The organism is Mycobacterium sp. 134 (genome assembly GCF_048282715.1).
Classification (GTDB): Bacteria; Actinomycetota; Actinomycetes; order Mycobacteriales; family Mycobacteriaceae; genus Mycobacterium; species Mycobacterium septicum.
In genome coordinates this window covers 1,922,749-1,979,336 of the sequence record NZ_JBLVUN010000008.1, presented here as the reverse complement: position 1 = coordinate 1,979,336, position 56,588 = coordinate 1,922,749, and the positions used below count along the sequence as shown (strand labels likewise).

55 protein-coding genes and 2 pseudogenes (2 of these 57 only partly in view) are annotated in these 56,588 nt (G+C 66.7%); 17 read left to right on the top strand and 40 right to left on the bottom strand.

Annotation, left to right across the window (positions count from 1 at the left end):
* Positions 1–571, bottom strand: the 5' portion of a protein-coding gene (locus ACNQVK_RS14325; protein WP_418030031.1) for an adenylate/guanylate cyclase domain-containing protein. Its footprint begins 911 nt before the window's first position; only the first 571 of its 1,482 coding nucleotides appear in the window; the start codon lies at positions 569–571; the stop codon falls past the left edge of the window.
* Positions 572–587: 16 nt separating this feature from the next.
* Positions 588–1,370 (bottom strand): enoyl-CoA hydratase, encoded by a 783-nt coding sequence (locus ACNQVK_RS14320; RefSeq protein WP_418034161.1) that lies wholly within the window; start codon positions 1,368–1,370, stop codon positions 588–590.
* 208 nt (positions 1,371–1,578) lie between these two features.
* Between ACNQVK_RS14320 and ACNQVK_RS14315 the strand changes: the two genes are divergently transcribed.
* The 3 genes from ACNQVK_RS14315 (at position 1,579) to ACNQVK_RS14305 (ending at position 4,391) form a co-directional block, all read left to right on the top strand.
* Positions 1,579–2,298: a TetR/AcrR family transcriptional regulator gene (locus ACNQVK_RS14315; protein WP_084622191.1), complete on the top strand. Its 720-nt coding sequence runs from the start codon at positions 1,579–1,581 to the stop codon at positions 2,296–2,298.
* A gap of 49 nt (positions 2,299–2,347) precedes the next feature.
* Positions 2,348–3,394, top strand: a complete 1,047-nt coding sequence (locus ACNQVK_RS14310) for a dihydrodipicolinate reductase (RefSeq protein ID WP_418030030.1) — start codon at positions 2,348–2,350, stop codon at positions 3,392–3,394.
* 151 nt (positions 3,395–3,545) lie between these two features.
* The gene (locus ACNQVK_RS14305; RefSeq protein WP_418030029.1) at positions 3,546–4,391 is read left to right on the top strand and encodes a mycofactocin-coupled SDR family oxidoreductase; all 846 of its coding nucleotides are present in this window, start codon (positions 3,546–3,548) and stop codon (positions 4,389–4,391) included.
* A gap of 10 nt (positions 4,392–4,401) precedes the next feature.
* Here ACNQVK_RS14305 and ACNQVK_RS14300 read toward each other — a convergent pair whose 3' ends face one another.
* On the bottom strand, positions 4,402–5,208 hold the full coding sequence (locus ACNQVK_RS14300) for an SDR family NAD(P)-dependent oxidoreductase (RefSeq protein ID WP_418030028.1): 807 nt from the start codon (positions 5,206–5,208) through the stop codon (positions 4,402–4,404).
* A 174-nt stretch (positions 5,209–5,382) separates the two neighbouring features.
* Here ACNQVK_RS14300 and ACNQVK_RS14295 point away from each other — a divergent pair, with 174 nt between their 5' ends.
* Entirely contained in the window at positions 5,383–6,525 is a 1,143-nt protein-coding gene (locus tag ACNQVK_RS14295) for a hypothetical protein (RefSeq protein ID WP_418030027.1), read from the top strand.
* A 19-nt stretch (positions 6,526–6,544) separates the two neighbouring features.
* On the opposite strand, the gene ACNQVK_RS14290 is transcribed toward ACNQVK_RS14295, so the two are convergent.
* The 18 genes from ACNQVK_RS14290 to ACNQVK_RS14205 form a co-directional block, all read right to left on the bottom strand.
* Positions 6,545–8,962, bottom strand: a complete 2,418-nt coding sequence (locus tag ACNQVK_RS14290) for a CaiB/BaiF CoA transferase family protein (protein ID WP_418030026.1) — start codon at positions 8,960–8,962, stop codon at positions 6,545–6,547.
* Positions 8,963–8,966: 4 nt separating this feature from the next.
* Positions 8,967–9,926 (bottom strand): enoyl-CoA hydratase/isomerase family protein, encoded by a 960-nt coding sequence (locus ACNQVK_RS14285; protein ID WP_418030025.1) that lies wholly within the window; start codon positions 9,924–9,926, stop codon positions 8,967–8,969.
* Positions 9,919–11,052: a M24 family metallopeptidase gene (locus ACNQVK_RS14280; RefSeq protein ID WP_418030024.1), complete on the bottom strand. Its 1,134-nt coding sequence runs from the start codon at positions 11,050–11,052 to the stop codon at positions 9,919–9,921. Before ACNQVK_RS14280 ends, ACNQVK_RS14285 begins: the two co-directional genes overlap by 8 nt.
* Positions 11,042–12,310, bottom strand: a complete 1,269-nt coding sequence (locus ACNQVK_RS14275; RefSeq protein WP_418030023.1) for a M24 family metallopeptidase — start codon at positions 12,308–12,310, stop codon at positions 11,042–11,044. The genes ACNQVK_RS14280 and ACNQVK_RS14275 overlap by 11 nt, the downstream gene beginning before the upstream one ends.
* A complete protein-coding gene (locus tag ACNQVK_RS14270; RefSeq protein WP_418030022.1) occupies positions 12,307–13,506 on the bottom strand; it encodes an amidohydrolase family protein in 1,200 nt (399 codons plus the stop codon). Before ACNQVK_RS14270 ends, ACNQVK_RS14275 begins: the two co-directional genes overlap by 4 nt.
* A 51-nt stretch (positions 13,507–13,557) precedes the next feature.
* On the bottom strand, positions 13,558–14,775 hold the full coding sequence (locus ACNQVK_RS14265; RefSeq protein WP_044522243.1) for a cytochrome P450: 1,218 nt from the start codon (positions 14,773–14,775) through the stop codon (positions 13,558–13,560).
* A 21-nt stretch (positions 14,776–14,796) separates the two neighbouring features.
* Complete coding sequence (locus ACNQVK_RS14260) at positions 14,797–14,991, bottom strand: ferredoxin (RefSeq protein WP_044522241.1); 195 nt, start codon at positions 14,989–14,991, stop codon at positions 14,797–14,799.
* On the bottom strand, positions 14,988–15,653 hold the full coding sequence (locus tag ACNQVK_RS14255) for a TetR family transcriptional regulator (protein ID WP_418030021.1): 666 nt from the start codon (positions 15,651–15,653) through the stop codon (positions 14,988–14,990). The genes ACNQVK_RS14260 and ACNQVK_RS14255 overlap by 4 nt, the downstream gene beginning before the upstream one ends.
* Positions 15,654–15,807: 154 nt before the next feature.
* Positions 15,808–16,623, bottom strand: a complete 816-nt coding sequence (locus tag ACNQVK_RS14250) for an SDR family NAD(P)-dependent oxidoreductase (RefSeq protein WP_418030020.1) — start codon at positions 16,621–16,623, stop codon at positions 15,808–15,810.
* Positions 16,620–17,456, bottom strand: coding sequence for an alpha/beta fold hydrolase (locus tag ACNQVK_RS14245; RefSeq protein WP_418030019.1), 837 nt, complete (start codon positions 17,454–17,456; stop codon positions 16,620–16,622). Before ACNQVK_RS14245 ends, ACNQVK_RS14250 begins: the two co-directional genes overlap by 4 nt.
* Entirely contained in the window at positions 17,453–18,034 is a 582-nt protein-coding gene (locus ACNQVK_RS14240) for an NADPH-dependent FMN reductase (RefSeq protein WP_418030018.1), read from the bottom strand. Before ACNQVK_RS14240 ends, ACNQVK_RS14245 begins: the two co-directional genes overlap by 4 nt.
* A gap of 6 nt (positions 18,035–18,040) precedes the next feature.
* Entirely contained in the window at positions 18,041–19,027 is a 987-nt protein-coding gene (locus ACNQVK_RS14235) for a cyclase family protein (protein ID WP_409551600.1), read from the bottom strand.
* 14 nt (positions 19,028–19,041) lie between these two features.
* Positions 19,042–19,899, bottom strand: coding sequence for a coniferyl-alcohol dehydrogenase (locus ACNQVK_RS14230; RefSeq protein ID WP_418030017.1), 858 nt, complete (start codon positions 19,897–19,899; stop codon positions 19,042–19,044).
* Positions 19,900–19,901: 2 nt separating this feature from the next.
* A complete protein-coding gene (locus ACNQVK_RS14225) occupies positions 19,902–21,209 on the bottom strand; it encodes an LLM class flavin-dependent oxidoreductase (protein ID WP_418030016.1) in 1,308 nt (435 codons plus the stop codon).
* Positions 21,206–23,020, bottom strand: a complete 1,815-nt coding sequence (locus tag ACNQVK_RS14220; protein WP_418030015.1) for an FAD-binding protein — start codon at positions 23,018–23,020, stop codon at positions 21,206–21,208. The genes ACNQVK_RS14225 and ACNQVK_RS14220 overlap by 4 nt, the downstream gene beginning before the upstream one ends.
* Complete coding sequence (locus tag ACNQVK_RS14215; protein ID WP_418030014.1) at positions 23,017–23,940, bottom strand: 3-carboxyethylcatechol 2,3-dioxygenase; 924 nt, start codon at positions 23,938–23,940, stop codon at positions 23,017–23,019. The genes ACNQVK_RS14220 and ACNQVK_RS14215 overlap by 4 nt, the downstream gene beginning before the upstream one ends.
* On the bottom strand, positions 23,897–25,579 hold the full coding sequence (locus ACNQVK_RS14210) for a bifunctional 3-(3-hydroxy-phenyl)propionate/3-hydroxycinnamic acid hydroxylase (RefSeq protein WP_418030013.1): 1,683 nt from the start codon (positions 25,577–25,579) through the stop codon (positions 23,897–23,899). The genes ACNQVK_RS14215 and ACNQVK_RS14210 overlap by 44 nt, the downstream gene beginning before the upstream one ends.
* Positions 25,576–26,487: an alpha/beta fold hydrolase gene (locus ACNQVK_RS14205; protein ID WP_418030012.1), complete on the bottom strand. Its 912-nt coding sequence runs from the start codon at positions 26,485–26,487 to the stop codon at positions 25,576–25,578. Before ACNQVK_RS14205 ends, ACNQVK_RS14210 begins: the two co-directional genes overlap by 4 nt.
* A gap of 130 nt (positions 26,488–26,617) precedes the next feature.
* Between ACNQVK_RS14205 and ACNQVK_RS14200 the strand changes: the two are divergent.
* The 3 genes and pseudogenes from ACNQVK_RS14200 to ACNQVK_RS14190 all read left to right on the top strand — a co-directional run bounded on the left by ACNQVK_RS14200 (position 26,618) and on the right by ACNQVK_RS14190 (position 29,545).
* Positions 26,618–27,342: pseudogene (locus tag ACNQVK_RS14200) on the top strand (IclR family transcriptional regulator).
* A 14-nt stretch (positions 27,343–27,356) separates the two neighbouring features.
* Positions 27,357–28,970: an FAD-dependent oxidoreductase gene (locus ACNQVK_RS14195; RefSeq protein ID WP_418030011.1), complete on the top strand. Its 1,614-nt coding sequence runs from the start codon at positions 27,357–27,359 to the stop codon at positions 28,968–28,970.
* A 17-nt stretch (positions 28,971–28,987) separates the two neighbouring features.
* Positions 28,988–29,545, top strand: coding sequence for a TetR/AcrR family transcriptional regulator (locus ACNQVK_RS14190; protein WP_418030010.1), 558 nt, complete (start codon positions 28,988–28,990; stop codon positions 29,543–29,545).
* Here ACNQVK_RS14190 and meaB read toward each other — a convergent pair.
* Positions 29,534–30,412: a methylmalonyl Co-A mutase-associated GTPase MeaB gene (gene meaB, locus ACNQVK_RS14185; protein ID WP_418030009.1), complete on the bottom strand. Its 879-nt coding sequence runs from the start codon at positions 30,410–30,412 to the stop codon at positions 29,534–29,536. The two genes, ACNQVK_RS14190 and meaB, sit on opposite strands and share 12 nt — an antisense overlap.
* Positions 30,413–30,423: 11 nt before the next feature.
* Positions 30,424–31,584, bottom strand: coding sequence for a thiolase family protein (locus ACNQVK_RS14180; RefSeq protein ID WP_418030008.1), 1,161 nt, complete (start codon positions 31,582–31,584; stop codon positions 30,424–30,426).
* A 79-nt stretch (positions 31,585–31,663) separates the two neighbouring features.
* On the opposite strand from ACNQVK_RS14180, the gene ACNQVK_RS14175 reads away from it, so the two are divergent.
* Positions 31,664–32,428, top strand: coding sequence for an SDR family NAD(P)-dependent oxidoreductase (locus tag ACNQVK_RS14175; RefSeq protein ID WP_276128646.1), 765 nt, complete (start codon positions 31,664–31,666; stop codon positions 32,426–32,428).
* A gap of 12 nt (positions 32,429–32,440) precedes the next feature.
* Entirely contained in the window at positions 32,441–33,181 is a 741-nt protein-coding gene (locus tag ACNQVK_RS14170) for an SDR family NAD(P)-dependent oxidoreductase (RefSeq protein ID WP_418030007.1), read from the top strand.
* Between the two features lie 101 nt (positions 33,182–33,282).
* Here the strand turns inward: ACNQVK_RS14170 and ACNQVK_RS14165 are convergent, their stop codons facing one another.
* The 4 genes from ACNQVK_RS14165 to ACNQVK_RS14150 are packed head-to-tail and all read right to left on the bottom strand — an operon-like array spanning position 33,283 to position 37,305.
* Positions 33,283–34,047, bottom strand: a complete 765-nt coding sequence (locus ACNQVK_RS14165) for an enoyl-CoA hydratase/isomerase family protein (RefSeq protein WP_211155285.1) — start codon at positions 34,045–34,047, stop codon at positions 33,283–33,285.
* A 4-nt stretch (positions 34,048–34,051) separates the two neighbouring features.
* Entirely contained in the window at positions 34,052–35,140 is a 1,089-nt protein-coding gene (locus ACNQVK_RS14160) for an acyl-CoA dehydrogenase family protein (protein WP_418030006.1), read from the bottom strand.
* The gene (locus tag ACNQVK_RS14155) at positions 35,127–35,957 is read right to left on the bottom strand and encodes an acyl-CoA dehydrogenase family protein (protein ID WP_409551614.1); all 831 of its coding nucleotides are present in this window, start codon (positions 35,955–35,957) and stop codon (positions 35,127–35,129) included. The genes ACNQVK_RS14160 and ACNQVK_RS14155 overlap by 14 nt, the downstream gene beginning before the upstream one ends.
* On the bottom strand, positions 35,935–37,305 hold the full coding sequence (locus ACNQVK_RS14150; protein ID WP_418030005.1) for a class I adenylate-forming enzyme family protein: 1,371 nt from the start codon (positions 37,303–37,305) through the stop codon (positions 35,935–35,937). Before ACNQVK_RS14150 ends, ACNQVK_RS14155 begins: the two co-directional genes overlap by 23 nt.
* A gap of 116 nt (positions 37,306–37,421) precedes the next feature.
* Here ACNQVK_RS14150 and ACNQVK_RS14145 point away from each other — a divergent pair, with 116 nt between their 5' ends.
* Positions 37,422–37,733, top strand: coding sequence for a 2Fe-2S iron-sulfur cluster-binding protein (locus tag ACNQVK_RS14145; protein WP_409551616.1), 312 nt, complete (start codon positions 37,422–37,424; stop codon positions 37,731–37,733).
* Here the strand turns inward: ACNQVK_RS14145 and ACNQVK_RS14140 are convergent.
* The 4 genes from ACNQVK_RS14140 to ACNQVK_RS14125 are packed head-to-tail and all read right to left on the bottom strand — an operon-like array spanning position 37,718 to position 41,787.
* The gene (locus ACNQVK_RS14140; RefSeq protein WP_418030004.1) at positions 37,718–38,803 is read right to left on the bottom strand and encodes a CaiB/BaiF CoA transferase family protein; all 1,086 of its coding nucleotides are present in this window, start codon (positions 38,801–38,803) and stop codon (positions 37,718–37,720) included. The genes ACNQVK_RS14145 and ACNQVK_RS14140 overlap by 16 nt on opposite strands.
* 28 nt (positions 38,804–38,831) lie before the next feature.
* Positions 38,832–39,788 (bottom strand): LLM class F420-dependent oxidoreductase, encoded by a 957-nt coding sequence (locus ACNQVK_RS14135; RefSeq protein ID WP_064938273.1) that lies wholly within the window; start codon positions 39,786–39,788, stop codon positions 38,832–38,834.
* Positions 39,785–40,186, bottom strand: a complete 402-nt coding sequence (locus ACNQVK_RS14130) for a cobalamin B12-binding domain-containing protein (protein ID WP_044522188.1) — start codon at positions 40,184–40,186, stop codon at positions 39,785–39,787. The genes ACNQVK_RS14135 and ACNQVK_RS14130 overlap by 4 nt, the downstream gene beginning before the upstream one ends.
* Positions 40,186–41,787 carry a methylmalonyl-CoA mutase family protein gene (locus ACNQVK_RS14125; protein ID WP_124712483.1) on the bottom strand — a complete coding sequence of 534 codons (1,602 nt, stop codon included), beginning with the start codon at positions 41,785–41,787 and terminating at the stop codon, positions 40,186–40,188. The genes ACNQVK_RS14130 and ACNQVK_RS14125 overlap by 1 nt, the downstream gene beginning before the upstream one ends.
* 267 nt (positions 41,788–42,054) lie before the next feature.
* Between ACNQVK_RS14125 and ACNQVK_RS14120 the strand changes: the two genes are divergently transcribed.
* The 3 genes from ACNQVK_RS14120 to ACNQVK_RS14110 are packed head-to-tail and all read left to right on the top strand — an operon-like array spanning position 42,055 to position 44,701.
* On the top strand, positions 42,055–42,903 hold the full coding sequence (locus ACNQVK_RS14120; RefSeq protein WP_418030003.1) for an SDR family oxidoreductase: 849 nt from the start codon (positions 42,055–42,057) through the stop codon (positions 42,901–42,903).
* Positions 42,900–44,402 (top strand): class I adenylate-forming enzyme family protein, encoded by a 1,503-nt coding sequence (locus tag ACNQVK_RS14115; protein WP_418030002.1) that lies wholly within the window; start codon positions 42,900–42,902, stop codon positions 44,400–44,402. The genes ACNQVK_RS14120 and ACNQVK_RS14115 overlap by 4 nt, the downstream gene beginning before the upstream one ends.
* Positions 44,399–44,701, top strand: a complete 303-nt coding sequence (locus ACNQVK_RS14110) for a hypothetical protein (protein ID WP_418030001.1) — start codon at positions 44,399–44,401, stop codon at positions 44,699–44,701. Before ACNQVK_RS14115 ends, ACNQVK_RS14110 begins: the two co-directional genes overlap by 4 nt.
* Positions 44,702–44,714: 13 nt before the next feature.
* Here ACNQVK_RS14110 and ACNQVK_RS14105 read toward each other — a convergent pair whose 3' ends face one another.
* Complete coding sequence (locus ACNQVK_RS14105) at positions 44,715–45,350, bottom strand: TetR/AcrR family transcriptional regulator (protein ID WP_418030000.1); 636 nt, start codon at positions 45,348–45,350, stop codon at positions 44,715–44,717.
* An 88-nt stretch (positions 45,351–45,438) separates the two neighbouring features.
* On the opposite strand from ACNQVK_RS14105, the gene ACNQVK_RS14100 reads away from it, so the two are divergent.
* Positions 45,439–45,873 carry a nitroreductase family deazaflavin-dependent oxidoreductase gene (locus tag ACNQVK_RS14100; RefSeq protein WP_418029999.1) on the top strand — a complete coding sequence of 145 codons (435 nt, stop codon included), beginning with the start codon at positions 45,439–45,441 and terminating at the stop codon, positions 45,871–45,873.
* A 7-nt stretch (positions 45,874–45,880) separates the two neighbouring features.
* Here the strand turns inward: ACNQVK_RS14100 and ACNQVK_RS14095 are convergent, their stop codons facing one another.
* The 8 genes from ACNQVK_RS14095 to ACNQVK_RS14060 form a co-directional block, all read right to left on the bottom strand.
* On the bottom strand, positions 45,881–46,618 hold the full coding sequence (locus ACNQVK_RS14095; RefSeq protein ID WP_418029998.1) for an SDR family NAD(P)-dependent oxidoreductase: 738 nt from the start codon (positions 46,616–46,618) through the stop codon (positions 45,881–45,883).
* A gap of 70 nt (positions 46,619–46,688) precedes the next feature.
* Positions 46,689–47,768: a phosphotransferase gene (locus tag ACNQVK_RS14090; RefSeq protein WP_418034160.1), complete on the bottom strand. Its 1,080-nt coding sequence runs from the start codon at positions 47,766–47,768 to the stop codon at positions 46,689–46,691.
* A gap of 61 nt (positions 47,769–47,829) precedes the next feature.
* Entirely contained in the window at positions 47,830–49,032 is a 1,203-nt protein-coding gene (locus ACNQVK_RS14085; protein WP_418029997.1) for a cytochrome P450, read from the bottom strand.
* Positions 49,033–49,146: 114 nt separating this feature from the next.
* Positions 49,147–50,133: a LacI family DNA-binding transcriptional regulator gene (locus ACNQVK_RS14080; protein WP_418029996.1), complete on the bottom strand. Its 987-nt coding sequence runs from the start codon at positions 50,131–50,133 to the stop codon at positions 49,147–49,149.
* Complete coding sequence (locus ACNQVK_RS14075; protein WP_418029995.1) at positions 50,130–51,428, bottom strand: MFS transporter; 1,299 nt, start codon at positions 51,426–51,428, stop codon at positions 50,130–50,132. The genes ACNQVK_RS14080 and ACNQVK_RS14075 overlap by 4 nt, the downstream gene beginning before the upstream one ends.
* Before the next feature lie 121 nt (positions 51,429–51,549).
* Positions 51,550–52,083: an alkyl hydroperoxide reductase AhpD gene (gene ahpD / locus ACNQVK_RS14070; protein WP_044522169.1), complete on the bottom strand. Its 534-nt coding sequence runs from the start codon at positions 52,081–52,083 to the stop codon at positions 51,550–51,552.
* Between the two features lie 2 nt (positions 52,084–52,085).
* On the bottom strand, positions 52,086–52,673 hold the full coding sequence (locus tag ACNQVK_RS14065) for a peroxiredoxin (RefSeq protein WP_418029994.1): 588 nt from the start codon (positions 52,671–52,673) through the stop codon (positions 52,086–52,088).
* Positions 52,674–52,793: 120 nt separating this feature from the next.
* Positions 52,794–53,468 carry a nucleoside/nucleotide kinase family protein gene (locus tag ACNQVK_RS14060; RefSeq protein ID WP_418029993.1) on the bottom strand — a complete coding sequence of 225 codons (675 nt, stop codon included), beginning with the start codon at positions 53,466–53,468 and terminating at the stop codon, positions 52,794–52,796.
* An 88-nt stretch (positions 53,469–53,556) separates the two neighbouring features.
* On the opposite strand from ACNQVK_RS14060, the pseudogene ACNQVK_RS14055 reads away from it, so the two are divergent.
* The 3 genes and pseudogenes from ACNQVK_RS14055 to ACNQVK_RS14045 all read left to right on the top strand — a co-directional run.
* Positions 53,557–54,991, top strand: a pseudogene (locus ACNQVK_RS14055) (peptidase).
* A 148-nt stretch (positions 54,992–55,139) separates the two neighbouring features.
* Entirely contained in the window at positions 55,140–55,562 is a 423-nt protein-coding gene (locus tag ACNQVK_RS14050; protein WP_418029992.1) for a DUF4333 domain-containing protein, read from the top strand.
* A gap of 92 nt (positions 55,563–55,654) precedes the next feature.
* Positions 55,655–56,588, top strand: the 5' portion of a protein-coding gene (locus ACNQVK_RS14045; protein ID WP_418029991.1) for a fatty acyl-AMP ligase. 899 nt of this gene lie beyond the right edge of the window; 934 of the gene's 1,833 nt are visible here — the first part of the coding sequence; the start codon lies at positions 55,655–55,657; its stop codon lies beyond the right edge, outside the window.

Sequence of the window (56,588 nt, the reverse complement as noted above, 5' to 3'; positions counted from 1 at the left end):
CCAATATGGGCAGCCCGCTGAACAGCGTCCAGATGGTGATCAGGCGAGCCAGCACGCCCGGCATCCGGACCATCGTGGCCGAAGACGCGGTCAACGACGCCGCCACGATCGGCCGCAACATCCGTTGCGTCACCAGAAATCCCATACAGGCGGCCGCTATGCCACCGAAGAGGATCGCACCCCCCATCACATAGGCGACACCTCCCCCGGCATCGAGGTTGACGAGGGTGTACACCACGGCGCTCACCGCCCACGTGGTGAACTGGATGATGGTCTGGCGCGGCGCGATACGCATGGCGGCGCGCTGCTGTTGCGCCGTCGGATTCTCGCCCGCGGCATACCATTTGAAGGTCGGATGGACGTTGACCCAGCCGACGATGGTGTCGACGATCGCCGCCGCGACCATGAGAGCGATCAGCGCGACCAGGTTCGCCTGGGTCATCAGCTGGCGCGCATCACCGACGGTGTTGCGGCTCAGCGCGAGCACCACGAGCGTCACCGCCGCCGCGGCGGTGGTCTGCGCATAGATCTGCCTGGCCGCGTAGCTCACGCTGAGCCGGATCGCCCCCATCTTCAGAGGCCCGGGCCTACTTGATGTTCTGCTTCATTCCGTCGATATCCATCAGCACCGGCCATCCGCTGACGCTAAGCGCATTGCCGTGCCCGGTCTGGTGAATATCGAACACCGATTGGATCGCGGCGTAGAAGCCCTGTACGTCGAGGGTCTGATTGACCGCGCGCTTGGCCTGACGGAGCGCGAACGCCGGCATCTGCGCGATCTGCGCGGCCAGCTCAGCAGTCTGGGCGTCGAGTTCATCACGCGGCACCACCCGGTTGACCATGCCGGTGCGTTCGGCCTCCTCGGCGGTCAATGCCCGACCGGTGAACAGGATCTCCTTGGCCTTGCGGGCACCGAGCTCCCAGGTGTGGCCGTGGTATTCGACGCCGCCGATGCCCATCAGGGCCACCGGATCGGAGAACAGCGCGTCGTCCGCGGCCAGGATCAGGTCGCACGGCCAGCAGAGCAGAAGGCCACCCGAGATGCAGCGTCCCTGTACCGCCGCGATCGACGGCTTGGGCACATTCCGCCACCGCAGTGTGCACTCCAGATAGCGCCGCGACTCGTGCTCGATGAGGAATTCCAGCGTGATCTTGTCGGGCACCGGCCCACCGCCGCGCAGGTCATGTCCCGCGGAGAAGTGTTTGCCGTTGGCCCGCAGCACGATCACCTTCACATCGCGGTCGTCGGCGGCCCTGGTCCACGCGGCGTCGAGCTCATCGAGCAGCTCCGGGTTCTGCGCATTGGCCGCTTCGGGCCGGTTGAGCGTGATCGTGGCGATCGAATCGGCAACGTCGTAGTCGATGTACACGTATTTCCTTCTGTTCACAGCTGCCACACGACAGCCGCCTCCGCGACCGCGGCAGCCACCCCGCAAACAGCACCCCGGGCGGCGCCAGATTTGATGTGAAACCCTTCTTCTCAAAGGACTTCTATAATTCCCTTCATGAGAATACTATTCTCACAGTACGAAAGTTACAATCTCCGACACGTTGGCCGCGAGGGGGTCTGGCACCACAATGGCAAGGCGTTCTCCGGTACAGTCAGTTCATGTTCTCCCCACTCGACAAGCGTCGGAGCCGCCAGTGACTACCGCTGGCGAAGAACCCGCGTGGAAGCAACGAGCTGTCGAGCGGTCGATCAAAACCGCAAAGTTGCGCGCCGCCCAGCGCGTGCAACGCTTCCTGGACGCGGCCCAGGCGATCATCATCGAAAAGGGCAGCACCGACTTCACCGTGCAAGAGGTCGTCGACCGCTCCCGCCAGTCACTGCGGAGCTTCTACCTGCAGTTCGACGGTAAGCACGAGCTCCTGCTCGCGCTGTTCGAGGACGCATTGAGCCGCTCGGCCGACCAGATCCGGGCCGCCACCTCGACCCAGGGCGAGCCGATCGAGCGGCTCAAGGTCGCCATCCAGCTGCTTTTCGAGTCGTCTCGGCCCGATCCGGCCGCCAAGCGTCCGCTGTTCACCGACTTCGCGCCGCGTTTGCTGGTGTCGCACCCGTCGGAGGTCAAGGTCGCCCACGCACCGCTGCTGGCCCTGCTCACCGAGCTCATGGAGGAGGCCTCGGAGGCCGGCCAGCTGCGCACGGGGATCAACCCGCGACGGATGGCCGCGATGACCATGCAGACGGTGATGTTCGTCGCACAATCCAGCGGCGGCACCGATGAGGCGTCGATCCACCCGATCACCGCCGACGAGGTCTGGGACTTCGTCGCCAACGGATTCGCCGCCAGCTAGCTGAGAATTTCGTTCTCCTAGAGACAGAATTCTCCTTACACTCAAGCGTGTGCCCGATCTCCGGACTCACCGCCTTCGCGTCGCGCAATGGGCGACCGGCACCATCGGAACCCACGCGCTGCGCTCGATCATCGAGCACCCACACCTGGAGCTGAGCGGTGTTCACGTCTTCGGCGCCGGCAAGGTCGGCACCGACGCGGGCGACCTGTGCGGCCTGGCCCCCACCGGCATCACCGCCACCGACCGTATCGAGGCCATCCTCGCCGCCGCGCCCGACTGTGTGCTCTACATGCCCGCGGCCCCGGACATCGAGCAGTTGTGCCGTCTGCTGGGCGCGGGGATCAACGTGGTCAGCACGTGCGGCCAGTTCCACCACCCGACTTCGATCGAGCCCGAACTGCGCGCAGTTGTCAGCGATGCCTGTGCGCACGGCAACGCGACGCTCTATGCCACCGGGAGCAGCCCCGGATTCATCACCGAGGCGATACCGCTGGCATTGACCTCGGTGCTGCGCCGGCTCGACTTGCTGGCCATCGACGAGTACGCCGATCTGTCTCAACGCAATTCGCCAGAGCTGTTGTTCGACGTCATGGGTTTCGGCGGACCCTCCGGCCCGTTCGACGAGCGTCGCGCCGCCCACCTGCAGGCGAGTTTCGGCCCCTCACTGCGCCTGGTGGCCGACGCGATCGGGCTGCCGCTGGACTCGGTACACACCGAGGGCCAGTGGGCCCTCGCAGCTCACGACACCGCAATCCGGGCCGGGCAGCTACGTGCCGGATCAGTGGCAGCGCAGCGCATCATCGTGTCGGGCATGCGCGCGGGGCGCCGGCTGCTGAGATTTCAGGCGACCTGGTACTGCTGCACAGAGCTCACCGAGGATTGGGACCTGCGCCCCACCGGATGGCACCTCACCGTGGACGGCGATGCACCCCTGGACATCGACGTGCGGATGCCGATTCCGCTCGATCGGATGGCTGCGGTGTCCCCCGGCTATACCGCGAACCGCGCGGTCAACGCGGTGCCCTTCGTCTGCGCCGCCGCGCCGGGGATCCGCTCGACTCTGGACCTGCCGCAGATCGTCGCCGAAATGGGCTAGCGAGAATTTGATTCTTCTAAGCAGAGAGTACAAATTGCCCTAAACGTATCTGTCATTGACACGGCAGGCGGCCCGGTGACAGAGTTGCTGAGCAGGTGCACAGAACTTCACCGAGCATGTGACAGACACGAAAACAGAACTGGGGTAATCAATGACTGGACGGGTGGAAGGCAAGGTCGCGTTCGTCACCGGCGCGGCCCGCGGCCAGGGGCGTAGCCACGCGGTACGGCTGGCGCAAGAGGGCGCCGACATCATCGCGATCGACATCTGTGGTCCGATCCGGCCCGGCGTGGAGACCGCCATCCCGGCCTCCACCTCCGATGACCTGGCCGAGACCGCCAACCTCATCAAGGGACTCAACCGTCGCGTCGTCACCGCGGAGGTCGACGTGCGCGACGCCGGCGCCATCAAGTCAGCCGTCGACAGCGGCGTCGAGCAGCTGGGTCGCCTCGACATCATCGTGGCCAACGCCGGCATCGGCAACGGCGGCGACGTGCTGCACGAGACCAGCCAGCTCGACTGGGACGAGATGATCGACATCAACCTCTCGGGTGTCTGGAAGTCGGTCAAAGCCGGTGTGCCACACCTGATCGAAGGCGGCCGCGGCGGCTCGATCATCCTGACCAGCTCGGTCGGCGGGCTCAAGGCCTACCCGCACTGCGGTAACTATGTTGCCGCCAAGCATGGCGTCGTCGGCCTGATGCGCGGCTTCGCCGTGGAGCTGGGCCAGCACAACATCCGTTGCAACACCGTGCATCCCACGCATGTGGCAACCCCGATGCTGCACAACGACGGCACGTTCAAGATGTTCCGGCCCGACCTGGAGAACCCGGGCCCCGACGATATGGCGCCGATCTGCCAGCTGTTCCACACCCTGCCCATCCCGTGGGTCGAGGCCGTGGACATCAGCAACGCGGTGCTGTTCCTGGCCTCTGACGAGGCGCGTTACATCACCGGCGTGACCCTGCCGGTCGACGCGGGAAGCTGCCTCAAGTAAGTCCGGACCCCTAGCCCGGACCGAGTGTGGCGGCGCCGGTCTGCGGGTGGCGGTACCAGCCACCCGCAGACCGAGTGCCACCGTCGACGTGAATCGTCTGCCCGGTGACATAGCTCGACAGGCTCGAAGCCAGAAAGACTGCCGTACCGGCGATTTCGTCGACATGTCCAGCCCGACCCAGCGGGATGGCATCAGCGATACCCGGGGGCGGTCCGTCTGGTGACAGAGCCATGAGTCCCTCCGTGATGGTGAGGTCGGGAGCGATCGCGTTGACGCGGATGTTGTGCGGGGCAAGTTCGAACGACGCGGTCTGGGTGTAGTTGATGACGCCGGCCTTCGCGGCCGCGTATGCGGCATACCCGGGGGCCGCGCGCACCCCTTCGATCGACGTGAGATTGATGATGCTGCCCGGCAATTCATCGGCGACCAATCGACGCGCCACGCGCTGTGTACACAACAGCACATGGCGCAGGTTGCTCTTGTACAGCGCGTCCCAACCGTTCTCGCTCGTCTCCAGCAGCGGCGAGGCGAACACCCCGCCGGCATTGTTGACCAGGATGCGGACCGGTCCCAACTCGGCGGCGGTCCGCGCCAACGCGGCATCGACCTGCTCTGCGTCACGCACATCGGTCACGATGCCGAGGGCGCCGATGGATTCGGCGGATTCCGCGCAGCTGTCCGCATCGCGTTCCCAGATGGCCACCGTGGCACCGAAAGCCGCGAGGCCGGCAGCGATGCCCCGCCCGATACCGGTGCCGCCGCCGGTGACAACTGCCACCTGTCCACTGAGCAAGATGTCAGAAGGATTGATAGACATGGTCATTGACGCTAGCGGAGTGACGGGGCGTGAGGCTAGATGCAACGCTGGGTGATCGGAGACCGATCCGGGCTTGAATTCCCGGCCGATCCGGACACGCTTCGCAATGCGGGCCCGGCCTTCCTGACCGGAGCCCTTCACGCTTTCGGCTCTCTCCCCCAGGACAATCGGATCATGGCGATCACCCGCTTCGAGGAATGCACCGGGGGCAGTACGGGACGCAAGGCCCTGCTCGATATCCGTTACGCGCATCCGGCCGACGGGCTGCCCACCGAACTGTTCGTGAAGTTCTCCCGCAACTTCGACAGCCCCCGTCGGGACCGGGGTAAGTCACAGATGGCGCTCGAGGTGGCATTCGGGGCGTTGTCGGCAGGCACCACGTTGCCCGTGACCGTGCCGGTGTGCCTGTTCGCCGACTATCACGGGTCGTCATGTACGGGGATGCTGCTGACCGAACGAATCTCGTTCGGCACCTCCGGGATTGAACCGCACCACGACAAATGTCTCGACTACCGGATGCCCGATCCTGTCGGTCACTACCGGGCCCTGTTGGCCTCGGTGGCTCGGCTGGCCGGCGCGCACCAGTCCGGCTCGCTTCCCGACACCGTGACCGATCGGTTCCGTTACGACGCCGCCAAGGTCACGGTCGGCGCCAGGACGCACCGCTCCCCCGACGAACTCATCGAGCAGGTCCACCGGTTGACCGCGTTCGCGGACCGCTACCCGGCGCTGCTACCCGCGAGCGTCGGCCGCCCGGAGTTCACCGCCCGCATGCTCGCCGACGTGGGCCGCATCGCCGCGGCCGAGGACGCCGTGATGACCTGGCTGCACACCACCGTTGACCAGGTGGCGCTGTGCCACTGGAACGCCAACGTCGACAACGCGTGGTTCTGGTCTGAACCTGACGGGACATTGGGGTGCGGGTTGATGGACTGGGGCTGCGTCAGCGTGATGAATGTCGCGATGGCCCTGTGGGGTTCGCTGTGCAGCGCCGAGACAGAGGTATGGGAACAGCATCTCGACGGACTGCTGACCCACTTCGCCGACGAGTTTCACGCCGCCGGCGGGCCCGTGCTCGACATTGCACGGCTACGCGCTCAGCTCATGCTCTACGCCGCGGTGATGGGAGTGACCTGGCTCCTCGGTGCGCCCGCCCACCTCACGGCCGCGCTGCCCGATCAGCACATCGACCGCTTCGATCCGCGGATCGCCGACAACGAGCCGGTGCGTGCCCCACTGCTGATGCTGAGCAACGTCCTTCACCTCTGGGACACCAAGGATTTCGGTGCGTTGCTCGACGAGTTCCAGCGCCGCTGAGATTGGCTCCGCAGATCGCTCAGCGAGCCGCTTTGCGGCGTCCGCCGACCCCGGGTTCGGTGCCGATCACGCCGTCGGTGGCCAGCGCGGTGATCTCGTCGTCGGACAGCCCCAGTTCGGCCAGCAGTTCGTGATTGTGCTCGCCGAGCAGCGGCGCCGCCTGCCGGTGCAGCGCCCGTGGCCCGTTGGCCAGCGAGACAGGCAGGGTGCTGTGCGGTGCGGCGTTGTTCACCGGATGCCCGACATGTTCGAAGAAGCGCCGGAACCGCAGCTGCGGCAGCTCCAACTGCCGGTGCGGCTGCATCACCTTGGCCACCGGAACACCCAACGGCCACAGGGTTTCGACGATCTCGTCACCGGTGCGCGGTAGGCACCAGGCGGCCAGCTTGTCGTCGATCAGGTCATGTGCAGCCCTCCGCCCATCGGCGGATTCCAACTCTGGATCCATCGCCCAATCCGGCTGCCCGATCGCCACTCGCAGTGCGGCCCACTGGGCGTCGGTGCTCACCGCGATCGCGACCCAGCTGTCTGCTCTCCCGAACTCGTCGATCTCGGCACTCTGGTAGATGTTCTGCGGCGCCGCGGCCGGCCCGCGGTTGCCGTCGCGCTGCAACAGCACGCCGTAGGCCGAGTACTCGATGACCTGTTCGGCGGCGACATTGAGCGCGGCATCCGCCATCGCGGCCTCGACGAGCACTCCGTGTCCGGTGCGGCGGCGGTGCTCGAGGGCGAGCATCAGCCCCGACAGCGCGTGCACGCCGGCATTCGGGTCACCGATCGAATACGGTTCGAACGGAGTGCGATCCGGGTAGCCGGTGAGCCAGCTCAACCCGGAAGAGTCCTCGATGATGTACGCGAACGCCGGGTTGTCCCGCCACGGCCCGTCCAACCCGAAGCCGGGCATGCGCACCATGATGATGTCCTCGCGCAACTCCCGCAGTGATTCGAAGTCGAGCCCGATCTGCTCGATCACCCTCGGGGTGAAGTTCTCCACCACGACGTCGCAGGTGGCGATCAGCCGGCGCAACAGGTCCCGGCCCTGCTCGGTCTGAAAGTCCAGGGTCAGGCTCTTCTTGTTCGTGTTGAGCGCGCTGAAGATCGGGGAACGCTCCCACCACTGCTCCACGGTGGCCGGGATCCCGGCGATCAACCGGGTGCCGTCCGGCCGCGGCGTCGACTCCAGATGGATCACCTCGGCGCCCAGCATGCCCAGCGGATGGGTGCACGACGGCCCGGCCCAGAACGTGGTCATGTCGAGCACGCGTAACCCGCTGAACGGCAGCCGATCCCCGCCAGGCGCACCGACCGGCACATCGCGCGGGGGCAGTTCCGCGGCCCGGATCTCTTCGGTGTGCTCCCCGAGACGGGGAGCCGGCGCCGCCTCACGCAGCACAGCACCTGACAGCCGGTACGGAGCGGCGGGCTGGGTGAACCCGCGCTGCGGATTGCGGACGAATGCCTGCCGTTGCACGAAATGGTCCATGGCGGTGACGTTCTCACCGTTGCCGACCGGCGAGTTGGGGATCCGGAAGGCCGTCGCCAGATCGCGGACGTCATCAACACGCTGCTCCCGCACCCACGCGTACAGTTCCTCGGCATGCAGGTTCGCCTGCTCGGTGATCGTGAGTTCCGAGGTCTCGTCGATCCACTCGTCGTGCCCCGACATCGCACACAGGTCCCACCACTGCTGGGCGGTACCGCATCCGAGTGCGACCAGACCGTCGGCCGCCTCGGCGACCCCGGGAACCGTGGGCCTGCGCTCGCTGCGCCACGGGCGGCCCAGCATCTCGAAGTAGGTCACCGGGTAGTAGGTCAAGCCCAGGACCTGCGCTTCCAGAGCCGACAAGTCCACCAGCTCGCCGTGGCCGTCACGGATCGCCCGCGCCCGGAACGCCAGCGTCATCGCCGCCGCGTACGCACCGGCGAGCCACTCGCCGACCTGTCCACCGATGGACACCGGCGCCCGGTCCTGCACCCCGCGACCGATACCGATCGCGCCACCTGACCACGCCTGCAGGGTGAACTCGGTGGCGGCCCGGCCGCTCCAGGGCCCGTCCAACCCGAATGGTGTAACCGTGGTGACGATCAGATGCGGATGCCGGCGAAAGAGGTCCTCGGGTGCGATCGACTGAGCGACAGGCGATTCCGGGGACCAGAACACGGCATCGGCCGCTGCCACCAGCCGGTCCAGCAGTCGCGGGTCGTCGGGATGGACGACCACGCTGCGCTTGCCGCCGGCCAGGAAGGTGAACAGCGCGCCGTCCTCATCCGGGCCGATGTGCGCACCCGAGGCCGACCACCGGCGTAACGGATCACCCTCGGGGGCTTCGACTTTGATCACGTCGGCGCCGCCGTCGGCGAGAATCTTCGTGGCGTACGCCCCGGCGATCCCGCTGGACAGGTCGATGACGGTGTAGCCGTCAAGTGGTGAGCTCATGTGTCTATTCGGGTTTCGCCCTGTTCTTCTTGGACAGCCGGAAATCGGGTGGGAACTTGCTGTCGTTGTCGTTGACCGCGGCCGACAGCCCGGAATCGATCGACTCGAACATGTCCAGGTCGTCGTCGCTGTCGTTGGCCACCCCGTTGCCCATCGACTCGAAGAACGCGCTCAGCAGGCTGCCCATGTATTCGCCCTGCTGCTGTTTGAAGATCTCGAAGAACATCTTCTGCTGAAAGACGGTGTCCACCGGCCGGTTCCGGGTACACGCCAGCGCGTACTTCTGCACTTCGGCTTCCAGCTGATCGCGGGCAACCACCTTGTTCAGGAAGTTGCAGTCGTACATCTCCGCGGCGGTGAACGGCCTTCCGGTGAAGACCATCTCCTGGAACTTCCGCAGGCCCATCATCTGGACCCACGTCCACATCCGCGGTCCCCAGCCGTGGTACCGGAACGACGGATGCCCGAAGAGGGCGTCGTCAGACGAGATCACCAGATCGGCGTCCGCGCATTGGTAGAAGTGCCAGCCATAGCAATAGCCCTTGGCCTCGACGATGCTGATCTTCTTGAAGTCCTGCAACGCACGGTTGCCGGCCTGGGAGTTCGCGTACCACGAGCTGATCGTCGCGCCGTTGCGGAACGTACCCTTGGGAGGGTAGGTCACCTCCCCGACCCCGTCATCTTCGAGCCGCAGCTCCGCCAGACGCGCCGCCGGATTGTCGTTGCCCTCCATGAACTCCGGCAGATCTGCTCCGCTGCCCAGGTTGTCCCCGACGCCGCGGATGATCACCACCTTCACGTCGTTGTCGGCATTGGCCGCCCGCAGCACGTCGGCGTAGCGCAGGCGGGCCATCGACGTCGGCGCGTTGAGGAACTCCGGCCGGTTGAACGTGATGGTGGCGATCTTGGTCTTGCGGTCCTTCTCGTAGAGGATGATCTCCTCCGGGGTGGGACGCTCAGGCATGTGCCGCCTCACTGTTCGATGGGGCCTGGGTCAGCACCTCGGGACCGTCGGCGCCGATGACGACGGCGTCGCGGGTGAACACCGCGCCGACGCCCTGTTGCCAGACATAGCCGGTGACTGCCAGGACCATGCCTTCCTCGAGAATGTCGGCCTCGGCGGTAGCCCGCAGGTTCGGGGATACCACCGGTGGGTCGAATCCCAACCCGAGCCCGTGCGCCACCGGCATCGCCGGCAGCGGTTCGCCGGCCTGCTCGTACGCGTCCAGCAACGCACTGGTCGGCTTGCCGGCGCGGCATGCATCGACCAGCCTCTCCCACAGGTCATCCCGACGCCGGTACAGCGATCGGACCGTTTGGGTCGGTTCGCCCACGAATGCCGTGCGGGCCACCTCCGCGACGTAGCCGTCCGCGAGCACACCCGCCGACAGTGCCACCAGGTCGCCCTCGCTCACGCGGCCGTCACCCTCGGCACGTCGCCACGGATGCTCTTTCGAGGTAATCCACGCAGCGTCCTGGGTGGCGGGCGTGCTCACCCCACCGGCGGCCTCGGCCTCCAATATCGCACCGGCCAGGCGCTTCTCGGTGGTTCCAGGAACCAGCTCGGCGACGCCTTTCGCCAGCCCCTCCTCGGCGACGGCCAGCGCCCGTCGCAGCGCCAGGATCTCCTCGGGGGTCTTCACTCGACGTGCGGCCCGCATCGCCTGCTCACCGTCGACCAGCTCGGCATTCGGGAAGGCCATCGGCAGCAGCTTCGCGAAGGTCGGTGTCAGGGCGTCGGTTCCGATGCGCCATGCCGAATCGGAACCCTTGATGCTCCGCAGCACATCGACCAGGGTCATCGGGTTCCACGCGAAGCCGTACAGGTTCTCGTGGGGGATCTCCTCGGGGATGCCCTCGTCCCACGTGCTGTTCAGGTGGATCTCACCCGTGGCCCGGACGAACGTGCAGATCGGCCCGAAAGGGCGGGTGCCCACCACCCACAGCTGCGGGGCGCCGGAGATGTACCGGACATTGGCCTGCCTGCCCAGTACCAGCGCGTCGAGGTCATGGGCCTCCATCTGGGCGATGGCGCGCTCCCGGCGGCTGACGCGCAGTGCCCGGCCGTCGGCCTCGATTTCAGTTCCCACGGGACACCTCATAGGGGTCGTACGGATATGCGGTCAGCGGCATCCAGCCGCCCTCGGTGACCACCACGATCTCCTCGCCGCGGTAGCCGCCGGTGCCGTCCTCCCAGACCACCGGCTCGAACACCAGCAGCATGCCGTCCGGGAAGACGAAGTTGTCGTCCCACTCCTGGCCGAGATCCGTTCCGATCATGGGCATCTCAGCTGCGCTGGTACCGATGCCGTGACCCAGGTAGAAGTGCGGCAACCACGGCTTCTGTCCGCCGGCGGCCGCGGTCGCCGCCCGGCCGAGGTCACCGCAGGTGGCGCCGGCCTTGGTCACCGACAGCACCGCGTCGACGACGCGGCTCCACTTGTCGAATTGCTTCTGTTGCGCCGGCGTCGGGTCCTGGCCGACGATCCAGGTACGCCCATGGTCGGAGCAGTAGCCGTGGTACGCGATGGACACGTCGGTCCACAGCACATCGCCCTGCTGCAACTCGCGCTCGGTGGTGAGCAGGGGCAGGGCGAGATCACCGGTGGTGGTCCAGGTGCCCGCTGCCTTCGACGCGGGCATGGCCTGCCAGATCGAGTCGAACATGTTGGTCGTGGCGCCCAGTTCGAAGGTGCGGCGAACGAATTCGGCAGACAGGTCGATCTGCCGCACACCGGGCGCCAGCGACTTGTGGATCTCGGCGACGGCCTCCTCGGTGATCTGACAGGCCCGGCGGATACAGGCGATCTGGTCGATCGTCTTGACGAGCTTCGCCGCACCGACCACCGGGGCGGCATCCACCGGTGCGCTGGGGAACAGTGCGCTGCCGGCCAGCCGCATTGCCCCGGTCAACTCGTCGGTCGCGATCGTCGCGCCGGCGGGCACCAAGCGGGCCAGGATCTTCGCGAATTCCGCGACACCTTCGTCGAATTCGAGGTAGACCGGCCCGTGGAGGTGGTCATCGGGCAGCCCGGTCTCCATGGCCGCGCCCTCACGGAAAGGCAGGAACAGGTGCGGGTATTCATCGTCGGCCAACACCACCGCGATCGGCCGCTCGACATGCGACAGTCCCGCGTCGGCCAGCGGCCAGGCGATTCCGGTGGCGTACATGACGTTGCTGTTGCCGAGCAGCACGAGCGCGTCAACGCCCTGGTCGGCCATCGCGGCGTGCAGGCGCGCACCGACCTCTCGCCGCATCCGGGCGAGGTCGGGCTCATCGGGAATGTCGAGCGGGGTAAAGCCCGTTCGGGCGATCTGGGTGACGCCGGAATTGGTCAGAGTACTCATGCTGTTGTCCCAGTTGCTCCTGCCGTGCGCAGCCCCAGGAACTTCTGGATGTTCGTCGACACGATCTTGACGGCGGCCTCCGACCCGACCGCTTCCACCACGGTGGCCAGTGACTTCTCCGAGTACCCGAAGGTGCTCTCATTGTGCGGGTAGTCGCTGGACCACATCACGTTGTCGACACCGATCTCGTCGATCAGCCGGAGCCCCAACGGATCCACCATGAACGAGGCGCTCATGTGGTGGTCCCAGTAGTACCGGACCGGGTGCTGCAGTTCGTGATTGAACATGTGGCGGTAGGAGGCGAGCATGTGCTCGGCGTCCTGCAACGCGGTCGGCACCCAGGCGATCCCACCCTCGAACCAGCCGACCTTCAGGCTCGGGTGCCGATCCAGGATTCCGGAGAACACGTACTTGGCGAACTGCTCGCGGAACGAATCGACATTGACCATCATGCCGACCACGACACTGTTGTGCTGGCACGGCGTCTTGGGCGGGGTTTCACCGATGTGATGGCTGACCGGCAGGCCGGCGGCTTCGATCTCGTCCCACACCGCGTCCATCTCGGTGCTGCCGTAGTCGTAGATGTTGCCCTCGTCGTCCTTACCCGGATTCAACGGCAGCAGAAATGTCTTGAGCCCCAGCGATTTCAGCTGCTCGAGGGTGCTGCGGGTGCCGGCCGGGTCCCACCAGTTGATCAGCCCGACACCGTAGAAGTGGCCATTGCTGCTCTCCTGCAGCTCGGCCATCACCTCGTTGTAGATGCGGAACACTCGCTCGCGGATCCCCTTGTCCGGGTAGTGGAACAGGGCGAGCACGGCGTTGGGGAAAGCCAGTTCCTTGTCGATACCGTCCTCTGCGAGCTCCCGGATGCGGGCCGCGATGTTGTTGGTCGCCGCGCCGGCGAGGTCGTCGTACTGCATGAGCACCCGGCCGAAGTCACCGCCGGTCCAGGCCTTGCCCTTCATCCCGACCATGTACGCGCCGTCCTCGTACCAGATCCGCGGGGCGGCACCCTTGAGATCGTCGGGGAAGCGCTCGTAGAAGATGTCGTCGGCGACCGAGATGTGGTTGTCGGCCGAGAAGATCTCGGTTCCTTCAGGCAATCCGGCAAGACCCCCCTTCGTCGCGTGTCCACGGCGGTTCTTCGGTGCGCCGAATCCTTCTGGCGGATAGAGGGTCTGAGTCAAGGTAGACATCGGTGGTACTCCAATCGGGCTGTGAAAGGATGTTCCCTTTTTGTGGGGGTGCTACCAGGTCACGGGAAGTTCGTAGACGCCGTAGGCGAGGCGGTCGTGCTTGAAGGGCACCTCGTCGAGCGGAACGGCCAGGCGCAGGGTCGGGATCCGGCGCAGCAGGGTGTGGAAGACGATCTGCAGCTCGGCGCGGGCGAGCTGCTGACCGACGCACTGGTGGCGGCCGTAGCCGAAGCCGAGTTGCTGGGCGGCGTCGCGGCTGAGGTCGAGTTTGTCGGGCTCCGGGTAGGCCTTGGCGTCCCAGTTGGCCGGGGACAGATCGATGATGACGCCGTCACCGGCGCGGATGGTCTCGCCGCTGATCTCGATATCCTCCAGCGCCACCCGGCGCTGGCCGGTCTGGATGATGGACAGATAACGCATCAGTTCCTCGACCGCGTTGGCGATCACCTTCGGATCCTCCGCATTACGAAGGAAGTCGGCCTGCTCGGGGTTCTCCAGGAGCGCCAGGATGCCGATGCCGATCATGTTGGCGGTGGTCTCGTGCCCGGCGATCAGCAGGCCGGTGCCGAGCTGGGCGGCCTCCTTGACGCTGATCTCTCCGGCGGTCACCCGCTCGGCCAGATCGGACACCGCGTCCTCGGACGGGTTCGCCTGCTTCTCCTCGACAAGATTGATCAGGTACTGGTGCAGGCTCATCGCGCCCTTCTGCATGGCGTCCGCCGCGGCATAGCGGGCCAGGCCGGCGTTGGCGTGCTCCTGAAAGAACTCGTGGTCTTCGTAAGGGACACCGAGCATCTCGCTGATCACCACAGTGGGCACCGGCAGGGCGAGCTTGGCGACGAGGTCGGCAGGCTGCGGGCCGGCGAGGATCTCGTCGATGCACTCGTCGGTGACCTTCTGGATGGCCGAGCGCAATCCCTCGACACGACGGAACGTGAACGGCTTGGACAGCATGCGGCGAAACCGGGTGTGCTCCTCGGCATCGGAGGTGAACACCGAGCGTGGCCGCTTGTCGACGGTGGAGAGCATGTGCTCGTTCCAGTGCGGGAAGCCCTCGATCCGGTCGTCCACACTGATCCGGGAGTCGGAGAACAGCGTGCGGGCCTCCTCGTGGCCGGTGATCAACCACGGGGTGCTGCCGTTCCAGATCTTCACGCGGAACAGGCCTTTGGGGTTGCCCAGCATGGGCGGGGGCGGCGCAAACGGGCACCGCACGTCGCGCTCCATCGGGTATTCGGGGATGTCGACTTCGGTCAGCGTCTCAGACATGTGGTGGTTCCGTTCCTCAAGTCAGTCTTGAATCTCGATGGCCAGGGCTGGGCAGGCCGCCGCGGCGCGGCGGGCATTGTCGGTTTGGTCCGGATCGGGTTCGGGTTCCAGCAGGACGACGACACCGTCTTCGTCGCGCTGGTCGAACACCTCGCTGGCGTTGAGCACGCACTGCCCCGACGAGACGCACTTGTCCTGGTCGACAGTGACTTTCATATGAGGTCGCTTTCTTGAGTGACCGGCGCCATCCACAGGCCGACGATCGCATCGATCAATCCCGACGCCGCGCCCTGCCAGGACGCCCGCGGCACGGTGCCGCCCTGGGCCATCGCGCGTTCGCGATCAGCGGCGCTGTGCATCAGGAGATTGCGCGCCATGATGTTGCGTTCGACCCGGATCTCGTCGGGCAGATCAGGCAGGCTGTTCTTCATCCCGTCGATGACCTGCACCAGTGACTCCGAGCTCAGGGCGTCGCGCACCACGATGTTGTGGTAGGCCGGATCGGTCATCACCTGAGCGGCGAACCTGGCGTACCAGGTCGGGTTGCCCAGCGCGGCAAGGTGATCGGTGAGTGGCTGCACCAGACAGGCGACCCAGTCCCGGAGCTCGGCCGAAGCGCCGGTGTCGGCCACCATCTGCTCGCGCAGGCACTCGATCGGACCACGGTGCTTGTGCTCGATCGCGCGGACCAGGTCGGTCTTGGTGCCGAAGTGGTAGCCGACCGCGGCGTTGTTGCCCTGCCCGGCCGCCTCACTCACCTGACGGTTGGACACCGCGAACACTCCGTGTTCGGCGTAGAGGCGCTCAGCCGCCTTGAGGATTGCCTCCTGGGTACTGCTCGCCCGATCGGCGCGGGCGGTCCGGTTGGCTGCTGTCACCGTTACAGTCAACGCCCCTCCTGTAATTAAGTCAAGCACTTGATTTAATCAGATCCCAGGCCCGGCAAGATCCACGACAGAGCACGCCGAGACTACGGTTTTTGGCGGGATAACCCAGTTAAAGCGGCAAAAACCGTAGTTTCGGCGACCCAGGTCAGGCCGGGGGCTTCGGCTTCCGGACGATGACCTTGCCCGCGACGGTGCCCCCGTCGATCGGCAAGACCGTTCCGGTCACGTACCGCGACCGGTCGGTCGCGAAGTACAGCGCGGCCTCGGCCACGTCCTCGACCGTGCCTTCGCGCTTGAGCGGGCGGTCGTTGCGCATCTGGGCCCGGATCCCCGCCTCGAACTCCTCGATGCGCTCGCGCTCCTCGGGCGAGGCCGACTTGGCCACGATCGCCGTGCGGATGTTGCCCGGAGCGATGGCGTTGACCCGGATCTCGTAATGGGCCAGCTCGATCGCCGCGCACTTGGTGAACTGGATGACCGCGGCCTTGGACGCGCGGTACGTCATCACCCCGCCGCCGGCCTGAATACCGCCGATCGAGGTCAGGTTGAGGATCGAGCCGCCGCCGTGTTCGGCCATGTACCTCGCCGCATCGCGGGTCCCGGCCATCACGGCCCGGACATTGACCCGCATCACGGAATCGAAGTCGGCGAGATCGTCGTCCAGGAAGCGACGGTGCATCCGGCCCGACACCCCGGCGTTGTTGACCATGACGTCCAGGCCGCCGTAGGTCTCCTCGGCCGCCGAAACCAGGCCACCCACCTGCTCGACATCGCCGACGTCGGTGAACAGGAAGCGGGTGTTCTCGCCGAGTTCGGCGGCCAGGGCCTTGCCGCGGTCCGCGTCGACGTCGCCGATCATCACCTTGGCGCCCTCGGCGGCGAACCGCCGCACCAAGCCCTCACCGAGACCTGACGCACCGCCGGTGACGACCGTGACTTTTCCGGCCAGCTCGTTACTCATGAAACCTCTTTCAGGAATTCCAGCAGCACCGCGATGAGCGCGGCGGGCTGTTCGATCTGCGGGCAGTGCCCGGCACCGGGAATCACCGCACTGCGGGCACCGGCGATCTGGCCGGCGATTTCGGCGGCCCAACCCGACGGCAGCAGCTTGTCACGATCCCCCTCGATGATCATGGTCGGCACACCGATGCGGTCATACGCCCGCTGCGCCGACGGCATCGCCGGTGCGTCCAGGCCGGGCCGCCGAAACCGGGCCGCTGCCAAGGATTCCCAGGCTCCCGGCGCGATGCTCGACTCGTACCGCCGCTGGACATAGGCCTCGTCGGCCGGATAGGCCGGATCGGCGAACAGTGCGGTGACGATGCGTCGCATCCCGTCCAGCGTGGCGTCGTAGTCGTACAACGCCGCCGAATGTTCGTTGCGCTGGATCTCCCCTCCCCCGCAGATCGCGGTGAGCGATCGCACGGGGAGCCGCGGCGCATCCGAGGTGGTGTCGACCAGCAGGTTGATCGCCCCCATCGAGTTACCGACGAAGTGGGCCTCGGCGACGCCGAGTTCGGCGCAGAACCGGGCGATGTGCCGAATCCGCATGCCCCGGCCGTCATTGAAATCGATGACCTTGGCGCTCTCGCCGAAACCCAGCATATCCGGGGCCAGCACCCGGTAGTGCTCGGCGAGCGCGTCGATGGCGCGCTCCCAACCCAATTCGGCACTGACACCGAACTCGCCGCCGTGCAGCAGGACGACGGGATCGCCCTGTCCCGCTTCGAGGTAGCCGGTGGTCAGACCGTCGACGTCGATGGTCTTACGTGCGAACGTGCGCTGGGCCGTCACTGCTCGGTTCCGCCTGCCCGGCCGAACGTGAGCAGCTGGGTGGCCAGCATGTCGAGTTGACCGCGTACCGTACCGTCGGCCAATTCGCCTGTCTCAGCCCAGATCTTGTCCGCCGAGTTGATCGCCACCCCCAGCGGGGTGGGCCAGGCCCGCAACGCGTGACCGATGGACCGCAGCTGCCCCAGCGTTCCGACCGCGGCCTGCCAACCGTAGGCGCAACTGATACAGCCCCACGGGGTGTTGTCCAGGTAGACCCGCGGGTCCTCCCGCAGATCCTCGATGTAGTCCAGCGCGTTCTTGACCAGACCGGAGATCGCACCGTGATAGCCCGGCGACCCCACCACCACGGCGTCCGCGTCGCGGAGCGCGGAGACGAACTCCAGGGCGGCGGGCGTGCGCTCCAACGAATGCGGCGCATACATCGGCAGTTCCAGGTCGGGCCCGGCGAACATCCGGGTCCGGCCGCCCTGCCGTTCCACGGCCTCCAGGCAGTACCGGACGGCGCGCTCGGTCGAAGAGTCCGCGCGCAGGGTGCCGCCGAGCCCGACCACGAACGGCACCTTCTCAGTTGACGTCATCTTTCCTCACTTGATCGCAATGGGATTCACCGGCGAACCGACGGCACCGGTGACGCGCAGCGGCGGAGCGATGAGCTGGAACTCGTAGACGCCGTCGGCCGCGCAGTCGGCCGCCAGTGCGCCGAGGTCCCAGTACTCACCGAGCATCAGGCCCATGTCCCGCAGACACAGCATGTGCATCGGCAGGAATGTGCCCTCGACACCGTTGGCCGGGTCGGGGTCCTCGACCATCAGGTTGTCCGCCGCCACAGCCGCCACCTCGTGGTCGTGCAGCCACGACGCGCAACGCCAATCCAGTCCCGAACCCGGCTCGGTTCCGTCGCCGTTCGTCAAAAACCTTGTCCACCAACCCGTATGCACCACCACGATGTCACCGGGCGTGACGGTTACCCCCTGCGCGCCGGCCACCTCATCGAGCTCGGCCGGCGTGATCGGATTGCCTGGTTCCAGGAACTGCTCGGCGCCGCGGTGACGGACCACATCCAGCAATACACCGCGAGAGGTGATGCCCTTGCCGTCCACCTTGTCGATACCGCAGTGGAAGGCGCCGAAGCTGGTGACCGAATCCGCCGGGAATCCGTTGTAGAGCTTGTCCTCGTAGTAGACGTGCGACAACGCATCCCACTGGGTGGCGGCCTGCAGCGGCATCACGATCATGTCGTCGTTGAAGCGGAACGGGTTGTCCACGAAGAACTCGCTGACCTCGTGAGCCACCGAGTTACGCAGCCACTGCGGGCCGTACTGCGCCAGTGTGTTGGCGTCGCCGCCGTCCACGGTCATCACGTGGGTCGGGTTCTGCCGGAACTGGAACGCCCCCTGCGGGCCGGCCGACGAGAAGTCCCCGCCGAGCGCGAACACCTTGCCCTGGGTGACCAGTGACGCGCCCTGCGCGACCTTGTCGGGGGTGATCAGGTTGAGCGTGCCCAGTTCGTCGGCATCTCCCCAGCGGCCCCAGTTGCGCACATCGTCGGCGACCTTGCGAAAGTCGCTCATCGTCCCGGCCAAGCTCAGCTCCTCTGCACCGAGTCGTCGGCAGTGTCGCCGACCATTCCGTCTACAGCATCGACCAGAGCCGCCTCCCGCTGGGCCAGAATGCCGCCATCGGCCCAGATCACCTGCCCGGTCACGTAACTGGCGGCCGCACTGCCCAGAAACGCCAGCAGCGACGCCTGTTCGGCGGCCTCGGAGTTGCGGCCCAGCGGGGTGGTGAACGAATCGAGATACTGCCGGCCGTAGGCCGCGCGCAGCTGGTCAAGGATGGGGGTATCGGTGACGCCGGGGGCCGTGCAGTTGATCCGGATACCGCGGGCACCGAGTTCGGTGGCCCGCCACATCCCGTAGAGAATCATGGCCTCCTTGGACAACCGGTAGCCACCGTCTGCCAGGGCCTCGGGATGGTCGGCGCACCACCGCAACCCTTCGCCGACCGATCGCGTCCGGATCAACCCGGCTGTGGTGTCACGGTTTTCGCGATAGCCCGACGCTGCCAGCGAGGACACCGAGGTGATCGATCCGCCCGGTGCGATGCGGTGTTCCACCGCCTCGGTGAACTGTCGCGTTCCCAGGAAGTTGATGCGCACCACGAGCAGTGGATTGCCGATGCCTGAGGACACACCTGCCACGTTGAACAGGGCGTCCACCGGCCCGCCGACCGCGCCGGCTGCACGGTCGACGGACTCCGGGTCCGCCAGGTCGAGTTCGATGAACTCATCGGGCAGGTGATCGGGTGGCCGGATGTCCAGGCCCGTCACCCGGGCGCCGAGCTCACCCAAGGCACGGGTGACCTCGGCGCCGATGCCCGACCCGCAGCCGGTGACCACGACGTGTTTGCCGTCGTAGCGCACCAACTCGTCGAGTGCGGTCACGATCAGCCGGCGTTTTCCCGGGCGTCCTTCTCGGCCTGGGCCGCCTTGACCCGGCCTTCGTTGATCTCGGCCATCGCCTCGGGGATCTCACCGGCGGTGAACTTGTCGCGGCCGGTGGGCAGACCGCCGAAGGCGTAGGTCTCGTCGAACAACGGGGCGTCCGACGGACGGCGACGCGACTCGACCTTCTCGATCACCGGCTCCAGGCGCTTGGCCTTGTCCGCCAACGCCTTTGCGTCCCGCTCGATGAACTCGGGCAGGATCTCCTTGCCCATGATCTCGATGGACTCCATGGTCCCCTCGTGGCTGCGCGGGTTGAGCAGCAGGATGATCTCGTCGACCCCGCTGGCCTCGTAACCGCGCAGGAATTCGCGCACGGTGTCGGGCGAACCGATGGCGCCGCGGCCGGGACCATAGGCCAGCGACGGATCCTCCTTGACCGCCTGCTCGTACCGCTCCCACACCTTGGTGCGGCCGGGGGTGTGCATGCCGGTCAGGTAGTAGTGCATGATGCCGAACGAGAAGAAGCCGCCGCCGATGCCGAGCCGCTTGAGCGCCTCTTCGTCGGACTTGGCCACCATCATCGACAGGTCGCCGCCGATGGCCAGGATGTTGGGGTTGATCGCCGGCGTGATCGGAGCGCCCTGTTCTTCGAATTCCTTGTAGTACCCGTCAACCCGCTCCTTGAGCGCCTCGGGGCCGGTGTAGGCGAAACTCAACGCTCCGATGGCCTTCTGGGCGGCCATCTGGACCGAGGACGGGCGGGTGCAGGCAACCCACACGGGCGGGTGCGGGCTCTGCAGCGGCTTGGGGATGACGTTGCGGGCAGGCAGCTCGACATGATCACCCTTGAAGCCGGTGAAGGGCGCCTCGGTCATACACCGGATGGACACCTCGAGGGCTTCTTCCCACATCGTGCGCTTGTCGGCCGGGTCGATGTTGAACCCGCCCAACTCGGCGACTGAGGAACCCTCACCGGTGCCGAACTCCACGCGGCCGTTGGACAGGTGATCCAGGGTGGCGACGCGTTCGGCGATACGGGCCGGATGGTTGATCGGCGGCGGCAGGTGCATGACACCGAAACCCAGCCGGATGTCCTTGGTGCGCTGGCTCGCCGCGGCCAGGAACATCTCCGGCGCTGTGGCGTGGCAGTACTCCTCCAGGAAGTGGTGCTCGGTGAGCCAGACGGTGGAGAAACCGGCCTTGTCGGCAGCCTCCACCTCGTCCAGCCCGTCCTGGAACATCTGGTGCTCGTCATCGTCGGACCACGGCCGCGGAAGCGCGAACTCGTAGAACAGCGAGATCTTCATCGGTTTCCTCCTGAGGGGTTGCTGACGGTGTCCTGGATTTGCTGGTTGGCTGCTTGTGAAACTGGTTGCGCGACAGACTGTTGGGCACTCCGGTCAGCGATATGTCTGGCTGCCACGTACCCGAATGCCATCGCAGGCCCGATCGTGGCGCCCGCACCGGCGTAGCTGCGGCCCATGACCGCCGCCGAGACGTTGCCCACCGCGTAGAGCCCGTCCACGGTGGTCTCGTCGGCGCGCAGCACCCGGGCGTTTTCATCGGTGCGCAGGCCGCCCGAGGTGCCCAAGTCGCCGAGGATGATCTGGAACGCGTAGTACGGCGGCTTGCCGAGCGGGCGCAGATTCGGGTTCGGCAGGGTCGGGTCGCCGTAATAGTTGTCGTACGCGCTGTCCCCGCGGTTGAAGTCGTCGTCGTGCCCGCCGTGCGCCAGCTGATTGAACCGCTCGGCAGTGGCCCGCAGGTTCTGCGCGGGAACACCGATCTTTTCGGCCAGCTCCTCCCAGCTGTGCGCCTCGACCACGACACCCGAATCCAGCCAGGCCCGTGGCACCTTGCGCCCGGTGGGCACCGGAGCGAACGGAATCCTGGGGATGGGCAGGTGCCCGGCCACGACGTACCGGTGGAACGAGTCGATGTCGGTGACCAGCCAGCACGGGATGTGGCCGACGCCGGACTGCTGGCCCTCGATCATGGCGTGGGCGAAGTCCATGTAGGGGGCGGCCTCGTTGATGAACCGCTTGCCGTCGCCGTTGACGACGAACTGCGACGGCATCATCCGCTCGTTCAGCATGAACTGCAGCCTGCCGTCGGGCCAGCAGATCGCCGGGAACCACCATGCCTCGTCCAGCAGTTCAGTGGTGCCGCCGGCCTTCTCCCCAGCCCGGATGCCGTCACCGGTGGCAGCCGGATTGCCGAAGCTCCAGTCCTTTTCGAGCACCGGCAGATGCTCCTTGCGCCACGCCATGTCATGGTCGAACCCACCCGAGGCCAGGATCACGCCACCGGTGGCCCGGATCCGCAGCGGCTTGCCGTCACGCTCGACGACGGCGCCGAGCACCGCGCCGTCCGCACCGGTGATCAGCGAGGTCATCGGCGCATCCAGCCACAGCGGGATGTCGTGCTGCTTGAGCGCCAGCCGCATCCGTGCTGCCAGCGACTGGCCGATGGCGGCCATCCGGTCACCGAACACCCGGGCCCGCACCATCCGCCAGATCAGCTTGAGCAGCACGGCCTTGCCGCGCCAGTTCTGCCGGATCTGGTAGAAGAGCCGAAGATCCTTGGGGGCGAACCAGATTCCCTTGGGCGCCAGCGCCAGCGGGGCGAGCAGCTCCTGCTCGTGCTCACCGAGCTTGCGCAGGTCGATGGCCGGGACGTTGATGGTGCTCCCCTGCGCCGAGCCGCCGGGCAGTTCCGGGTAGTAGTCGGCGTAGCCGGGTTTCCAGACGAACTCGAACCAATCACTGTTGTGCTCGAGGAAGTCCATCATCTCCGGTGCGGCCTCGACGTACTTGCGGAGCCGGGCGTCGCTGACGGTGCCTTCGGTGATCTGCTTGAGGTAGTCGAAAACCCCGTCCGGCGAGGGCACGTAGCCGGCACGACGCTGCGACGGCGCCCCGGGTACCCAGATCCCGCCGCCCGAGAGCGCGGTGGAACCGCCGAAGTGGGAGGACTTTTCGATCACGAGGGTATCGAGACCGGCCGCATCGGCTGCCAACGCGGCCGTCATGCCGCCGCCGCCGGAGCCGACGACGAGCACGTCGACGGTTTTGTCGAACGTCTGCTCGGCGGTCTGTGCACTGGTGTCTGAAGTCATGCTGCGATTCCTACCGCCGTCCTGATTGCGAATCCTGCGATCAATTCCGGTGCCGCCCGGTAGAAGTGATTCCCCGTCCGGTACGGCCCGTTGACTGCGAGCGCCGCGAATGCGGCAACCCAGGTGCGGATCTCGTGCGCCGAATTGCCACCCTCGGTGGCGATGAAGGTGTTGGACCAGCCGTCCAGATCCGTCAACCGGCCCTCGTCGAAGATCTCCAGCAGACTGTGGTCCCATTCGGGATTCAGCGGCCGAAGCGCACTCTGCCCATGGGCGAAGTCGTGAGCGGCCTGGCTCACCGCGGACTGCCGGGCCATGCGCTGTTCGGCGGTCATCGGGACCCCGTGCACGATCCGGTCCAGGGCAGCCGGCGGCGCGGTGGCCAGCGTCGGCACCGGCGGGTCGTGCGACAGCCCACCGGAACCCAACACCAGCACCCGCTTGTCGAGGGTTGCCAGGTAGGCGCCCACCGCCGCCCCCAGCGCGCGGGACCGCGACAGCGGACCCAGCGGGGTGGCAACGGAATTGATGAAGATCGGCACGATGGGACGCGCGGTCGCCTCGCCGAACAACTCCTGCAGCGGCTGCACGGTGCCATGGTCGACGTCCATGCTCGTCGAGACGGCGACGTCCACCCCGGTCTCCCACACGGCCTCCGCACACTGCTGGGCGATGTCACCGGCAACGTTCAGCGCACCCTGGTACGTCCCGTAATCCCCCACTCCCGTTGCGGCGGTGCCGATGCAGAACGGGGGCATCAGCCGGTAGAAGAATCCGTTGTAGTGGTCGGGCGAGAAGGTGACAACGAGTTCGGGGTCGTAGTCGGCAACAAACTCCCGCGCGGCGGAGAGCGCCGAGCCGATCTCGTCGAGGAGATCAGCCGACGGTCCCGGAAGATTCAGCAGTGGGCTGTGGGACATACAGCACAGGGCTACTGGCACCGTTCGCACCTCCCTCCAGCACATGCAGTACGTCGAACAGGGCGTTGCTCAGTTCCGGGGCACGCTGGGCGATGTCGGCACCGGCGATGCAGCGGTCCGGGCGCAGCACCAGCACAGATTCCGCGTGCACGTCGAACCAGGCTTTGAGCGCACCCGTGCGGTCACCGACGATCACCACGGAGCCGTCGTCGCTGTCGGCATCGTGCCCGGTCCAGAACAACTGGGTCTGCGGGCGAGCCGCGATGAACTTCGCCCCCAGGGCTTTCCAGCGCTGATAGGCCTGCTCGCCGAGCAACGCGCGTGGATTGTTGTTCCAGCACAGCACCGCGAAGTTCAGCCCGATCACATCGTCGAGCAACACGTTCGACTGCTCACGGGTGTCCACCCGCGGCTGGATGAACAACGTGCCGGCCGGCGCGTCGGGCGTCGGCGGCTTCGGGTGGTAGACCGCGCCCTGGTCGTACCGCGGCATCGGCTTGAACCGCATCTCCAGCACGTAGCGCTTGAGCGCCGGAACCACCGACGCACCGCGAATCAGCTTGTCCCGCACCACCGCGATCTTGCGGTTGGTGGGCGAGATGACCCGCCCCACCAACGTCGACAGGTCGATCATGGCCCTGGCGTGCTTGCGGCGCTCGATGTCGTAGCTGTCCAGGAGTGCGTCGCCGGCCTGGCCGTTGACCACCGCGGCCAGCTTCCAACCGAGGTTGGCCGCGTCCCGGATGCCGCTGTTGTAACCCTGGCCCTGCCACACCGGCATCAGATGCGCGGCATCGCCGGCCAGCAGGAACCGGCCCTTCCGGAAGTTCCCGGCGATACGGGAATGGTGGGTGTAGACCCGGCGACGGATCACGTCGACCTTGTCGGGATGCGGTACGAACGGAGCGAGCAGCCGGGCGACGAATTCGGGATTCTCGGCCTGCTCGTCGGTTTCGTCGGCGTGGATCATGAACTCGAACCGGCGGATGCCGTGCGCGATCGAGATCGAGGCGTACGGCCGATCCGGATCGGCACCAACCTCGCTGTTGGGGTGTCCCAGCGGGTCATTTTCCAGATCCACCACCACCCAGCGGGTCGCTGAGGTGGTGCCGTCGAACGAAACCCCCATCATGCCGCGGGTGGCGCTGCGTCCGCCGTCGCACCCGACCACATAGCGCGCGCGCACCGCGGGCACGTCCGAGCCGAACTCGACCGTCACTCCGTCAGCTGTCTCGACCGCCGCTTCCATCCGGCGACCCCAGGCCACCTGCACATGCTCGAACCGGTCCAACCCGACCAGCAACTGCGCGTCGACCAACGGCTGCACGAAGCCGTTGCGCTTGGGCCAGCCGAATCGGGCATCCGGAGGCGCCATTTCGGCCAGCAGCCGGCGGTTGCCGTCGTAGAACCGAAGGATCTGATTGGGCACGGTGTGCGGCAGGATCGCCTCGACCAGGCCGATGGACTGGAAGGTGCGCAGCGATTCGTCGTCGAGTCCGACTCCCCGGGGGTAGTCGATGAGGGTGTCGCGTTCCTCCACCACGAGCGTTCGGACACCCTGGATGCCAAGAACATTCGCCAGGGTCAGGCCGACCGGCCCGGCCCCGACGATGATGACGTCGACCTCTTGGTCGGTCACGCCGGCTTCCCCAGCAGGAAGTCCAGATGCAACCGGTTGAACGTCTCAGGGTCTTCGTACTGCGGCCAGTGCCCGCAGTCCGGCATCACCTCGAACCGGGCACCGGGGATCATCGACGCGATGCGCCGGCCCTCACTGACGTCGGCGGTCGGGTCGTCACTGGTCCACAGCACCAGGGTGGGAGCAGTGATCGATCCGTATTCCTTCTCCCCCAGCAGGTTCCGCGCGCGGATCTCCGGATCCTGCAGTGCCATGATGTCGCTCATCGCGCCAACGAAACCGGGCTGGCGGTACACCGCCTGACGACTCGCCACGATGTCGTCGTAATCCTTCGTCTTGTCGGCCATCAGCCACTTGATCCGGGCCTGCACGGTCTCCCAGCTCGGGTTCTCCGCAGCCGCCATGGACAGCGTGATGATCCGCTTCATCACCTCGGGGTCGGCCTGTGAACCACCGGCGGTGTTGAGCACCAACCGATCGACGCGGTCCGAGTGATCGGCGGCCGCGCGCGCGGCCACCCAGCCGCCCAGCGATTCACCCGAGATGTGGGCACGCTGCGCACCGATCGTGTCGAGGAAGGCGATCAGATGGTCGACGTAGTGCGCGACCTCCAGCGGATGACCGGGCTTGTCGGTGTAGCCGTGCCCGAGCATGTCGATCGACCACGTCGAGAAATGCTGGGCATGAGATTCCAGATTGCGCACATAGGCCTCGGCATGTCCGCCCGACCCGTGCAGCAGAACCAGCACGGGCAGCTTCGGGTCACCGGCATGCAGGTAGCGGGTGCGGACGCCGCCCACATCGAGGTAACCCTGCGAGAACGCCACGCCCTGCAGGTCAGCCCAGACGCTCTCATGCTCGGTGGCCGAAACGGAACCGGATGCCGGCCCGGCGGCAGTGCTTGTCATGTTCCCCTCTCCGACGGTAAGGAGAATGATATTCTCCGAATTTGTAAGCACTTTGCTCATATAGCGCACATCAGAGTGCATTATTATCAGAGCATCACTCTCGCGGTTCTATCTGTCAAGGAGGGGCGCGATGCCGGCCAAGGCAACCCAGCCGCAGGCACAAACGAAGACCGACGGCACCCCCAACGGGGTGCCGGGTTCACAGACGCTGGCGCGCGGACTGAGCGCGCTCGCGGCCATCGCCGCGGCCCCGACCGGGCTCACCGTGCAACAGGTCGCCGACCACGTCGGCGCCCATCGCACGATCGCCTACCGGCTGCTGGCCACCCTCAGCCAGTTCCGGTACGTGACAAAGGGTGAGGACGGGCGCTATCGGCCGGCGCCGGGCTGGCCGCACTCGGTTCGTCCTTCGACAACAACATGCGCCAGCTCAGCGTCCCGACCCTGCGTGCACTTGCCGACGAGCTCGGCAGCACGGTGTCGTTGCTGGTGGCCGAGGGCGATCAGCAGGTGGCGGTCGCGGTGATCGTCCCGACGCAGGTGTTCTACCAACTGTCCTTCCACGAGGGCAGCCGCCATCCGCTCGAGCGCGGCGCCGCCGGAGTGGCACTGCTGGCGAGCATGCCGCCGCGTCCCGGCGAACGCGAACTGGTCCGCGAGACCCGCGAACAGGGTTGGGTGATCACCCACGGCGAGATCGAACCGGACACCTATGGCCTGGCGGTGCCCGTGCGCCGGCGTCTCCCGTCGCCGCCCACCTGCATCAATCTCATCTCGCACCGCGAAGACGTCGTGCTGGGCGGCAAGGACGCGGTGGTCCGGGCAGCAAACGAACTATCGGCGATTCTGTACTGAAAGGCGATGCGCACATGACGGATTGGGACAACGAGGTCGACGTCGTCGTACTGGGCAGCGGCGGTGCAGGGCTCACCGCTGCACTGACCGCGTCGGTCAACGGTGCCTCGGTCGCGATCTACGAGAAGGCACCCACGGTCGGCGGCACGACCGCGGTCTCCGGCGGCATCGTCTGGATCCCGGCCCACGACCGCAGCGCCGACGGGCCGCTGCCGGTCGCCGACGCGATCGACTACCTGCAGGCCCAGTCGCTGGGCTACATGGATGCCGATCTGGTCGACACCTTCGTGCGGACCGGTCCGGCGATGCTCGACTTCGTCGAGGAACACAGCGAACTGCGTTTCGCCGTCGCCGAGGGCTTTCCCGATTACAAGCCCGAGCTCCCCGGCGGGCGCCCGGGCGGCGGCCGCTCACTGAGCGCGGGCCCGGTGGACCAAGGCAAGCTCGGCGCCTGGCGAGACCGGATCACCTCGTTCCCAGCGGATTTCAGCAACGTCGGCATCGACGCGGAGACTCGCGCCCGCATTCACGCCGTCTACGACGATCCCGACGCCGACCTCTGTGTCGCCGGCACCGCACTGATCGCCGGTCTGCTCCGCGGCCTGCTCGATCGCGGCATCCAGCCGGTCACCGAGGCCCGGGCGATCGAACTGGTCGGTGACGCCGACGGTATCGCCGGGGTGCGGATCAGTGTCGATGGCGCCGACGTGACCGTGCGCGCCCGCAGCGGCGTAGTGCTTGCCACCGGCGGATTCGAGTGGGACGCGAAACTGGTCGAGGCCTACCTGCGCGGCCCGATGCGCGGAGCGGTGTCCCCGCCCAACAACACCGGCGACGGGCTGCGGATGGCGATGGCACACGGCGCCGACCTGGCCAACATGGGTGAGGCGTGGTGGGTTCCGATCGTGCAGATCCCCGGTGACACCATCGACGGTCATCCCCGTAGCCGCAGCGTGCGACTGGAACGCACCCGGCCACGCAGCGTCATCGTCAACCGGGCGGGCAAGCGCTTCCTCAACGAGGCAGGCGAATACAACTCGATGGCGGGCGCCTTCCAGTACCTCGACCCCAAGATCGGCTACGCCAACGACCCGGCCTGGATCGTGTTCGACTCCGTGCACCTGCAGCGCTACGGCTTCCTCGGCGTCGAACCCGGCGACGCGGTGCCGGACTGGTTCTGCGAATCGGCCACTCTCGCCGAACTCGGCGCCAAGACCGGGATCGACGCCCAGGGCCTGGCCGAGACCCTGAACCTCTGGAATGACAATGTTTCCCGCGAGGTCGACCCCGACTTCGGCCGCGGATCCAGCGCGTACGACGGGTACTGGGGCGACAACTCGGCCGCCACCCCGGCAGGCCAGACGCTCGGGCCCCTCGACACCGCGCCGTTCTACGCGGTTCCCGTCAAGATCGGCGCGATGGGCACCAAGGGCGGCCCGCGCACCGACCGCGACGGCCGGGTCCTGCACGTCAACGGCTCCCCGATCCCCGGCCTGTTCGCCGCGGGCAATGCCATGGGCGGGGTGACGGGCAAGGCCTACGGTGGGGCCGGCGGCACCCTCGGTCCGGCAATGGTGTTCGGTTACCGCAGCGGCTATGCCGCGGCTACGGGCAAGTCGGTGAGCTGATCGGATACGGTCGATTCGTGCTCGGGAACCCGCGCAGCGCAGCTCAGACCCGCATTCTCGATGCGGCGCTGGAACTGATCGCCGAGCACGGGGTCAGCGGCACGTCGTTGCAGATGATCGCCGACGCGCTCGGCGTCACGAAAGCCGCTGTCTACCACCAGTTCAAGACCAAGGAAGCGATCGTCATCGCGCTCACCGAGCGTGAACTCGGCCAACTGGAGGATGCACTGGAGGCGGCCGAGGCCGAGGGCTCGCCCACCCGGGCTCGGGAAGTCCTGCTGACCCGGGTGATCGACATGGCCGTATCCCGCCGACGTGCCGCCAGCACACTGCAGTTCGATCCGGTCGTGGTGCGACTGCTCGCCGAACACGAACCGTTCCAGCAGTTCATCGACCGGCTCTACGCGGCGATGCTCGGCGACCAGTCCGGCGACGGCGCGCGGGTCCACGCGGCGGTGTTGTCCGGCGTGATCAGCGTGGCGGTGATGCACCCGCTGGTGACCGACCTCGACGATGACACCCTGCGCGCCGAGTTGCTGCAGACGATGCGACGCGTCCTGGCCCTACCCAGCTGAATCCGCGATCAATTGCGCCGCAGCGCTGTACGGATCGGTGGTGCCGTCGGCCACGGCGGCAGCCAGCCCGTCCAGCTCATCATGATTGCGAAGCAAGGTCTGGGCCAGCGACAGGATCTGGGTCCTGGCCCGCGCGGCGCGCCGCGACGCGGTGTCGGATCGGTGGTGAGCGTCGATGGCCTCGACCAGCTCAGCCAAACCCTCCCCTTGAGCCGCAACGAGTTTGAGCACCGGAACAGTCGCCTCGGCCCGAAGGTCACGCGCAGTCTGATCGGCACCCTCACGGTCGGCCTTGTTCACCACCACCAGGTCGGCGACCTCCAGCAGCCCGGCCTTGGCGGCCTGCACGGCATCACCGGCGCCGGGATTGAGGATCACCACGGTCGGGTCGGCGATGGCGGCGATCTCGATCTCGGACTGCCCCACGCCCACCGTCTCCAGCACGATCAGGTCGTAGGACAACGCGGCCAGCAGGCGGATCGCCGCGGGTACCGCGGCAGCCAGCCCACCCAGATGCCCGCGGGTCGCCACCGACCGGATCAGCACGTCGGGATCGTTGATGTGGGCGGCCATCCGGATCCGGTCCCCGAGCAACGCACCGCCGCTGTACGGCGACGACGGATCCACCGCCAGCACCGCGACCCGCAGACCGCGCTCCCGGTAGGCGCCGACGAGTGCACCGACCGTCGTCGACTTTCCGGCTCCTGGCGGCCCGGTAACCCCGATGACGCGCGGAGATGCCGGGCCGAGCACCGCGAGAACCTCGTCGCGACGGTCGCTTTCGACCAGGCTCAGCAACCGCCCGACGGCGCGCTGGGACCCGCCGCGCGCTGCGGCGATGAGCTCCTCGATGTCGTGTTTCGTCATTACGGATGACACTACGGCGCAGACACCTCGATGATCGTCGCCGAGCCCATACCGCCCCCGGCACACATGGCGGCCACGCCGATACCTCCCCCGCGCCGGCGCAACTCGTGGACCATGGTGGCGAGCATGCGAGCCCCGGTGGCGGCCACCGGATGACCCAGTGAGCACCCGCTGCCGCTGACGTTGACGATCTCCGGGTTGATGTCGAGCAGCTTGATGGTGGCGACGCACATCGACGCAAAGGCCTCGTTGATCTCGAACAGGTCCACGTCCGAAAGCGAAAGGCCAGCCCGGCCAAGGGCTTTGGTGATGGCTTCGACGGGGGCCAGCCCGGTCGAGGCCGGGTCGACTCCCACCGAGGCCCAGGACTTGATGGTGGCCAGGGCCGGCAGTCCGAGCTTGTCGCTGGCGATTGTCAGCAGTGCGGCCGCGTCGTTGGCGCCGCACGCATTCCCCGCGGTGATCGAGAACCCGTCGATCTCTGGATGCAGCGGCTTGAGTGCCGCCAGTTTCTCCAGTGTGGTGTCGCGACGCGGATGCTCATCGGTGTCGAACAGACCGTGAGGCGTATCGATCGGGACGATCTCCTCCTTGAACCGGCCCTCGTCGATCGCCGCGATGGCCTTGCGGTGCGAGCCCAATGCCCACTGGTCCATCTCCTCGCGGCTCACCCCGGCCTTCACCGCGGCGTTCCAACCGACCGTGATCGACATGTCCATGTTGGGCGCGTCCGGCCGGTCGGGATGGGTGGGCGGGAACCAGTTGACCCACTCGGCATCCTTGGCACTGCTTGCCGCGCGGACGAACCGCGGTGAGGTCGAGGCCGAGTTCACCCCGCCCGCCAGGATCAGCCGGTCCATCCCGGCGCGGATGCTCGCGGCCGCACTCTGCACGGCCGCCTGACCGGCCGCGCAGTGCCGATTGATCGACGCTCCCGGGACCGTCGTGAGACCGGCGGTGATCGCGGCATGGCGGGCGATGACGCCGCCACCGTAGAGACCTTCGCCCAGGATCACGTCGTCGACCGGGACCGTGCCACGCCCGGCCAGGTCGTCGACCGCGGCGCGCACCACATGGTCGGCCAGCGCGTAGGCGTCCGTATCGCGCAACGTGCCCTTCTTCGCTGTGCCGATGGGAGTACGCAGCGCGGACACGATGACAGCTTCAGGCATTGATCTGCTCCCTGGTTCACCCGGTAAGAGAATGTTATTCTCGCAGCCAGAGAGTCTCAGTTGCAAGAAGGGGAACCGTATGCAAATCGCCGGTAGTTCCGCGATCGTCGTCGGCGGTGCGGGTGGCCTGGGTGAGGCGACCGTCCGCCGCCTGCAGGCAGCGGGAGCCAAGGTGGTCGTCGCGGACCTCGCCGACGAAAAGGGCGCCAGCCTGGAGAAAGAGCTGGGTGTGCGCTACGTGAGCACCGACGCCACCTCCGAGGAGTCGGTGCTCGCTGCCATCGCCGAGGCCGAAGCCCTTGCCCCGCTACGCATCTCCGTGGACACCCACGGCGGGCCCGCCGCAGGCGGCCGATTGGTCGGCAAGGACGGATCCCCGCTGGACCTCGACGGGTTCAAGAAGACCATCGAGTTCTACCTGACCGCGGTGTTCAATGTGATGCGCCTGTCCGCCGCGGCGATCGCCAAGACCGAACCGCTGGAGGAAGGTGGCCGTGGCGTCATCGTCAACACCGCCTCGATCGCGGGATACGAGGGCCAGATCGGCCAGCTGCCCTATTCGGCGGCCAAGGGCGGCGTGCTCGGCATGACACTCGTCGCCGCACGCGACCTGTCGCCGCTGGGCATCCGGGTCTGCACCATCGCTCCCGGCACCATCAACACTCCCGCCTACGGCAAGGCCGCCGATCAGCTCGAGCAGTACTGGGGTCCGCAGGTGCCGTTCCCCAAGCGCATGGGCCGCTCGACCGAGTACGCCCAACTGGCCCAGAGCATCATCGAAAACGACTATCTCAACGGCGAAATCATCCGCCTGGATGGGGCATTGCGCTTCCCGCCCAAGTAATAGTCTGTCGCGATGAACCTGACCGGAAAGGTCGCCTTCGTCGCCGGTGCCAGCCGCGGCATCGGCGCGACGATCGCTGCCGCACTGGCCGCCGAAGGCGCCGCGGTGGCCGTGGCCGCCCGCTCCGAAGAACCGGGCAAGCTGCCCGGGACGATCGGTTCGGTGGCCGCGGACATCAATGACGCGGGCGGACGCGCAGTCCCGGTCGCCTGTGACGTCACCGACGAGGAATCGGTGAACAAGGCTGTCGCAACGGCAGTTTCGGAGTTCGGCGGCATCGACATCCTGGTTGCCAACGCGGGTGTGCTGTGGCTCGGCCCCGTCGAGACCACGCCGTTGAAACGCTGGCAGCTGTGCCTTGACGTCAACCTCACCGGAGTGTTCCTGGTGACCAAGGCCGTCATCCCCCACGTCCGCGAACGCGGCGGCGGTTCGCTCATCGCGATCACCACCACCGGAGTCGACATGGTCGAACACGGTGCCAACGCCTACTGGGTGTCCAAGGCCGCGGCCGAACGTCTCTACCTCGGCCTGGCCTCCGACCTGCGAGCCGACAACATCGCGGTCAACTGCCTCAGCCCGTCACGCGTGGTACTGACCGAGGGATGGCAGGCCGGCGGCAGCGGGCTGCAGATCCCGCCGGAGATGATCGAGCCGCCCGAGGCGATGGGGCTCGCGGCGGTACGCCTGGCCGGTCAAGATGCCGGCGGCGTGACCGGTACCGTCCAGCGCTCTGAGGCGCTCACCTTCTAGCTGCCCCTAGTTGCACCGCGAGCGACCGTGTCTGTACGCCAACACGCCGTAAATTGCGTACATTCGCGGTCGCTCGCGGGGCAGAACATCTGGGGAGAACATCAGTTCTTCGCGATCAGGCCGTCCACGATCCGATTGAAATCGGCAGTGCCGAACGAGACGTACTCGGCGAGGTTGGCGTAGTCCAGCGACGCCATCACCTGCTGCTCCAGCTGGATGTTCATCAACCGCTTGGTGGCCTCGACCGCCTGCTTGGGCAGATCGATCAGCTTCTTCGCGCACGCGATCGCCTCGGCCAGCGGGTCCTCGACCACGTGATTGGCCAGTCCCAGCTCGACTGCCCGCTGAGCCTTGATCCGCACGCCGGTGAGCGCAAACTCCTTGGCCTGCAACAGGCTGATCTGCGAACCCCACACCAGCGGACCGCCGTCGGCGGCCACCAGCCCGATCTGTACGTGCGGATCGGCGAAGTGTGCGTTCTCGGCCATGTAGACGACGTCCGAGAGCGCGGCCAGGCTGCAGCCCAGCCCGACGGCCGGGCCGTTCACCGCGGCGACGACGGGGATGCGGCAGCGCACCATGCCGATGACGAGGTCGCGTCCGTGCTTGATCGTCTTCTGGCGCAAGGCTTCATCACGCCGCAACTCATCGAGGTAGTTGAAGTCACCGCCCGCGGAGAACGCCCGGCCGGCACCGGTGATCACCGCGGCACGCGCGTCGGCGTCCTCGTTGAGCGCCTCCCACAGCCGCGCGAGCCCGACGTGCAAGTTGTCGTTGACGGCATTGAGCGCATCGGGTCGGTTCAGCGTGATGATGCGCAGCGCGCCGTCGGCCTGCACATCGATTTCGTCCGGCATTCCGTACATGTATCTAGACTCCCAGCCCGAGGATTCGTGACGCGATGATGTTCTTCTGGATCTGCGATGTGCCACCCATGACGCTCTGCGCGCGGCTGTAGAGATACGCGCTCAGCAGCTCGGGATCGCTGGTGCCGGTGACCGCGAGTGCGGCATGCCCGACGGACTGCTCGACCCAGGTCATCAGCAGCTTGTCCAACGAGCCGTCCGGACCGTGCTTGAGCCCGTCGAGTTGTTCGGACAGCCGCCGTCGCACGTGCAGCCGCAGCATCTCGGCCTGCACACCCGCCCAGGCGAGATCTTCGGGCACCTTCCCCTCGACCCGAGAGGCCATCTCGCGCACCAGCTTTCCGTAGCGCGCCGAATAGCCGAGCGTCGACGGTTCACGCTCATGGCTGACCACTGTCATGGCAAGGCGCCAACCGTCGCCCGGTTCCCCCACCATGTTCGAAGCCGGCACCACCGCACCGTCGAACGCCACCTGACCGAACTCCGTGGTGACACCGTTGATCATCTGCAACGGCCGCTGCTCGATGCCGTCCTGGTGCATCGACACGATGAATGCCGAAATTCCCTTGTGCCTGGCCACATTCTTGTCGGTGCGGGCCAGCACCAGGCACCAGTCGGCGACATCGGAGTAGCTGGTCCAGATCTTGTGCCCGTTGATGATGTAGTTGTCGCCGTCGCGCGTCGCCGTCGTGGTCAGCGAGGCGAGGTCCGAACCGGCGCCGGGCTCCGAAAAGCCCTGGCACCAACGCTCGGTGCCGTTGATCATCCCTGGCAGGAACCGCTGCTGCAGCTCCTTGCTGCCGTGATGGCCCAGGCCGACCACGAGGTAGCCGAGGCTGGGTCGCGGCGGTGCACCGGCGCGGGCCAGCTCCTCGTCGACGATGACGTCGTAGACCGGCGGCAGGTTCTGGCCGCCGAACTCCTCAGGCCAGGAGGTACCGAAAAACCCTGCGGCATAGAGGGCCTGATGCCACTCCCCCATCCGGGCCCAGTAGTCGTCGCCGGAGGCCTTGAAGGACGCGGCGTTCTCGGCCAGCCAGGCCCTCAAGCGGTCCCGGAAGGCGGCTTCTTCAGGCGAATCACGAAAGTCCAAGATCAGTGACCTCCAAGTCTTCTAGCTTGACGGGCCACAGCTCGGTGGCCACCAGAACCCGGCGCAGATACACATGCGCCAGGCATTCCCAGGTGTTTCCGATTCCGCCGTGCACCTGGATCGCGGTCTCGCAGACGGTGCGCGCGGCGCGGGCGCAGTAGACCTTGGCGATCTTTCCGGCCCGGACGGCTTCCTCGGCCGGCAGCTCGTCGACGGCCCATGCCGCGTGACGCAGCACGCTGATCGATCCCTCGATCAGGGCGAGCCCCTCGGCCAGCAGGTGTGCGACAGCCTGGTACGACCCGATCGTCGAGCCGTACTGCTCACGGACTTTCGCATAGTCGACGGCCAGCGCGTGCACACCGCGGGCGGCACCGACCAGGTCGGCGCTGGTGGCGGTCAGCGCGAGCGCCTGCCAGCGCAGGGCGTCCTCGTCCGACAGCTCACCGAGCTCGGCGGGCGACTCGACCGCGCCCACCGTGCTGCGCGTGAGATCCACACCGGCAGTGGCGGCTTCGTCGGCGCCGACCTTCACCTCCCGATCGAGCCGACGGGCGAGATCGTCGGCCAGCACCGGCCCAAGGAAGGGCACGTCCACCAGACCGCGTCCGAATTCCTCGGCGATGATCGCCACTTCCACACCGGACGCACCGTCGGAACGCAGCGTGCGCCACTCGGTTGCGGCGACCGTGCTCTCCAGCCGGGCGATCCGGCCCTCATCCGACAGCTCTCCGACCGCATCCGGTCCGAGATCGTCGGCCAGTTTCGCTGCGGCCTCTCGCAGCTGCTGCTGTTCAGACGTCAGACGAACGTCCATGCCGCTCCTTCAGCACTCGTCGCAATACCTTTCCGGAAGGTAACCGGGGTATCTCGGTTACGAACTCAACGCGGCTGGGCCGCTTGTACGAGGCCAGCCGCTCACCGACGAGGTCGATGAGCTCCTCTGCTGACACCGCAGAATGTGTCGTCACGGCGGCCACGACGGCCTCGCCGTCGGCCGCGTCGGTCACACCGAACACCGCACAGTCGGTCACCGCAGGGTGGCCGTGCAGCACCGCCTCGACCTCGGCCGGCGCCACCTGGAAGCCGCGGACCTTGACCATCTCCTTGGAGCGGTCCGTGATGCGCAGGTATCCGTCGTCGTCGAGGTAGCCGATGTCGCCGGTGCGGTACCAGCCGTCGCGGAATGCGCCCGTGGTGGCGTCCTTCGGCAGGTATCCGGCCATCACCGAGTCCGACCGAACCTGGATCTCACCGTCCTCGCCTATGCGGACGGCGACCCCGCGCACCGGAGTGCCCACGGTGTCGATATGGGTGGCATCCAGCGGATTACACGCGATCACGGGGAGTTCGGTGGTGCCATAGGCGGTCAGCCACCGGATCCCGGTACGTTCGGTGACGGCGTCGGCGACACTGCGGGTGACCGGGGTGGCGCACCACATCACGTAGCGCAGCGACGACAGATCGTAGCGGCCGAGATCGGGGTGCGCGGCCAGCGCCAAAGCAATTGGCGCCACAGCCATTTCGATTGTGATGCGATCGGATTCGATGTGACGCAACATCGTGTCGACATCGAACCGGCGGTGCAGGCGCATCCAGGCGCCGGTGTCGAGCACCATGGCGATGTTCAGCAAACCCAGGATGTGCGACGGCGGCGTCATGATCTGCATGCGGTCGGCACTGGTGAACCCCAGCGCGTCACGCCAGTGGTCGATGGCCGCGGCAAACCCGCGATGGGTGTGGCGCACCGCCTTGGGCAAGCCGGTGGTTCCCGAGCTGAAGACGAACAGCGCGTCGCCGCCCGGGTCGGGCGCATCGAACCGCCGCAGACCCGGGGTGACGGGCTCGTCGAGATGCAGCATCGGCATCTGCTCGGCCAGCACCTCGTGATCGCCCACCGCATGGGTGGGCGTGGTCAGCGCCAGGACGTGAGCGACCTCGGTGGCCTTCCAAGCCGGGCTGATCAGCACGGCCACCGCACCCAGGCCCCAGATCGCGCGCAGGGCGACGACGAACTCGGGACGGTTGGACGACATCATGGCGACGCGATCACCCGGCCTGACACCCCGGTGCTCCAGCTCCGTGGCCATCCCGCTGGTCAGCGCATCGAGTTCGGCCAGGGTGTACTCGCGGTCGTCGAACGCGAGAACGACGGGGTCAGTCAAGATTCACAACCCCTTTCCCCAGGCTCCGCTGGGCGTCGAGCACACCGAGAAGATACTATCAGTTAGCGAGAATGGTATTCTCTTCATATCAGAACGTACTTGCACAGGGGAGTCACATGACGGCAGATCCGACGGTCGGTAGCGAAGCGGACGGCAAGGTCACGATCGTCTTCGATCGTGAGCAGTTGTCCGTACCCCGCCGACAGGGCGAAACACTGCTGGAGAGCGCGCGCCGCGCCGGGATGACGCCTCCGTTCTCCTGCGAGGCCGGCAACTGCGGCACCTGCATGGCCAAGCTCCTCGAGGGGACCGCCACCATGCGCGTCAACGACGCGCTCGATGACGACGAGGTGGCCGAGGGCTACGTACTGACCTGCCAGGCGATCCCGGACTGCAATTCGGTGACGGTCTCCTACGACGAGGACTGAGCATTCGATGACGGCGCCGCCGAGCCCTCCAGGGGTACGGCGGCGTATTCATCGAATGCCGGCGCCGGCCGGTAGTCCGGCGCATAGCCGGCGACGTGCACGGGGCTACCCACCAAGCGGAAATCGCCGGCGCTGACGAGCATCTCGGGCGTCGCGTCCAGCGCCTGCGGCAGGCTACGCACCGCAGCAGCAGGTATCCCCAGCGGCTTGAGCCGTGACTCCCAGCCCGCGGCGGTATCGGTCGCCAGCGCGGCAGCCACCACGTCCAGGACCTCGTCTCGCCGAGCCGCCCGCTCGGCCATGGTCTCGAAACCGTCGATCCCGGCCTCACCGGCAAACGACTTCCAGAATCCGTCGTGGGTGATGAACAAGGCCAGATAGCCATCGGCCGTCGGGAACAGTTGCGCGGGGACGTAATACGAATGCGCCCCGAACGGATGGCGGCGCGGTTCGGCACCGTCGTTGAGATAGGCCGAGGCACGGTAGTTCAGCTGCGACAGCATGACATCACGCAGCGAGACATCCACCTGGCCGCCGTTGCCGGAGACGATCATCGCCAGCAGGCCCAGCGCCGCGGTCAGCCCGGTCGAGTTGTCCGCCGAGGAGTAGCCCGGCAGGGTTGGCGGGCCGTCGGGATCGCCGGTCATCGCGGCCACCCCGGTGGCGGCCTGGATGACGTAGTCGAATGCGGGGTCGTCTCCCCCGTCCAACCCGAATCCCGTCATCGCGACACAGACGATCTTGGGATTGAAGCGTCGCAGGTTCTCATAGGTCAGGCCCAGCCTGCGGATCACCGAAGGCTTCATGTTCACCAGCAGCGCGTGCGAATCAGCCACCAGTTCAGCGAGTTTCGCTTGGCCGGCCTCGGAGGCGAGGTCGATGCAGATGCTGCGCTTACCCCGGTTGAGGCTGGCGAAATAGCTGTCACTGACCTGACGGGAGATCTCCCCGCCGGGTGGTTCGACCTTGATCACCTCGGCGCCCAGGTCGGCCAGCATCATGGTGGCGTACGGGCCGGCCAGCATGACGCCGACCTCGATGATGCGGATGCCCGCCAGCGGCGCGGTCATTTCGCCGAGACCACGGTTTGTGCCGGGATCATCGAACAGCCTTGGCGAGTTCGGCGATCACCTCACGCGTGCGGTACTTCGACGCGATCAGCTCGTCACGGTTGTCACCGATCGGCAACAGCCGCACCGACAGGTCCGTGACACCCGCATCGGCGAACTGCTTGAACCGCTTCAGGATTGACTCCTCGTCGCCCGCGGCGAGCAGATCGCCGACGTTACGGGCCTCGCCGCGGTCCAGCAGCCGCTGGTAGTTGGGCGAGGTCTCGGCTTCGGCGAGGACGCGATTGGCTCGGTCCTTGGCTTCCTCGATCTCGGAGTTGGCGCACAGCGTGACCGGGATGCCGGCGACGATGCGCGGCGCGGGCTTACCGGCTTCGGCCGCGGCCTTGTTGATCTTCGGGGCGATGTGCTCGCCGATCGCCTTCTCGTCGGCCATCCACAGCGACGTGCCGTCGGCGTGCTCACCGGCGATCTGCAACATCACCGGGCCCAGCGCGGACACCAGCACCGGCATCGGGGTGTCGGCGCCCAGCACCGTCGGGTTGTGCACGGTGAAGGAATCGTTCTCCACGTCAACGTCTCCGGGTCCGGAGATGGCAGCGTTGAGCACCTGCAGGTAGTCCCGGGTGTAGGCGGCCGGCTTGTCATAGGGCAGGCCAAGCATGTCGCGGACGATCCAGTGGTGCGACGGCCCGACACCCAGGACCAGACGGCCTCCCGAGATGGCGTGCACCGACAGCGCCTGCCGCGCCAGCGCGATCGGATGCTGCGCCTGCAGCGGCACCACCGCGGTGCCGAGTTCGATGCGCGACGTGTTCGACGCCATCAGCGCCACCATGGTGAGCAGGTCGAAGTCGTTGGGCACCTGGGGCATCCACGCACTGTCCAGCCCGGCCGACTCGGCCCACTGGATGTCGGAGATCAACTTGGAGACCTTGCGGGCCATGTCGCCGCGCTCGGCCCCGATCATCACGCCCAGCCTCATGACTCCGAAACCTTTTCTGTCAGCGCACGGACATCGGTCACCAGGGTGTCGAGCGACGTCCCCGTCGGGAAAACCGCTGCCGCACCGGCATCCAGCAGTTTCTGGACATCGGATTGCGGGATGGTGCCGCCGACGACGACGGCGATGTCACCGGCATCGGCTGCCCGTAACGCCTCGACGGTGCGGGTGGTCAGCGCGACATGCGCACCCGAGAGGATCGAAAGACCCACCAGTGCGACGTCTTCCTGCAACGCGATCGACACGATGTCCTCGATGCGCTGCCGGATACCGGTGTAGATGACCTCGAATCCGGCGTCACGCAGCGTGCGCGCGACGATCTTGGCGCCGCGGTCGTGGCCGTCGAGACCCGGCTTGGCGACAAGTACTCGGGTTGCCACTAGAACACCACCGGCTGCTGGAACTCGCCCCACACCGACTTCAAGGTCGACACCATCTCTCCCACTGTGCAATACGCATTGGCGCAATCGATCAACCGGTGCATCAGGTTGTCTGCCCCCGGTCCACTGCCTTCGGCACCTCTGGCCAGGGCGGCCAGGGTCTCTTTGACCGCGACGTCGTCACGCTCGGCCTTGACCTTGGACAGCCGCTTGAGCTGCAGATCGCGACCCTCCGCATCGAGCTCATAGGTGTCGATATCGGGCGCCGGCTCGTCGGTGACGAACTTGTTTACCCCGACCACCGGGCGCGCCCCCGACTCGACCTCCTGGTGGATCTTGAACGCCTCGTCGGCGATCAGGCCCTGCAGGTAGCCGTCCTCGATGCAGCGGACCATGCCGCCGTGCTTCTCCAGGTCGTCCATGATCTCGATGATCTTGGCCTCGGTGGCGTCGGTGAGCGCCTCGACGAAGTACGAACCGCCCAGCGGGTCGGCGACTTTGGTGACACCGGTTTCGTAAGCCAGGATCTGCTGGGTTCGCAGGGCCAGCGTCGCCGATTCCTCACTGGGCAGGGCGAACGGTTCGTCCCACGCCGCGGTGAACATCGACTGCACACCGCCCAGCACCGCAGCCAGGGACTCATAGGCCACTCGCACCAGGTTGTTCTGTGCCTGCGGCGCGTACAGCGAGGCCCCGCCGGCCACACAGCCGAACCGGAACATCGAGGCCTTGTCGGTGGTCGCACCGTAGCGCTCCCGCACGATCGTGGCCCAACGACGCCTGCCGGCACGATATTTGGCGATCTCCTCGAAGAAGTCACCGTGGGTGTAGAAGAAGAACGAGATCTGCGGGGCGAACTTGTCGATCGTCATGCGGCCGCGCTCGACCACCGTGTCGCAGTAGGTGACGCCATCGGCGAGCGTGAACGACATCTCCTGCACCGCGTTGGCGCCCGCGTCGCGGAAGTGCGCACCCGCCACCGAGATCGCGTTGAACCGCGGGACCTCGGCGGCACAGAACTCGATGGTGTCGGCGATCAGGCGCAGCGATGGCTCGGGTGGCCAGATCCAGGTCCCGCGCGACGCGTATTCCTTGAGGATGTCGTTCTGGATGGTTCCGGTCAGCTTCTCGCGCGGCACGCCCTTCTTCTCCGCGGCGGCGACGTAGAACGCCAGCAGGATCGCCGCGGTGCCGTTGATGGTGAAGCTGGTGCTGATCTTGTCCAGCGGAATGCTGTCGAACAGGATCTCGGCGTCTGCCAGGGTGTCCACCGCGACGCCGACGCGACCGACCTCCTCGCCGTACTCTTCGTCATCGGAGTCGTAGCCGCACTGGGTGGGTAGGTCCAGCGCCACCGACAGGCCCGTCCCACCCTGATCGAGCAGGTAGCGGTACCGGCGGTTGGATTCCTCGGCGGTGCCGAAACCCGAGTACTGCCGGAAGGTCCAGGTCTTCCCGCGATAGCCGGACGCGAAGTTGCCGCGTGTGAAGGGATAGGTCCCGGGGGCAGGCGGCTCGACCGCACGGTCGCTCGGTCCGTAGACGGGCGCCAGCGGGATCCCTGATGGAGTCTCTACCGGAGGCACAACTTGCTCGCTCATCAGTGGATAACGTACTTGCTAAAAATGAGAATGCCAATACCGCAGGGTGGAAATGTGGGGCCTGTACTGGCCGGGAGCCCTCCGACCTGCACTCCGAGGACAGTCGACGACATAGGCGAACAGGTCTGGTGGACGCCGATTCTCCGGGCGCCGGGCCCGACGATTACGACACTTGCTAAAAATGAGAATGCCAATACCATTTGGGTACGGTTGACAGACCGTTGACGAAAGCGCAACAGCGGATTGCTGCGCTCGACGAGGAGGACCATGTCCAGCCAGCAAGAGTCATTCACCGATCGCACGCTGGTCGTATCCGGCGGCAGCCGCGGTATCGGTCTGGCGATTGCGCTCGGCGCCGCTCGCCGCGGGGCGAATGTGGTGCTGCTGGCCAAGACCGCTGAACCCCATCCCAAGCTTCCGGGCACCGTGCACACCGCCGTCGCGGAGGTCGAGGCTGCCGGCGGCAAGGGTGTCGCGGTCGTGGGCGACGTGCGCAAGGAAGAGGACGTGGCCCGCGCGATCGAGACCGCGGTCGAGCACTTCGGCGGCGTCGACATCGTGATCAACAACGCGAGCGCCATCGCCACCGAACCGACCGACGCGTTGTCGGCCAAGAAGTTCGACCTGATGATGGACATCAACATCCGCGGCACGTTCCTGCTCACCAAGGCCGCGCTGCCGCACCTGCGCAAGTCGACCAACGGCCAGGTGCTGACGCTGGCCCCACCGATGAACATGAACCCCTACTGGCTGGGGGCGCACCCCTCCTACACCCTGTCCAAGTACGGCATGACGCTGCTGTCGCTGGGCTGGGCCGCTGAATACGCGGACGCGGGAATCGGTTTCAGCTGCCTGTGGCCCGAGACCTACATCGTCACCTCCGCGGTGACGAACCTGGCCGACGGGCAGAACCTGGCACAGTCGTCCCGCAACCCCGAGATCATGGCGGACGCGGCCGTCGAGATCCTGTCGCGCCCCGCCGCCGAGGTGAACGGCCAGACCTTCATCGACTCGGAGGTGCTCACAGCTTCCGGCGTCACCGACCTCTCCCGCTACGGCGGCGGGGATAATCCGATCATCGACATCTTCATCGACGCACCGGGACAGGGCCTATGAGCATCTCGCTACTGCTGGAGATGGCGGTCTCGGGCGGAGGAGACCGCACCGCAGTGGTGTCCGACGACCTCCGCCTTACCACCGAGGAACTCAGCACCCTGGCCGACGGCGGTGCCGGTGTCATCGCGGCCTCCGGGGCCGCCCACGTGGCCTATGTCGGCACCGGCGGCGCCCTGCTGCCGTTGCTGCTGTTCGCCTCTGCCCGGGCCGCCGTGCCGTTCACCCCGCTGAACTACCGACTCAGCAAGGACGGCCTGCACGAACTGATAGAGCGGCTGCCCGAACCACTGGTCGTCACCGACGCCGAATACGCCGATGTCGTCGCGGGAGCGGGCAAGCACGTCATCAGCTCCGAGGACTTCCTGGCCGCGGCGCGCACCGCCGAACCAGCGGCCGAATTCGCCGACCCCGACGCGGTCGCGGTGGTGCTGTTCACCTCGGGCACCACGTCGCGCCCCAAGGCCGTCGAGCTCACCCACAACAACCTCACCAGCTACATCACCGGGACAGTCGAATTCGCCTCGGCGGCAGACGAAGACGCCGCCCTGATCTGCGTTCCTCCGTATCACATCGCCGGCGTCAGCGCGGCAATGTCGAATCTGTACGCCGGCCGGAAGATGGTCTATCTGCGGCATTTCGACGCCGAGAAATGGGTCGACCTGGTCCGCGCCGAAGGCGTCACGTCGGCCACCGTGGTACCGACGATGCTGGACCGCATCGTCACTGCCCTGGAAGCGGCCGGCCTGCAACTGCCCACCCTGCGCAACCTCGCCTACGGCGGCTCGAAGGTGGCGCTGCCGCTGGTCCGCAAGGCGCTGCAGCTGCTGCCGAACGTCGGCTTCGTCAATGCCTACGGATTGACCGAGACCAGCTCCACCATTGCGGTTCTGGGCCCCGACGATCACCGCGAGGCGCTGGCCGCCGAGGATCCGGCCGCGGCTCGGCGGCTCGGTTCGGTCGGCCAGGTTGTGCCCGGGATCGAGGTCCAGATCCGCGCCGAGGACGGCACCGTGCTGGGTGCGGGCGAGACGGGTGAGCTGTTCGTGCGTGGTGAGCAGGTGTCGGGTCGCTACACCGACATCGGATCGGTGCTCGACGCCGAGGGCTGGTTCCCGACAAAGGATGTCGCCATGCTCGACGAGGGCGGCTATCTGTTCATCGGAGGGCGGTCCGACGACACCATCATCCGTGGCGGGGAGAACATCGCCCCGGCCGAGATCGAGGACGTACTCGTCGAACATCCCGAGGTCCGCGACGTCGCCGTCGTCGGCCCCGAGGACCCGCAATGGGGACAGATCATCGTGGCCGTCGTGGTACCCGTCGAGGGCACCTCGCCCGACCCGGACGCGTTGCGCGATCATGTGCGCAAGCAGCTGCGCGGTTCACGCACCCCCGACCGGGTGGTGTTCCGTGATGAACTACCGACCAACCCGACCGGCAAGGTTCTGCGCCGCCAACTCGTCGACGAACTCGCACCAGCCTCCAAGGAGTCAGCATGATCAAGAACGGAACGCGCCTGCAGAGCCAGGTGTGCGACACCCAGGTCATCGTGGTGCGCAGCGCCGACAGCCTCGACGACCTCCGCGCGGGCGGCGTCGCGATGATCGCACTCGACGCCGAAAAGGACTCGGGCGCAGCGATCGACGCGGCGTTCTCCGACGGCAACCTGATGGGCAAGCGCTACGTCGACGAGGGCGGGGCCGAAGTGCTGGTCACCAAGGCCGGCACCGGAACGCTGTCGGTCGGGACCACCGCCCTCAGCCTCAAGGAAGCCAAGCCGCTCCCGGCCAGCGACTAGATCGGCATCGCGGCTAGGACTGCATCAGACTCGCGGCGACGGCCGCCGCCTCGGCCGCGCCGGCGGGCAGTGGAGTCGCCGCGGCGGCGCGTAGACCGTCCAGCAGCAAGGCAATCTGGCGCCGGGCGACCGCAGCGGCATCCGGGCCGCCATGGTCGGCCAGGCAGGCATTGAGCCAAAGCGCTGTGAACAGGTCGTCGACGGTGACGTCAGCACGCAGCGAACCGTCGGCCTGAGCGCCGGCGATCAACCGCGAGCCGAGTTCCAGACTGGCCTGGCAGATCTGCTCGATCGCCGGCGAGGCGTATCGCGAGGTGCACATGGCATCACTGAAGGCATGATCGCCGGCCTGCATGTCACACAATCCGAAAATGAAGGTGGCGAAGCGATCCCACGCTGAGTCGGCGGACAGCGCACGTTCAGACAGGTCCGCCAGCGTCTGCGCGAGCAGGGCAGACAACGCTGCGTCGATCAGGTCCTCGCGTGTCCCGAATCGGTTGTAGAGCGTCCCGATGCTGACCCCGGCGCGCGCCGCGATCGCTTCCAGCGGAGCGCCGAGCCCGCGCTCCTGAAACTCGGCCTGCGCGGCTTCGAGCAGTTTCTCGCGATTGCGGCGCGCATCGGCGCGTAACGCGCGTTGTGCAGGCATCGCACCTCCAACTAACTTGACAGCCACCCTCAATATAGCGCTAGGCTGAGCCGCATAACTTGAGCACTTTCCTCAACTTGGAGAAACAGTGAAGCTGCCCTGGTATATCAAGCCCGGCAACAAGGCAATCATCGCGTTGTCCCGGCTCGGACTCCGCTTCGGCGCAAAGGGTCCCGTGATCCTCACGGTCACCGGACGTAAATCCGGGCAACCCCGCGCGACACCGGTCACACCGATGTTCGTCGACGGCAAGCAATACGTCGCGGCGGCACCGGAGGCGGCGTGGATCGCAAACGTCCGGGCCGACCAGGCCGCGACGTTGAGCCGGGGCCGTCGAGCCGAGCAGGTCCGGGTGGTCGAACTTTCCGACGAGGACGCCAGGCCATTACTTCGCCTGCTGCCCAGCCTGATTCCCGGCTGGGTCGGCTTTCTTCGCCAGGGCGGACTGGTGATCGACGGTGGCCCCGAGGAGTTCGAGGCGCTACTGGGGCGGATGCCGATCTTCCGGATGGATCCCGCGTAGGTGCGCCTCACGCGTGACGGCTGGTCACTCCCCCGTCCACGACGAGTTGCGTGCCGGTGATGAACGACGCCTTCGGTGACATGAGGAACGCGACGGCGGCCCCGATCTCGTCAGGCTGCCCGAGCCGGCCCAGCGGCGCGGCCTGTTCGAAGCTCGCGCGGATCTCCTCGACGTCCAACGCGATCTGGAGCATCGGGGTGTGGATGAAGCCCGGGCACACGGCGTTGACACGAATTCCCAACGGGCCCAACTGTGCAGCCATTGACCGCGTCATACCGAGCAAGCCTGCCTTGGAGGCGCAGTAAGCCGGGATGAACGGGTTGGCGGCCAGGCCTTCGATGCTGGAGATGCCGACGACCGCGGGCGATCCACCATCTTTCGCTGACCTCTCCAGGTGCGGTAACAACAACTGCACCAACAACGCCTGCGCACGCAGATTCACGTCGAGCACCGCGTCCCACGACTCCTCGGTGAAGGCGCCCACGGGTTCGGGGAGCACGCGGCCCGCGGCGTGCACCAGACCGTCGATGCCGCCGAGCGCCTGCGCCGTCTCCTCGACGGCTGCCGTGAGCGCACCGGTGTCACACACGTCGATCACCGTCGATGTCATGCCCAATCCTTCGGCCACCTCGCGGACCTCGGGCGCGATGTCCCACAACGCGACCCGCCGACCATCTGCGATCAGCGCCTCCGCGCTGGCCCGGCCGATCCCCGACGCTGCACCTGTCACCACCACACCTGTCATGCCGGACACCGTAGTGGCTCGGCGGGTGTCCAGATCGAGGATTCCCGTCAGGTGGTCGGTTTGAGAGAGGTCACTGACCGGTGAGGTCGGCCAGCGCCTGCGCGGTCTGCAGATCCTCGTAGGCCGCTGAATACCTTTGGGCCAGTGCCAGAGCGATGTCGGGCCGCTGCCACAGTTCGCCCGCGCTGGCGGTGGCCAGCCAGGTCATGAGCCCGTGGGCGACCGAAGCCCGGTAGCGCAGCCAGATCTCGTCGGGTGACGGCAGTTCGTCGGCGGGCAGTTCCAGCTCGTCGCGGTACTCCTCGAGCAGCTGGCGTTCGGACACCCGGCGGTCTTCAGTGGTCAGCGCGCCCTGCAGGAAGTAGCCGAGGTCCAGGGAGAAGTTGCCGTGACGGGCCACCTGCCAATCGAGGAACCCGACATCCCCATCGGGCATCAGATAGGTGTTTCCGATGTGCGGATCGCCGTGCAGCAGCGTCTGCGAGGCACCGGGCAAGGTGAGGGTCTGGATGAAGGGCTTCCAAATCCCTTCCACCAGGTGATCGATCGTCAACGCGTGAACTGAGGCCGGGGCGTCGTCGCCCAACCGCTCGAGTGCGGCAGGCAGGGGCGCCCACTGCATGCCGTCCCAGGGCACGAAGGGCTCCAGCCACTCCAGACCGGGACGCCGCACGCGCTCGCCCCAGAACGCACCGTGCAACCTGGCCAGGCCGCGCACGCCGTGCGCAGCCTGCTCCACGGTCAGCGGCCGGGTGGCGTCGCGCGGATCGGCCGAGCGTGCGGTCAGATCCTCCATGACCAGCATGAAGTCTTCGTCGCCCTCGTCGATCGGCGCTGCGTACACCGTCGGATGTTCCAGCGGCAGTTCAACTTTCGAGTTGAACAGCCTGGGCTCGTGCAGCAGGCCGCTGGTGTACTTGATCATCTCCTTGTGGCCGGGGTCGACGGCCTTGGCGAACACCCTGGCAGGCCCGGTCGGCCCTGGCTTGTAGGTGACCGACAGGCGCGCACGACGGTTGGTGCCGTCGTCGCGCATCTCGACGGTCACGCGGTCCACCACGGCATCCGGGTGATGGTCGGCCAGCGCGGCCGTCAACCATTCGGGCGTGACCTGTGCCCAGTCCTTGGGGACGGTCAGCGCGGCCGTCACGCGGTTGCCTCGCACGCTCGGCTCCCGCGTGTCCATCTACGGTTCGCTCCGCAAGCGTCGCTCACGGGATCAGAACCGGCATCGAATCCCAGCCGCGGACAGTCGAAGTCGGCGACAAGACGGCGTTGTCGAGATCAACGTCCCATTCCGGGAAACGCTTGAGCATCTCCTCCAGCGCGATCCGGCCTTCGAGTCGCGCGAGGGCCGAGCCCAGGCAGTAGTGGGTTCCGACACTGAACGCCAGGTGCTGGCGCTGCTCGCGATGGATGTCGAAAACCTCACCGTCGGGCGGGAACTGACGGCTGTCGCGGACGGCCGCACCGATCAGCATCATCATCACGCTGCCCTCGGGAACCGTCTGGCCGTAGAACTCGACGTCGCGGGTCACGTAGCGGGCGACGTGCGGGGCCGGCGGCTCGAACCGCAGCAGTTCCTCGATGGCCTGCGGGATGAGCGCCGGGTTCTCGACCAGCTGGCGCCGCTGCTCCGGATGCTCGGCCAGCACCTTTGCCGCCCAACCGATCAGCCGTGTGGTGGTCTCGTTGCCGGCACCCGCCACCACGTTGATGTAGATGAGCAGTTCCTCGCGGGTGAGCTTGCGGGTGACCCCGTGTTCGTCGGTGAACTCGACGTTGAGCAGATCGGTCATGATGTCGTCGGACGGATTGTCCTTGCGCCAGTCGATGTAGGTCTCGAAGATCGAGCCGTCGACCAGGCCCTCCTGAGCCGCCTTCATCGGCTTGCCGGCCTCGGTGCGCAACTGGTCATTGCCGTGGTCGCGGATCATCTCCTGGTCGTCCTCGGGGATGCCCAGCAGCGCACTGATCACCCGCATCGGCATGATCGCGCCGAAATCCTTGATGAAGTCGACCTTGCCCGCGCCCACCAGCGGATCCAGTGATTGCGCGCAGAATTCCCGGATCTTGGGCTCCAGCGCATTGATCTTGCGTGGGGTGAACATCCGGGCCAGCAGCTTGCGATGCACAGTGTGGATCGGCGGGTCCTCGAAAATCAGGGCGCCCGAGGGAATGTCGATGTTGGCCTTGATCAGCTCGATGATCGCGCCGCGGGCCGAGCTGAAGGTCTCGTGGTCGACGAGCGCTTTGTTGACGTCGGCGAAACGGCTCAACGCGTAGAAGTCGTGCTGCTCGTTGTAGTAGAGCGGCGATTCCTCGCGGAGCCGGGCGAACGTCGGATACGGGTTGGCGTTGATCTCGACGTCGTAGGGATCGAAATACACGTCACTGGTGGTGCTCACACTCACGGCGGTCCGCCTCTCTGAGGGCTGCGGAGAGTTACTTACCCGCGTAAGTTACACGTCGGGACGGCTACCGGACAAGGCCGTCTCGGCTTACGGCTTGCTGTTCACATGTAATGGTCAGGTGCTGTCGCGCACGATGAGCGCGGCGGGGTCACTGCCGTCGGCGTCAGCGACCGTCGGGTATCCGAGTTCGGCCATCATGGCCGGGACCGCGGCATCGACGATGGTCTTGGCGTCGAATGCGACGGAGGTCAGCGGCGGGGAACTCACCGCGCCCAGCGGTATCGCGTCGACCCCCATGACCGCGAGATCGTCGGGGCAACGCAAGCCGGCCCGGCGTATCCCGTGCAGCACCACGAACGCCGTCTCGTCGCTTTGCGCGCACACGGCCGTCACGCCCGCCGAGACCCACTTCGACACGACAGCGGCCGCGTCGGACCCGTCGGTGGCCACGCTGTCGACATCGATCTCGGGCAGGCCTTGCGCGTCGGCGGCCACCCGGAGACCCGACAACCAGTAGTCGCCGAGCGGCCGGAGTACCTCGGCTCCGGAATAGGCGAAGCCCAGGCGCGTGTGGCCGCGCGACATCAGATGCTCCACCCGCATCGCCCCGACGGTCAGGTGCAACGACCCGAGCGCGCGCAGCTTCTCGCTGCCCAGGTAGATCTGCGGGATCCTCGCCGCCTCGACCGCCGCGGCCGCGGCACCGGTGAGCGGGAAGACGCCGGCAACGGCCACCGGGTTGAGGTTCGCCACCGCGTCGACGATGTTCTGGCCGTCGTCCGTCTCGAGCTGCATCGACAGCACGATGCCGTGCCGGCCGAGCGCGGTGGTGAGGCGACTGCCGACCTCCAGAGGCAGTTCGCCGAGATCGGTGCGCGGCACGATGTAGAGCACCACACCGCTGCCGCCGACCGCGAGATTGCGGGCCGCCAGGTTGGGCCGGTATCCGAGTTCAGCCGCGGCCTTGCGCACCGCCTGTTGCGTCTGCTCCGAGATGCGTTGCCCTTGAACGTTGTTGAGCACGTAGCTGACGGTCGCTGTCGAGACGTTGGCCAGCCTGGCAACGTCGGCTTTCGTCGGGCGTCCTCGTGTCGTGCTCACGGTGTCATCGTGGCACGTTGCTGACCGGTTGGGTCGTCCACTCCCGAAAGTGGCCGGCCCGCACTCTCGCGCAAGGTCAAGACGGTCACCAGCGACACGACGCCCGCGGCAACGAGGTACAGCGCGGGCGCCAGGTTGTTGCCGGTCGCGGCGGTGAGCCAGGTGACCACATACGGTGTGGTCCCGCCGAACAGTGCCACCGCGATGTTGTAGCCGATCGAGAAACCGCTGTAGCGCACGCGGGTGGCGAACAGTTCGACGCCGGCCGTCACGGCGGTCGCCACGTATACCGACTCGATCGCCGCCAACACGCAGTGCCCGGCGATCGCCGCCGCCACCGATCCCGAATTCATCAGCAGGAACAGCGGATACGCGCACACCACGAACCCCACCGAGCCGGCGATCAGCAGGGGTTTGCGCCCGATCCGGTCCGACAGCGCTGCCAGCGGCAGGATCAGGATCAGCGCGACCAGGCTGGCCAGCGTGATCGAGACGAATGCCTGCGTCTTGCTGAAGTGAAGTGCCTTGATGAAGTACGTCGGCAGGAAGGTGAAGACGACGTAGTAGCCGACGTTGAACACGATGAACAGGCCGATGACTTGCAGGATCGCCCGGCGCGCGGTGCCGACGGCTTCACGCAGTGGCGACGTCGCGACCCGATCGGCCTCGTCGAGTTTGGCGAACTCCGGCGTGTCATCCAGTCGCAGCCTGATGTAGAGGCCGACCAGGCCGAGCGGCGCGGCCACCAGGAACGGGATACGCCAGCCGTAGTTCTCCATCGCCTCCGGCGGCAGAAATGCCTGCAGCACAGTGACGGTGACCGAGCCCAACAGGAAGCCCAGCACTCCCGACCACGCGATGAACGTGACGGTGAACCCGCGCCATCGGGTGGTCGCGTATTCAGCGAGATACACCGCGCCGCCGCCGTATTCACCGCCGGCCGAGAACCCTTGCAGGCACCGCAGCAGGAGCAGCAGCAATGGTGCGGCCACACCGATCGTGGCATAGGTCGGCAGCAGGCCGATGCCCAGCGTGGCTGCCGACATCAACAGGATCACCACGGCGAGTACGCGCTGCCGACCCAGCCGGTCCCCCAGCGGACCGAAGACGAAGCCGCCGAGCGGGCGCATGAAGAACGCGGCGGCGAAGATGGCGAAAGTGTTGAGCAGTGCGGCTGTTTCGTTGCCCGGCGGGAAGAAGTTGGCGGCGATGTAGGTCGCCAGGAACCCGTAGATGGCGAAGTCGAACCATTCCACCGCGTTACCGATGGACGCGCCGGTGATCGCCTTTCGCACGACGGGATCGATGCGGGTGTTTGTCCTCGGTGCCGTCAACAGAAAACTCGCCTCTCGGATCGCGAGAGGCGAGTTTATCTGTTGGGTTATGCGCTTAAGCCCCTTTCTGGGGGCTTGAGCCTCAGACCGCGGCGAGCGCGTCCGCGGTGAGCAATGCCTGGGCCACCCCGGAGACGATCGACGCCAGCCGAATGGCTTCGAAGATCGTCGTGCGGGACACGTCGGCGTCACGCAGCACGGTCTCGTGCGCCGACAGGCAGTGCGAGCAACCGTTGATCGCCGACACCGCCAGCGACCACAGCTCGAAATCGGCCTTGGGCACACCGGGGTTGGCGATGATGTTCATCCGCAGGCCGGCGCGCAGATCGTCGTAGCGACCGTCGAGCTGACCCTTGGTGCGATAGAAGACGTTGTTCATCCCCATGATCGAGGCCGCGCCGAGGGCGCCGTTGTAGGCCTCGGCGCTCAGCACGTCGAGGGCGTCCTCGGAGATCTCCTTCAGCAGGCGCGCCGACTTGGTCGCCGCGGCGGTGGCCACCAGGGCACCCCACAACTGCTGCTCGGTGAGCTCGGTCGACTTCACGATGCTGCCGAAGTTGAGCTTGAGGTCCTTCGCGTACTCCGGAAGGGCTTCCTTGATGTTGTCGATGCTCACGGTCAGACCGCCTCTGCCAACAGCTCACCGGCGTCGAGCGTCGGATCGCCCTTCTTCCAGTTGCAGGCGCACAGCTCGTCGGACTGCAGCGCGTCGAGCACCCGCAGCACCTCGTCGACGTTGCGCCCCACCGAGCCCGCGGTCACGGAGACGAACTGGATCTCGTTGTTGGGATCGACGATGAAGGTGGCACGGTCGGCGACACCGTCGGCGTTCAGAACGCCTGCGGCCGCGGAGAGCTCACGCTTGAGGTCCGAGACCATCGGGAACGGCAGGGTCTTCAGGTCCTCGTGCTGCGCACGCCACTGGAAGTGCACGAACTCGTTGTCCACCGAGACACCGATGACCTTGGCGTCGCGATCCTCGAAGTCCTCGTTGAGCTTGCCGAACGCGGCGATCTCGGTCGGGCACACGAAGGTGAAGTCCTTGGGCCAGAAGAAGATGATCCGCCACTTGCCCTCGTCGTCCTTGTTGGTGACGCGGGTGAAATAGTCATCGGGCTGCTTGGCGTCGACCTTGGACAGATCTCCGCCAACCACGGCCGTCAGGTCGTATTCCGGGAACTGAGAACCAATCGTCAAAAGCGCCATCGCAACCTATCCAATCTCGCATGTTTTTTTCTGGAATGATTCCAGATTTACACATCGATTCTGGCCGTCGGCTGACTGTTATAGCAACTCGATCAGGCGTGATTATCCACACAAACGACATCAGTGTGAGTTGGGCATCACTGGGCCCAACACGGCGTCGACCGATACCGACAGATCGGCCCGCGCCGCGGTGCCTGCCACCAACCGCGCGTTGGGTTCGTCGATCTCGGCAACCCAGCGTCGTGCCTCGTCTGCCCGCTTGCCGAACGTGATGCGCCGGGAGACCAGACGCGCGATGCGCACATCGTCTTGTGTTGCGCAGTACCAGATTTCGTCGATCTCAGCGGCCACGGCCGACCACTCGGGATCGTCGAGCAACAGGTAGTTCCCCTCCGTGAGCACCACGGACGCATCCGGGAACACCGGGATCGCGCCGGCGACGGGCTGCTCGATGTCACGCTCGAAGCCCGGCGCGTAGACCACCTCGGTCCGCGCCCGGATGCGGCGCAGCAACGCCGCGTAGCCGGCAACGTCGAAGGTGTCGGGCGCCCCCTTGCGATCCATCCGGTGCAGCCGGCGCAGCTCCACGTCGGCGAGGTGAAATCCGTCCATCGGCACATGGGCCACCGCGTCGGCGCCGAGGTGTACCCGCGCGGCCGCGACCATCGCCTCGGTCAGTGTGGATTTGCCCGCGCCCGGCGCCCCGGCGATCCCGATGACCGATGTCCCCGGCTCTGCCGCGTGGGCCAGCACCCGGGCCAGCAGATCGTCGAACGTGCACATAGCGGGTGCCATTGTCGCGCAGGTCATCGAACGGCCCGTGCCGAACGTCGCCACGAGCAGGTAGAACTGGCTGAGGCGGATCGCACGGAAGGCGGCTCAATTGGCGAGGCTTCGCTGGTGGCTCGGTCTGGTCTGCTGTGCGGCACTCCTGGCCGGCTGCGGGAACGCCACGGTGATCGGCGGCCAGGGCGACCTCGATGTTGTTCCTGCCCGACCGCGTCGGCGGCCTGCCGGTGACCGACGGCCACAGCGGCATCCGGCCCGACGCACCCGGACCCACGCGCCAGGCCGAGAACACCGACGGCGGCCAGATCGACGACCTGGCCCTGCTCGCCGTCGACGACATCGAGGATTTCTGGTCGCAGAACTACACCGGCGGCTCACTGCCGGGAACCTTCACCCCCGTGTCCCGGCTCGTCTCGTTCAACTCCGACCTCTCCCCCGGGCTCGACATCTGCGGGGAGAACACCGTCGGGCTGACCAACGCCTTCTACTGCCTCAAGAGCGACGTGATGGCCTGGGACCGCGGCGTGGCGATTCCCGTTGCGGCACAGTATTTCGGCCAGATGGGTGTGGTCGGAGTGATGGCCCACGAGTACGGTCACGCCGTCCAGCAACAGGCCCGGCTGATCAACGAGAGCACGCCCGTACTGGTGGCCGAGCAGCAAGCCGACTGCCTCGCCGGCGTCTACCTGCGCTGGGTGGCCGCGGGTAAATCACCGCGCTTCGAGTTGAGCACCGGTGACGGCCTCAACCATGTCCTGGGCGGTCTGATCTACATCCGCGATCCCCTGATGACGCGGATGGACGCCACGCTCACCGGCAACGAACACGGGTCGGCGCTGGACCGGGTCAGCGCGTTTCAGATCGGTTTCAGCGGCAACGTCGACCAGTGCGCGGCCATCGACTCCGACGAGATCAAGAAACGCCGCGGCGATCTGCCCAAGTTCCTCGACTTCTTCGGCGGAGCGCAGAGCGCGAACAGCACGATCACCGCCGACCTGCTGGACAAGACGATGCAGTCGCTGCAGCAGGTCTACGCACCGGCCAACCCACCGAAACTGAGCACCGAGCCCACCGCATGCCCCGACGCGGGACCCTCGCCGCCGGCGTCCTACTGCCCGGCGACCAACACCATCGTGGTGGATCTGGACGGGATGAAGGCGTTGGGGGAAGCCAGGAACGAGAACGACGAACGTGAGCTCCTGCAAGGCGACAATTCGGCGATCTCGGTCCTGACGTCGCGCTACGCGCTGGCCGTACAACACGAGAAGGGCCTGGTGCTCGACACTCCGGTGGCCGCCATGCGCACCGGCTGCCTGACCGGCGTGGGACAGGCCAGGATGGCCGAGGAAGGTCACCCGATCACGTTGTCGGCCGGTGACACAGACGAGGCGATCAGCGGCCTGCTCACCAACGGGCTGGCCGCCAGTGACGTCAACGGCCGGGTGCTGCCTGCCGGGTTCACCCGCATCCTGGCCTACCGGTCGGGCCTGCAGGGCGATGACGCGCAGTGCTACCAACGGTTCGCGTGATCCGATGAGCCGAGTCGAGGAGAGCCGATGAGCGGTCCCGAGCAGCCGTGGTGGGCCCGCCGGCGGCGCGCCCCTGCCGGGCGGCACGCCGTCACCGGGAGCCCACCCGGCCCGGTCCCCACGGACGCCGCCACCCGTCCGAGGACCGTTGCCACCCCCACCGCCGCAACACCACGGCCGGCCCGCTCCGCAGCCGCCGCGCCCACCACAGCCGGCTCCGCTGCCCAAACCCAAACGTGACGACCGACGTCTGCTCATCGGTGCGGCCGTCGTCGTCGTCGCGCTCGCGGTGATCGGCACCGGTGTGTGGGCGTGGAGCCGTGCGGATGCCACCAGCACCCGCCTCGACGTCCGTCAGGCCGAGTCCGGGGTGGCACAGATCCTGTCCGATCCGATCAACGGTTACGGGGCAAACCGGATCGCCGCGGTGGCTTGCAACAACGGCAAGGATCCGATCGTGCGGGCGGGGGAAACCTTCACGTGCGCGGTCGAGATCAACGACACGCTGCGCCGGGTGATCGTGGAATTCACGGACAATAACGGAACTTATGCAGTTGACGGGCCCCGATAGAGAGACGTACGACACATTTTCGGTACCCGGTGACAACCCACACCCGACCACGCTGCCAGGCTTTATTAGAGCCGCTATTAGTCTTACCGGTTATGGGTCGGGATCCCGCTGCAACCAGTGCTGTTGATTCGTCGGCGTCGAACATCGAAAACTACGTTCGCGACGACGGCACGATCGTCGTACCCGACGGCGTCACACTGACGTCGTTCCTGGATCGCAACCGGTTCATCTACGGGGACGAGCCGTCGTACCGCTTCCTGGACTACTCCACCGACCCCGACGGCCGGGCCGTCGAGCTCAGCTGGAACGCCCTGTGGTCGCAGGTGTGCGCCGTCGGTGCCCGACTGCAGCAGGTCACCAAGCCCCGCGACCGGGTGGCGATCCTGGCCCCGCAAGGTGTCGAGTACGTCGCGGCGTTCTTCGCGGCGGTGCACGCAGGCAACATCGCCGTCCCGCTGTTCGCGCCGGCCCTGGCCGGTCACGCCGAGCGGCTGGCCGCGGTGCTGTCCGACGCCAAACCGACGGCGGTGCTCACCACGACCTCTGCGGCCGAATCGGTCCGCGCCTTCATCAAGACGCTGCCTGCCGCCGAACGCCCCCGCGTGATCGCCGTCGACGCCGTCCCCGACACGCTGGCCGAGATGTACGTCAGCCCCGAGGTCGACATCGACGACATCGCCTACCTGCAGTACACATCGGGGTCGACCCGTACTCCGGCCGGTGTAGAGATCACCCACCGCAACGTGTGTACCAACGTCATCCAGATGATCCTGGCGGGCGATCTGGACACCGGCATCCGCAGCGTCAGCTGGCTGCCGCTGTACCACGACATGGGCCTGATCATGATCATGTTCCCGGCGCTGTGCGGCGGCCACATCAGCCTGATGGACCCGATGGCGTTCGTCCGCCGCCCGTACCGCTGGATCAAGCGGCTGGCCGAAGAGGCCGCCCACGGCCGCACCTTCGCAGCTGCCCCGAACTTCGCCTTCGAGCTGGCTGCCGAGCGCGGCCTGCCGCCTGAGGGCG

Excerpts from the sequence above, each read along its gene's own strand:
- ACNQVK_RS14315 (WP_084622191.1), top strand. The coding sequence starts at position 1,579 with ATGGCAAGGCGTTCTCCGGTACAGTCAGTTCATGTTCTCCCCACTCGA.
- ACNQVK_RS14305 (WP_418030029.1), top strand. The coding sequence starts at position 3,546 with ATGACTGGACGGGTGGAAGGCAAGGTCGCGTTCGTCACCGGCGCGGCC.
- ACNQVK_RS14300 (WP_418030028.1), bottom strand. The coding sequence starts at position 5,208 with ATGTCTATCAATCCTTCTGACATCTTGCTCAGTGGACAGGTGGCAGTT.
- ACNQVK_RS14295 (WP_418030027.1), top strand. The coding sequence starts at position 5,383 with ATGGCGATCACCCGCTTCGAGGAATGCACCGGGGGCAGTACGGGACGC.
- ACNQVK_RS14290 (WP_418030026.1), bottom strand. The coding sequence starts at position 8,962 with ATGAGCTCACCACTTGACGGCTACACCGTCATCGACCTGTCCAGCGGG.
- ACNQVK_RS14285 (WP_418030025.1), bottom strand. The coding sequence starts at position 9,926 with ATGCCTGAGCGTCCCACCCCGGAGGAGATCATCCTCTACGAGAAGGAC.
- ACNQVK_RS14275 (WP_418030023.1), bottom strand. The coding sequence starts at position 12,310 with ATGAGTACTCTGACCAATTCCGGCGTCACCCAGATCGCCCGAACGGGC.
- ACNQVK_RS14270 (WP_418030022.1), bottom strand. The coding sequence starts at position 13,506 with ATGTCTACCTTGACTCAGACCCTCTATCCGCCAGAAGGATTCGGCGCA.
- ACNQVK_RS14265 (WP_044522243.1), bottom strand. The coding sequence starts at position 14,775 with ATGTCTGAGACGCTGACCGAAGTCGACATCCCCGAATACCCGATGGAG.
- ACNQVK_RS14260 (WP_044522241.1), bottom strand. The coding sequence starts at position 14,991 with ATGAAAGTCACTGTCGACCAGGACAAGTGCGTCTCGTCGGGGCAGTGC.
- ACNQVK_RS14250 (WP_418030020.1), bottom strand. The coding sequence starts at position 16,623 with ATGAGTAACGAGCTGGCCGGAAAAGTCACGGTCGTCACCGGCGGTGCG.
- ACNQVK_RS14240 (WP_418030018.1), bottom strand. The coding sequence starts at position 18,034 with ATGACGTCAACTGAGAAGGTGCCGTTCGTGGTCGGGCTCGGCGGCACC.
- ACNQVK_RS14235 (WP_409551600.1), bottom strand. The coding sequence starts at position 19,027 with ATGAGCGACTTTCGCAAGGTCGCCGACGATGTGCGCAACTGGGGCCGC.
- ACNQVK_RS14225 (WP_418030016.1), bottom strand. The coding sequence starts at position 21,209 with ATGAAGATCTCGCTGTTCTACGAGTTCGCGCTTCCGCGGCCGTGGTCC.
- ACNQVK_RS14220 (WP_418030015.1), bottom strand. The coding sequence starts at position 23,020 with ATGACTTCAGACACCAGTGCACAGACCGCCGAGCAGACGTTCGACAAA.
- ACNQVK_RS14215 (WP_418030014.1), bottom strand. The coding sequence starts at position 23,940 with ATGTCCCACAGCCCACTGCTGAATCTTCCGGGACCGTCGGCTGATCTC.
- ACNQVK_RS14205 (WP_418030012.1), bottom strand. The coding sequence starts at position 26,487 with ATGACAAGCACTGCCGCCGGGCCGGCATCCGGTTCCGTTTCGGCCACC.
- ACNQVK_RS14195 (WP_418030011.1), top strand. The coding sequence starts at position 27,357 with ATGACGGATTGGGACAACGAGGTCGACGTCGTCGTACTGGGCAGCGGC.
- meaB (WP_418030009.1), bottom strand. The coding sequence starts at position 30,412 with ATGACGAAACACGACATCGAGGAGCTCATCGCCGCAGCGCGCGGCGGG.
- ACNQVK_RS14180 (WP_418030008.1), bottom strand. The coding sequence starts at position 31,584 with ATGCCTGAAGCTGTCATCGTGTCCGCGCTGCGTACTCCCATCGGCACA.
- ACNQVK_RS14175 (WP_276128646.1), top strand. The coding sequence starts at position 31,664 with ATGCAAATCGCCGGTAGTTCCGCGATCGTCGTCGGCGGTGCGGGTGGC.
- ACNQVK_RS14170 (WP_418030007.1), top strand. The coding sequence starts at position 32,441 with ATGAACCTGACCGGAAAGGTCGCCTTCGTCGCCGGTGCCAGCCGCGGC.
- ACNQVK_RS14165 (WP_211155285.1), bottom strand. The coding sequence starts at position 34,047 with ATGTACGGAATGCCGGACGAAATCGATGTGCAGGCCGACGGCGCGCTG.
- ACNQVK_RS14155 (WP_409551614.1), bottom strand. The coding sequence starts at position 35,957 with ATGGACGTTCGTCTGACGTCTGAACAGCAGCAGCTGCGAGAGGCCGCA.
- ACNQVK_RS14145 (WP_409551616.1), top strand. The coding sequence starts at position 37,422 with ATGACGGCAGATCCGACGGTCGGTAGCGAAGCGGACGGCAAGGTCACG.
- ACNQVK_RS14140 (WP_418030004.1), bottom strand. The coding sequence starts at position 38,803 with ATGACCGCGCCGCTGGCGGGCATCCGCATCATCGAGGTCGGCGTCATG.
- ACNQVK_RS14135 (WP_064938273.1), bottom strand. The coding sequence starts at position 39,788 with ATGAGGCTGGGCGTGATGATCGGGGCCGAGCGCGGCGACATGGCCCGC.
- ACNQVK_RS14125 (WP_124712483.1), bottom strand. The coding sequence starts at position 41,787 with ATGAGCGAGCAAGTTGTGCCTCCGGTAGAGACTCCATCAGGGATCCCG.
- ACNQVK_RS14120 (WP_418030003.1), top strand. The coding sequence starts at position 42,055 with ATGTCCAGCCAGCAAGAGTCATTCACCGATCGCACGCTGGTCGTATCC.
- ACNQVK_RS14115 (WP_418030002.1), top strand. The coding sequence starts at position 42,900 with ATGAGCATCTCGCTACTGCTGGAGATGGCGGTCTCGGGCGGAGGAGAC.
- ACNQVK_RS14110 (WP_418030001.1), top strand. The coding sequence starts at position 44,399 with ATGATCAAGAACGGAACGCGCCTGCAGAGCCAGGTGTGCGACACCCAG.
- ACNQVK_RS14105 (WP_418030000.1), bottom strand. The coding sequence starts at position 45,350 with ATGCCTGCACAACGCGCGTTACGCGCCGATGCGCGCCGCAATCGCGAG.
- ACNQVK_RS14095 (WP_418029998.1), bottom strand. The coding sequence starts at position 46,618 with ATGACAGGTGTGGTGGTGACAGGTGCAGCGTCGGGGATCGGCCGGGCC.
- ACNQVK_RS14065 (WP_418029994.1), bottom strand. The coding sequence starts at position 52,673 with ATGGCGCTTTTGACGATTGGTTCTCAGTTCCCGGAATACGACCTGACG.
- ACNQVK_RS14060 (WP_418029993.1), bottom strand. The coding sequence starts at position 53,468 with ATGGCACCCGCTATGTGCACGTTCGACGATCTGCTGGCCCGGGTGCTG.